Here is a 57671-nt window from a genome sequence, read left to right as displayed (position 1 = left end):
AGCTTGCCCGCAATGCTTTGTCCAGGTCAAATGTGGACGCTCTGTTTGGCGATGGGATGAGGCTGTCATTCTGGTTGGATACGCGCACTGCCGACGGATGCTGCAAGTTTGCAGGTGGGCCGTGGCTGGATCCGAGCTACTTTAGCGGTGGATTAGCGATTGCAACAAAGGCAGGCAATACCAAGATGTTGAATGCGATCAATCTTGGTCTTACCCGCCTTCAATCCAACGGTCGTCTCGGGGAACTCTATCTCAGATATTTCCCGCGTGGTTTCTTCTGATCATCCTTGTTTCGGCGTGCCATCTTTATTGACACGGCTTGAAAGCCAACCTTGCACATGCGCTAAGGCTTTGAACGGCAACAGCAATGTCCAACCTAACTGGCGTGGCTCTTTGCCCTGAAATTCACTCAGACCAAACGTGATATTCTCCTGACCGCCCTTAGGATCATTCACATAAGTGGAGAACAAACGATCCCACCAAGGGAAGTTGAAGCCGTAGTTACTATCGGTTTCGATGGGTCGGGTGGAATGGTGGATGCGGTGCATGTCTGGTGTTACGATCATCCAACGCAAGATGCGGTCTGCTTTGTCAGAGAGCTTGATGTTGGCATGGTTGAACATGGCGGCTGCGTTGAGGACAACTTCAAAAATCACCACAGAGAGAACAGGTGCACCGAGGAGTGCGACGACGATCACTTTCCAAAGCATGGAGACTGCAATTTCCAGCGGATGGAAGCGAAGAGCCGTTGTGACATCAAAGCGTGGATCGGTGTGATGAACCTTATGCAAATGCCATAGGAACGGGACTTTGTGGCTGGCGACATGCATGGCCCAGACCGTAAAATCGAGCGCAAAAAACGCGATTACGCCCGCTATAACTGGGTCAACTGCCAGCCAGTGCGCGAGGCCAAACCCCTCCACCTGTGCCCAGTAAGCCGTTGATACTGCTGCAAAAGGCAAAGCGAACCGTAGCATCAGAGTGTTGATTATCGACAGGAGAAGGTTGGTTGACCATCGTCGTGGCCGCTCCTGGCTCTCTGAACGCCTTGGAATGAAGATTTCCAAGAATGCGAACACTAAGAATGCGCCCGCAAATATTCCCAGGCGAATGACGCCTTCTTCCATGATGAGTTCCGTTCGATTAGCGCGCATCTTCTACGCATTTATATTAGTTAATTTGAATATGGTGCCTATTGAAGACGGGGACAAGTAAATTTCCTGTCACTTTTGTGGTGAAAGAGGCGCTAAAATAGCTTCATGACTGAGATTTTATGGACACGTCCTGAAGGTGAGTGCCATGGCACTCTTGTGTTGGCTCATGGTGCGGGTGCGCCGATGGATGCCAATTTTATGAACCGGTTTGCGGAAGCTGCGGCTGCGAATGGCATTGCTGTTGCGCGGTTTGAATTTGCTTACATGGCGAGGCGTCGGGAGACAGGCAAGAAGGCTCCTCCTCCGCGGGCGGACAAACTCATAGGCGAATTTCAGAGCGCTATGCAGGATATTCTTGAACAAACTCAAGGCCCTGTCCTGATTGGGGGCAAGTCCATGGGTGGGCGCGTTGCAGCTATGCTGGCGGGTGGAGAGAGCCTGCCGAAGCGTATTCCCGGTGTTGTGTGCCTTGGGTATCCGTTCCATACAGAAGCGAAGAAAGAGTTGGCGGACTGGCGGCTTGAGCCGTTGCAGAAATCCACTCGTCCTATCTTGATTACGCAGGGTGATCGGGATCAGATGGGGCATCAGGCTGAGGTGGAAGCTGTTGATTTACCTGAGTTTGTTCGGCTTTTCTGGTTGGAGGATGGAAACCACGACCTTGCCCCGCGCGGTGCTTCTCCCGCGACATGGAAAGGCAATATTGATCAATCTGCCAGAGAGACCGCAGAGTTCTTTAAGTCGCTGATTTCCTGATAGTATTTTGCCCTGCACCTTTTTGTGCGGGGCTTTTTTTATTCGATTTATTGCGGAGTGGTTGAAGTGAGTGATGCTGTTTGGACGGCACGTCAAAGCGGTTGGGTTCCCAAGGCGGATGATGCGCGGACACCTTATGACGTGGATTATGCCCGCATCGTTCATTCTCATGCCTTTCGCCGCCTGCAGGGGAAAACCCAGATCCTCAATCTGGGTGATAGCGACTTTTATCGCACGCGCCTGACACATACGCTGGAAGTGGCGCAGATTGCTTCAGGCATTACCCGGCAGTTCCGGGCGTTCTTCAAGGATCATCCGGCTTTCGACTACATTCCTGAGGAAAGCCTCGTAAAAACAATTAGTTATTGCCATGATATTGGCCACCCGCCATTCGGGCATGGGGGTGAAGTGGCGCTAAATTACTGCATGCGCGAGGCTGGTGGCTATGAAGGCAATGGCCAGACCCTGCGCATTGTTTCAAAGCTGGAGAAGATGTCGGAGAAGCATGGGGCTGATCTAACGCGGCGGGCATTGCTTGGCATGATGAAGTATCCGGTGGCGTTCTCAAAGGTCCATAATCCTGAGTTATCCCCGCGGCTTAACCCCAACACCTCGACTGTGAGCCTGATTGACCGGAAGCGCTCTGCTCCGCCCAAGTGTTTTATGGATGGGGAACAAGAGATCGTCGACTGGGTGCTGGAACCACTCTCTGAGCGGGATCGCTCACTGTTCTGCAGCTTTACACGTAAGGACGGTAAGCACGGGAAATCTCGTTTTAAATCATGGGATTGCTCCATCATGGATCTGGCTGATGACATTGCCTATGGGGTCCATGATTTTGAAGATGCAATTGCTTTGGGGCTGGTTCGGGAAGAGCAGTTCCGGGAGGATATCTCTGCAGACGTTTGCGCGGCATTTTTGGATGATCTGATTGAGAGCAATCCGGAGAAGTATTCTGGCAATGCCTATGAACAGATGATTGCAGGGCTATTCGGCAATGCTAATCGGCGAAAGCAGTTCATCGGAAAGCTCGTTCACTTCTTCATTGTGGCTGTTCAGATCATGGCGCAGGAGGCTTTCAGCGAACCTCTTTTGAAGTACAAGGCTGTTCTGCCGGAGGGGCATGCCCAGGTGCTGGATGCGCTGAAAGGCTTTGTGTTTGAACGGGTTATTCAGGCACCGAATGTTCAACATCTTGAGTTCAAAGGGCAGACTATGGTGGTGGCTGTCTTTGAGACGCTCATGAGCGAGCCCAAGGCGTTCTTACCGGAAGATGTTTATGCTGACTTCGTTGAGACTGAAGACGGTTCACGGATCGTCTGTGATTACGTTGCCAGCATGACCGACATGATGCTCCTAAAAACCTACGACCGATTGTTCAGCCCACGTATGGGCTCGATCTTCGACCGCGTTTAGTTAAGGTTCTCATTCAATATCAATGAGTTAAAGAAAAACGCTGCCAGTGATTTTCTGGCAGCGTTTTTTTGTGCGTTGGTTTGCGTTCTTTACGCTTTTCCTGAGCTGTTGTGTCATTCAGCAGTCATGTTCATTCACACTGCCAGCCACAACTTTTTATCTGAGCGAATTCTTGTCGCTTGATTGAATCCAATCAAGCGGAACGCACCTTAGTCTTCGAACACTTTGTTCGCGTCTAGCTCATAATCCTTGGAGCAGAAGTCGCACTTGATGTGGACGGTTCCTTCCGCTTTCATCTCGGTTTTGTCTACCTCAGAAAAGTTCTGCATCATGGCAGTGATCTTTTCTTCAGAACAGGTGCATTTATCTGCCATCTCCTGCGGGGAGAAGACGGATGCACCACGTTCGTGGAACAAGCGGTACAGAAGACCTTCGACAGTCAAGCTTGGATCGATGAGCTCGTCATCTTTTACGGTCTCGACCAGCGAGCGCGCTTCAACCCAGGCATCGTCTTCGTCAATCTCGTGTGCTTCGTGCCCTTCTGGCGCATCGCCCGGATGGATGTCAGCCTGCTTGAGGCGATCCAGAGACTGAGGCAGGAACTGAACCATGATGCCGCCGGCAGCCCAGGAATGATCAGCGCCACCCTCTTCGGCTTTGGTCAGCACTTCAGCCACGCCAAGGCGGACGAATGTCGGGATCTGCTCTGACTTTTGGAAGTACTCGTGAGCAGCCTCTTCCAAGGTGGTGCCGTTCAGGACCACGATACCCTGATAGCGACTGGTGTGTGCGCCCTGATCAATGGTGAAGGCCAGATGGCCTTTGCCGAGCAGGTGGTCTGGTTTGAAACCATCTTTGGCTGCAACTTCGGCGACCTTGTCTTCGCTGAACTGCGCCATAGCACGCAGCCCGTCAGGCGCGTTGAAATCAACAACGAGCGTGGAGACTGCACCGTCAGTCTGGGCTTGCAAGGTCAGGCGACCTTCGAATTTGAGGGTACTGCCAAGCATGGCTGTCAGGACAATTGCCTCTGACAGCAGCTTGTTGACTGGCGCAGGGTACTTGTGCCGCGTCAGCATAGAGTTCAGCACCGGCCCCATATTGATAACCCGACCGCGAACGTCCAATGCTTCAACAGCAAAAGGAACAACAGCGTCAACGCCAGCGGCGGTCGGTTGAGCAGGTGTATTTGTCATTTTACTTTTTTATCCTTCAGGCAAAGCACCCATGCACCACGCCATAATGCCTTTTTGGGCGTGGAGTCGGTTTTCTGCCTCGTCGAATACCACAGAATGCGGGCCGTCGATTACCTCATTTGTCACTTCTTCCCCACGATGCGCAGGCAGGCAGTGCATAAACAAAGATGAATCGTTGGCTTCGCTCATCAGGCGTTCATTGACCTGATAAGGGGCCAGCAGGTTATGACGCGTTTGTGCTTCGTCATCTCCCATGGACACCCAGCAATCGGTGATAACACAATCACTGTTTTTCACAGCAGCAAACGGGTCGTCTGTCACGGCGAGTTCAGCACCGGATGTATAGGCCTTTTCGATCCATTCAAGAGGTACTGTCAGTTCATTTGGTGCGGCGACGTTAATTTTGAAGTCAAACTTTGCTGCCGCTTCGATCCAAGAGTAAAGAACGTTGTTGCTATCGCCCACCCAGGAAACGGTTCTACCCTTAATGCTTCCGCGGTGTTCTTCGAATGTCATGATGTCGGCCATGATCTGACAAGGATGCGAAACCTTGGTCAGGCCGTTGATGACCGGAACGGTAGCGTACTCTGCCAGTTCTCTCACGGCATCATGGTCCAGCATACGGATCATGATCATGTCCACGAAGCGGGACAGCACGCGGGCGGTATCTGGAATAGACTCGCCGCGACCAAGCTGCATCTCAGCGCCAGTCAACATCAGAGTTTCGCCGCCAAGTTCCCGCATGCCCACATCAAAGGAGATGCGGGTTCTGGTGGATGGCTGCTCAAAGACCATGGCGAGCACTTTGCCTGCCAATGGCCCCTGCCCGCGATGAACGCCATTGCGGGTGGCTTTGATCTGATTGGAGACCTGCATAATCTGGCGAAGGTCATCACCGGAAAAATCGCTGATATCGAGAAAGTGCTGTGGTTTTGTCATAGTGGTCATTTGGCAGTCTCGGCAGTTTTCAGCTCGGTTTCCACATCCGCAGCAGCGGCTTCGATTTTTTGGACGAGCATGTCAATTTCTTCAGCGGTAATGATCATTGGCGGCATAATACGGAGCACGTTGTCTCCGGCACCAACTGGCAGCAGGCCGTTGTTGCGCATGTGTGCCAGAACTTGTGTGTTCGGCACTTTGCATTTCAAGCCAAGCATCAGGCCTTCACCGCGCACCAGCTCAAACACATCACTGTGCTGATCAACAGCGCAGGCCAGCTTCTGCTTCAGCTGCAAGCCTTTTTCCTGCACAGCTTCCAGAAAACCCGGTTCCAGAACCGTTTCCAGAACAGCATTCCCAACAGCCATCGCCAGCGGGTTGCCGCCGAAGGTGGTGCCGTGAACGCCAGGAACCATGCCACTGGCCGCTTCATTGGTTGCGAGGAACGCTCCCATTGGGAAACCGCCGCCGATGCCTTTTGCAATCGCCATCAGATCCGGTGCAACGCCTGCCCACTCATGGGCAAAGAGTTTGCCGGTTCTGCCAACGCCTGTCTGGATCTCATCGTAGATCAGCAACAAGTCATTCTCATCACAGATCTGGCGCAGACCTTTCAGGAAGGCCGGGTCCATGGTGCGGATACCACCTTCACCCTGAACCGGCTCCAGCATGATGGCAGCAGTTTCCGGTCCAACCATCTTTTTAACCGCGTCCAGATCACCAGCGGGCACCTGATCGAACCCTTCTGGCGCGGGGCCAAAGCCTTCGAGGTACTTTTGCTGGCCACCAGCGGCGAGCGCTGCCATGGTTCTGCCGTGGAACGCGTTTTCAAAGGTGATAATGCGGTTCTTTTCCAGATTGCCCTTGGCAAAGTGATAGCGCCGTGCGGCCTTCATGGCCCCTTCGGTTGCTTCCGTCCCGGAGTTGGTGAAGAACACAACATCAGCAAAGGTGTTGTCTGTCAGCAGCTTTGCAAGCTTCTCACCCTCTGGAATTGTATAGAGATTGGTGACGTGCCACAGCTTTTCAGCCTGAGACTTCAGCGCCTCAACGAGCTTTGGGTGTGCATGACCCAAGCCGGAGACGGCAATACCCGAGGCACAATCCATGTATCGTCGACCATCAGCCGCAATCAGCCAGACACCTTCCCCACGCTCGAACGCGAGGTCTGAGCGTGCATAAGTCTGCATTAGCGACGAAGTCGTCATTTCTTACTCCTCATGGATTGAGCTTTCTCGATATGCTCAAAAGTCCTGGTTGCTACAAAAACAAAAAAACGCCGTGTGGCGTTTTAAAACTAAGAGAAGCGACATATAAACCGCGTTCCCTCAGGGCAGTCAATAACACGTATTGCCAGCAATACCTTACTCCCGTTCAGGAATTGGCTGCCAGCCTTGTGTCTCTCCCTCTGGTGCAGCTTAAACAGGCTACTACCGGAAGAAGCATGTATTGTGGCATTTTTAGAGGATAGAGTAGAGATTAAATCCCATGCTCTATGACCAGTTTTTTTCCACGGTTCTTAAGGTTTATTCAATACACCTCTAGCGTGTACTACGGCATATGAGAGAGGAATGCGCTTAGTTCTTGTGTTATGCAATTTGTAGTTTACTAGTGTTTTTTACTAGTTGTTTTTCAGTGGTAAATATATGTATTAAATATCAACGGGGTAACGCTATCAGCTCTTACTTTGTGTTGGAAAGAATGCGGTGGAACTTGGTTTAACAAACAGCTCCTATTCTTTAGATTGATAATCTTCTCCCACCACAAGAAGGCTGTTATAGGTAAGTAGTAGTACGGCAATTCTGGGGAAAACCAGAGTCTTCCCCACCTCAATTCTTTGAGGTTATTGCTCGTATCAACGCCCATATAGTACTGTGTGATAAGAGTTATACACCATCTCGTAGTTACTGAACGCTGCAAGCACACACGCTCAGGTAAGCGGCACTTTCGGATGCGTCCGAACTGAGCGAATGCTGTTTTGCGCGCCACTGAAGGAAGACGGGGCCCTTTAATGAGCTGGACAGCAGAACGTGTAGAGTTACTAACCAAACTTTGGGCAGACGGGTTAAGCGCCAGTCAAATCGCGGGGGAACTTGGCAATGTAACCCGTAATGCGGTGATTGGTAAGGTTCATCGCCTTGGTCTTTCAGGTCGCGCCAAATCGGGAGGTGGTGCAACCAAAACGAGAAAGGCACCTGCCCCAGCGGCAAGGGTCGTCACCTCAACCAAACCAACAGTGGCTGAAGCGATTGCAGCTGTTGCGCCTTCCCCAAGTCCCCGACAAATTCAGCCAACGATAGCCGGTGCCAACGCCCTTAAAGTTGAACCGATTGAAGCTATCCAACCAGAAATTTCTCCAGTCCCAACCTCCGATCTCTTTATTCCGGTTTCAGAGCGCGCCTCCATCCTGACATTGAATGAGCGCACCTGTAAGTGGCCGATTGGTGATCCGAGTTCTGATGACTTCTATTTCTGTGGGCGCCAGTCAGATGCAGGCACACCTTATTGTGCGCATCACCGCAGCATTGCCTATCAGCCCGTCAGCGACCGCCGCAACCGCCGCGCAAGCTAATCTGAGCTGAAAAGCAACGTATTGAGCCGGGTCCAAAGCCCGGCTTTTTGCTGTTTTTGGTGCCGTTCTGATCTGGCGCTTGTCGCTCTGGCCTGAGAACTAGTGTGTTTTAAAAGTTTGGCGGGTGACGGCGCCCCAGTATGGGTCCGTATAGTTTTCTTCCAAAAACTGACCTGAGGTGTAGGTGCTGATAACGGAACGCCAAAAGGCAATGGCCTGATCAGCGCCTTCAATCTGCTTTATCTGCCAGTTACCGGGCATTTGATCAAACAACGCAGCCGCAAAACGCTGTCCCAGTTTATCCCTGCGGAACACTGGCACCACATAAAACTCGCAGACTTCAAAGTCGTGATGATCTTGCCGCCTGATTGCAGCTAACCCGGCGGGGATATCATCATTTAGAGCCAGATAGCCGGTGATGTTGCCTTCAAGGAGCGTGTCTTTGCCAAACAAACCATCCGCGTTTGGATGTTTGTGTGTGAGAGGTGAGAACTCTGCCTCATAGGCCTGACAGAGATTGTCGTAGATATGAGCGGTCGCTCGATCAACCGTCTTGATTATCATTTGTTATCCGCATTGTTTTTGGTCTGCACCTCTGGAAGGGAGATGCAGTTTCACAATGCGCATATAGCAGAGATCAATTACCCAACAGCGAACTGGTCGTTGAAAGCGTATCCGGCGCCGCGAACGGTGCGGATCGGGTCTTTCATGCGGCCTTTGTTGATGGCTTTGCGCAGGCGGCCTACGTGGACGTCCACGGTGCGCTCATCTACGTAGACATCATGGCCCCAGACACCATCCAGCAGCTGTTCACGGGAGTAAACGCGGCCCGGTGCGCTCATGAGGAACTCCAGCAGGCGATATTCCGTGGGGCCGAGGTGGATTTCGCGACCTGTTCTGCGCACGCGGTGGGTTTCGCGGTCGAGCTCGATGTCGCCAGATTTGAGCATTGTGGAGACAACTTCTGGCAATGCACGGCGGAAGATCGCACGAACACGGGCCATAAGTTCCGGAACGGAGAACGGTTTAACGACGTAATCATCGGCCCCGGTTGCCAGACCGCGGATGCGCTCGGATTCTTCGCCGCGCGCTGTGAGCATGATAATCGGCATGCGCTCGGTTTCTGAGCGTGCCCGCAAACGACGGCAGAGCTCGATGCCAGAGAGGCCCGGAAGCATCCAATCCAGCAGCAGCAGGTCCGGCTGGCTTTCCTGCAGCAGGACTTCCGCCTCATCTCCTCTTGCGCACACGTCAACAGTGTAGCCCTCTGCTTCAAGGTTATAGCGCAGCAGCAGGCTTAGCGGTTCTTCGTCTTCTACAATCAGTATCTTAGGCATATTAAAGTGCTCTCTTTGCACCTTCTCTTATAAAGCAATTGCGTGTGTTCTGCTCGTTATAAGTGAACACACTCTACACGGTTGTGCTCTGCGCCAGCTCGTCCGTCTTTGGACGATCTGTTGGAAGGTGGCTTCCGGAGATCATGTAGTAGATGTTTTCTGCAATATTGGTTGCATGATCACCGATGCGCTCAATATTCTTTGCGCAGAACAACAAGTGCGCGCACATGGTGATGGAACGCGGGTCTTCCATCATGTAGGTGAGCAGCTGACGGAACAGGCTTGTATAAAGCGCATCCACTTCGTCATCGCGAACATGTACGCGCTGGACAACCTCAAGATCGCCAGAGGTGTAGGCATCCAGAACGGCTTTGAGCTGTTCAAGTGCCAGATCAGACATGTGCTCAACACCCACAGCGAGCTGCTTGTTGTTGAATTCAGATTCAATGGCCAGCGTCCGCTTGCCAATGTTCTTGGCCATGTCGCCGACGCGCTCCAGATCGTTGGAGATGCGCATGGCGGCGATGATGTCGCGCAGATCGCTTGCCATTGGCTGACGGCGTGCGATCACGGAGATGCACAGCTCTTCCAGCTCGGCCTGCATGTTGTCCAGGCGCTGGTCGGCGGCGATGGTGCGGGTTGCCAGTTCGCGGTCCTGTCTCAGCAGTGCTGTGACGGCGTCGTGAACCAGGGTTTCTGCCAGTCCGCCCATTTCAACGACACGTCCGGCCAGTTCTTTCAGCTCTTCATTGAAGGAAGAGACAATATGATCTTTCATCGGATATCTCCTTAGAGTACCGCTCTTTTATTTTTAACCAAAACGGCCTGTGATGTAATCCTGCGTGCGCTGGTCTTTGGGGTTGGTGAAGATGTCGTTGGTCAGCCCCTCTTCCACCAGATTACCCAGATGGAAGAACGCGGTGCGCTGGGACACACGTGCGGCCTGCTGCATGGAGTGGGTTACGATGACGATGGTGTAGTTCTGGCGCAGTTCGTCCATCAGCTCTTCCACTTTCGCGGTGGCAATCGGGTCGAGCGCAGAACACGGCTCATCCATCAGGATCACTTCCGGAGACACAGCGATTGCGCGCGCGATGCACAAGCGCTGCTGCTGACCACCGGAAAGGCCTGTGCCCGGCTCGTCCAGACGGTCTTTCACTTCTTCAAACAAACCTGCACGCTGCAGAGAACTTGCGACGATATCTTCCAGATCTGACTTGCCTTGTGCCAGACCGTGGATGCGTGGGCCGTAAGCCACGTTCTCAAAGATTGATTTTGGGAACGGGTTGGGCTTCTGGAACACCATGCCAACACGGGCCCGCAGTTCCACCACATCAATGCGCGGGTCGTAGACATCGTCGTTGTCGAGGAGAATGTCGCCTTGCACGCGGCAGATGTCGATGGTGTCGTTCATGCGGTTCAGACAGCGCAGGAAGGTGGACTTGCCGCAACCGGACGGGCCGATCAGCGCGGTCACCTGATTTTTGCGGACATCCAGATCGACACCATGAAGGGCCTGCTTGTCGCCGTAAAACACTTTTACATCGCGGCCACGCATCTTGAGTGTTTCGCCTTCAGCTGAAACGGCTGGAGGGGCGTTCATTGTTGTATCCATTGCACTCTCGGTGTCTGTGGTCATTTCCAATGCCATGATCTTGCCTTTCAAATCACCAGCGGCGCTCAAAACGTTTACGAAGGACGATTGCGATTGCATTCATCGAGATCAGGAAACCGAGCAGCACCATGATCGCGGCAGAGGTTTTCTGCTGGAAGGCAGGTTCCGGAAAGTCTGCCCACATGAAGATCTGCACTGGCAGCACAGTAGAGGGATCAACCGGACTTGCCGGGATGTCTACGATGAAGGCCACCATACCGATCATGAGAAGCGGTGCGGTCTCACCCAGGGCCTGCGCCATGCCGATGATGGTTCCGGTCAGGATGCCCGGCATTGCCAGTGGCAGCACATGATGGAACACAGCCTGCAAGCGGGACGCCCCGACGCCGAGCGCGGCTTCACGGATGCTTGGAGGCACGGCCTGAAGCGCTGCGCGGGAAGCGATGATGATGGTTGGCAGGGTCATGAGAGCCAGCACCATACCACCGACGACCGGCGCCGATCGCGGTAATCCAAAGACGTTGAGGAACACTGCCAGACCAAGCAGGCCAAACACAATGGACGGCACCGCAGCCAGATTGTTGATGTTCACCTCAATCAAGTGGGTCCAGCGGTTTTTGGGTGCGAACTCTTCCAGATAGATCGCAGCAGACACACCAATTGGGAACGAGAGGGACAGTGTGACGAGCATGGTCCAGAAGGAGCCAACGGCTGCACCCCAAATGCCTGCCATCTCCGGCTCACGGCTTGCTCCGGACTTGAAGAAGATAGAGTTCCACTCGTTTACGACAGTGCCTTTGGAGACCAGATACTCGGTGTAGGCGATCTCTTTATCTGAGAATTTGCGGAAAGTTTCTGGCGTTTCTAACTCTTCAATGCCCCACTGGCCAGCAGGCACGGCAGCATCCGTAGACAGCGGAATAAAGGCTGTTCCGGTGACGCTGGTTGGTGTTACCTTTTCTGCTTTAATGGTTCCGCCGTTCACCTCTACAAAGAAACTTGGCATGTTGGCGTTGAGCGTACCGCCCGTGCCAATGTTGGCAAGATGGCCCTGCAGAGTAACCAGTTCAGCTTTTTGCTTTTCCAGTGCGTTTATGATCTTGACCAGAGCGGCTTTATTGCCTTCAACCTCAGAGGTCAGGCGCTGTGCTACGAGAGGATCTTTCTCGTTGGCCAACCGGGTTTCCAAGCCTGCGATCTTGGTTTTCACGCTGATTTCTGATCGGCCACGCGCTTCGATCTTGCCTGTCAGCAGTTCGATTTCACGATCATAATAGGTCTTCAACGCCGCAAGGATCTGCTCAAACTCAGGCTTCTGCGCACTGATGGTCACCTGACCGTCCGTGCCGGAAACTGTTGCTGCGCTTGAGGTGGCGATCTCGGTTTTCTTTGTGATCAGACCTTTGACATAAAGGTCGGCAAAGTCGGAGAGCGGGATCGCAACCGGGCCAGTCCCACCCAGTATGGATGGATCAGCTATTGCTTGCTTTTGCAGCGTGACATTGGCACCGGAGGACACCAGAGAATAAAGCACACGGCGGTTTTTACGGTCGGAAGCGAATGGCAATTCTGCCTTCAGTCCGTCGCGAATGATCTTGTTGTAGCTTGCGCCAGCCGGATTGGCTGGATCGACCTTTTCTGCACTCAGATTGAGCGGCACGCTTACGTAGTTGTAAGTGAAGGCAGGCAAGCCTGAGCCGACAATTGTGAAGAGCAGCAGAACCAGAAATGTTGCGGCCAGTGCAATGGCACCCATGCCATAAGCCTTAAAGCGCGCTTCCATGCTGTAGCGCTTTTTCAGGCGCTTGCGAGCTTCGTCTGTCGTATGGACGCCGGAAGGAATGCCTTTGACACGCCCGCCAATGGCAGTACCGGCAGTGTCCTGAGCGATATCAATCATACTGTTCCCTATATTTCTTCACGACGCGCAGAGCGAAGATGTTCAGAGCAAGTGTGATGCAGAAGAGGAGAAGACCGAGTGCAAATGCTGCGAGTGTTTTCGCGCTGTCGAATTCCTGGTCACCGACCAGCAAGGTGACGATTTGCACGGTCACGGTTGTTACAGCTTCCAGCGGGTTTGCCGTTATGTTTGCGGCAAGCCCTGCAGCCATCACCACGATCATGGTTTCACCAATGGCGCGGGAGATGGCGAGGATGAGAGCGGACACGATGCCCGGAAGAGCGGCTGGCAGAACAACCCGGCGGATTGTTTCCGACTTGGTGGCACCAAGACCGGCAGAGCCATCGCGCAGTGACTGCGGCACCGCGTTGATCACGTCGTCAGAAAGGGAGGAGACGAACGGAATGATCATAATGCCCATGACAAGGCCAGCAGCCAGCGCAGATTCTGAACTGACTGACAGGCCGATGCTTTCGCCCCAGCCACGGATAAAGGGTGCCACAGTCAACGCCGCGAAGAAGCCGTAGACCACGGTTGGAATGCCAGCCAGAATTTCCAGAACCGGCTTTGCAATGGCACGCACTGGCGTGCTTGCATAATCGGAGAGGTAAATTGCTGAGAGCAGACCAACGGGCGCGGCTACGAAAATAGCAATTGCTGTGATCAGCATGGTGCCAACCAGAAGCGGGATTGCACCGAAGATTTCTGTATTGGCTTCGCCGTGCTCGGCCCCTGCTCCTTCAAAGGCGCTTTGCGGGCTCCAGTGAGTGCCGAAGACGAAATCCAGAATTGGGATCTGGCGGAAGAACATCAAGCTTTCGAAGATAAGCGAGAGAACGATGCCGATGGTTGTGAAGATCGCGACAGCGGAACACAGGATCAGCAATCCCATGACGGTGCGCTCTACAAAATGACGGGCTCGCATTGCCGGTGTGATGGTGCGATTGCCGTACCACAGACCACCAGCAACCAGGGCGATGATCAGCGTTGTTTTAAGAATGAATGATGTTTGCGCAAGTGAGCTGAACACTTCAGCCGCCTGCTCTTTGCCGGCATCAGAGAAGGCCACGATGCCGCCGAATGCGATGGCGCGTGCGTCCCGCAAGAATGCCTGAAGTTCTGCTTTCGACAGTCCTGCAACACTCTCGGCCTTTGCACTGATCACCATTGTATCAAGCAAGCGCGGCTCAACGATTGCCCATGCAATCAAAAGGACAAATGCTGGAAGAGCGGCCAGAATGGCCAGGTATCCACCATGGTAGCTTGGACGGGAATGCAGTGCAGAGAGCTGATGACCAGCAACCTGCATAGCCCGGAAACGCCCGTAGACATTAGCGGTTACGAAGACCAGTAGAAGAAGGGCAGCGTAAGTCCAGAACATTTGTTGTGTCGCCTTATCTGGCTTTAGAGCAAGTTGCGTTCATTTGCATTCACGCATTTCGCTCTAACTTCTTTGCCTGAGCGAATTCTTGTCGTTTGATTCTATCCAATCAAACGGAACGCGCTTTAGTTTTTGGAGGATGCAGGAAAGCGGTCAGCTGGACATGCTGACCGCTCTCTTAGCGTTTGCAATTAGAATGCAAGTGGTGTCAGCGCTGCTGCAGATTTGGAAACTGCTGCGCGGTCAGCTGCTGGCATCGGGATCAGACCTTTGTCAGCCAGGTAACCTTCGTCACCCCATGTGTCTTCATTGGTGAACTCACCAAGGTATTCAGCGATACCTGGGATTACGCCAACGTGCTCTTTCTTGATGTAGAAGTACAAGGAGCGGGACACTGGGTAGTCGCCTGCAGCAATTGCATCAAATGTTGGTGCAACGCCTGCAATGTTAGCGCCCTGGATCTTGTCAGCGTTCTGATCAAGGAAGGAGAAACCGAAGATGCCGAGTGCATTCGGGTTCGCATCAAGCTTCTGAACGATCAGGTTGTCGTTCTCACCAGCTTCGATGTACGCACCGTCTTCACGGATTTCGTGACACGCTTTTTTCTTCAGACCGAGGTCAGCAGCACCTGGTACCATTTTACAGCCGCCCTGCATTGCCAGCTCGGCAAATGCATCACGGGTACCGGATGTTGGTGGAGGGCCAAGCACTTCGATCTTCGAGTTAGGAAGGGAAGGATCGATGTCTGCCCAGGTCTGGTATGGGTTTGCAACCAGTTTGCCGTCCACTGGAACTTCTTTCGCAAGCGCGAGGAAGATCTGAGCTAGTGTCAGGTCCAGCTGAGTGCCAGCCTTGGAGTTTGCAAGAACGATGCCGTCGAAACCGACAGTAACTTCTACTGGGGTTACGCCAGCTTCGTTACACTTCACCAGCTCTTTGCCCTTCATGCGGCGGGAAGCATTGGTGATGTCAGGAATGTTTTCGCCAACGCCTTCACAGAAGAGCTTGATGCCGCCACCTGAACCAGTGGATTCAACAACTGGTGTTTTGAAGTTTGTCTTCTGACCAAACTGCTCAGCTACAGCTGTTGCAAATGGGAAAACAGTGGAAGAACCAACGATCTGAATCTGATCACGAGCCTGTGCGGAACCAGCAGCAATGGTACCTGCGAGAGCGAGCGCTGCAACGCTTGCGAATGCCTTGATTTTCACCTGAAGTCTCCTGGGAGTCTTGGTTTAAGAGCGCGTTGCGTTCATAATATTCACACAACGTGCTCTCATCTTTGCTTGAGCGAATTCTTTTCGTTTGATTGAAACCAATCAAACGGAACGCGCTCTAAACTGTTTAACTACGTTCACCTCACAGCGCCCCGGCTGCGAGCTGGCTGTAACCTAGCGTTTGGCTGTGATGGTTATATGAACGTTGCGTATCAGTTTTATGACATTGCAAGCATTTGAATTTATTAGATTATTTTAATCGATATCATTTTCATCATAAATAACAGCACCGGGTATGAACACGCGGAAGCAGGCGCCTTCATCTGGTTTGCTCTCAATTTCCAGGCGAGCCCTGTGCCTTGTCAGAATGTGTTTTACGATGGCCAGACCGAGGCCTGTTCCTTTCATCTGACGGCTCGTGACCACGTCAACCCGATAGAAACGCTCGGTTAACCGCGGCAGGTGCTCAGGATCAATGCCCGGACCGAAGTCGCGGACCTCTGCAATCCAGTGCGGTGTCTCAGTGGAATCAGGGTCGAGGCGGCATGTGACATCGACTCGGCCCCCGCTTGAGCCGTATTTCAGCGCGTTTTCGATGAGATTGCTGAAGACCTGAACGAGTTCGTCCTTCTCACCGCGAATCTCGGCAGGTTCCTCAGGCACATTCACATTCACCTCAACACCCGATTCTTTCGCGACCGGAAGCAAAGTTTCTACAGAATGACGCATGATCAGGCTGAGATCCACGAGGGTTTCCGGCTGAACGTGCACCTTCATCTCAATGCGGGACAGGGACAGCAGGTCGTCAATAAGACGGCGCATGCGCTCTGCCTGATCCAGCATAATGCCGAGAAACTGGTCTTGTGCCTTCGGGTCGCCCTTGGCAGGGCCCTGCAAGGTTTCAATGAAGCCTGTCAGTGATGCCAGCGGGGTGCGCAGCTCGTGGGAGGCGTTGGCGACAAAGTCAGCCCGCATCCGTTCAAGACGACGGGCTTCGGTCAGGTCGCGAATGACAACGAGAATGAGACCCGGGCGTCCGCGAGGGACGGCGAGGTTTCCGCTGGAGACGGACCAGAGCGGCGCGATATGCGCTTCCAGCCAGAGTTCCATCGGGACTTTCTCGGTCCAGTCGATGACTTCTGTAGAGCCGCCATTGGAGACACGGTCCAGCGCCTCCAGCAGCGATGGCGCGCGGATACGGAAGGACAGAGGGTCGCCAACCGCAATGGTGCCGAAGCGGCGCTGTGCCGCGAGGTTCACATATTGGGTGGTGCCACGATAATCGACGACGAAGCATGGGTCTGGCAGGGCGTTGACGGCAGACTTCATGCCGCGGTCGACGATCTCGCTGGCTTCTTTGCGGCTGACACCGCTTGGTGCTTTGACCTTGGTGCGGCTTTTCATGCCGCCACCGATGACCAGAACAAAAATGAGGGCGTATGCGAAGAACGAGGCCCAGACGGGTACGTCGAAGGCTATGGAGAAGAGAGCAAAAATGCCGGCAGATGCCAGAAGGATCCAGCGCACATCAACGGGTTTGCGATAAACCGCACGCCGGTTGAGACCTAATCTCAACGGCTCCTGATTGGCCTGCTTTTCTTCCTTGTCGGTATCCAGGGACATACGTGCCACTCTCTAAACGCCGCTGTGCGTTTACGTTGTTTTTCTTTCAAGACTGGCCGAGAATTTAACAGGGCCAGCATGACATTCTCGCGACGGCGGCACCTCATTTCTTCAGTTTTCCCAACTGGAGATTGTCAAAGACGTAGCGAAACCAAGGATCTTAGAGGGCCTGCGCCCAAGGGCAAACAATGTTTATCCGCTGAGATCGTATCGACGAGTTGCTGCGGTTATATATTTAGCAGGTTTAACAAATCAAGCAGAAGAGAAGCTGAGGAATAATAATTAATCGGCAAACCTTCATTTGCGGCAGTGCAGACGTCATGCAACTATCATGTTTAGCGTTTAGTGCTCAATTGAAGTGCAGTGTCCTCCCCCTCTTACCTTTGGTAATTGTATTTAAATGGCCTGCGTCTTTAAATAGGTCATGCGAGCGGTGTTCGGCTTCTATGATTGGACCGCTTATGTGGGGTGTAACGAAGGGCGAACGATGGAAGAGTTTCTCGAAAAGCTGGAAGCTGCGATTGCACAGGAGGATTGGGCGGTAGCGGAAAAGTACATTCTTCTCATGCTGGAGGAGGATGAGACCAACCCGAGCCTTTGGTACAACCTTGGCCTTGTGCGCCGCCGTGCGGGCAACAATGTGCAGGCCCTTGAGAATTTCGAGAAGACACTGGACCTCAACCCGCAACACAAAGGTGCGATGTTTGAACGGGCTGCGGCTTGTCTGGACATGGAGGATTTTGCCTCAGCGCTCAATGACTTTGCCGAGTTCACCGCCGCCTACCCTGATGATAGCGATGGTTTGCTGAACCTTGCCCGCATTGCACTGCACATGGAGGTTCCGGACCTGGCCCTGCAAGCCTTCCAAAAGCGGGCTGAGCTGGAGAATGATGCTGAGAACATTCTTGGTGCAGCAGAAGCCATGCAAATGCAGGGCAATGATGAAGGCATCAACATGTTGCGGCGATTGTTTGCCAACAATCCGCCTGTGCGTCCTGAATTGCTGAAAATTATGAGCCAAGGATCATTCGGGCGCGTGCCGCTCAACTCGAAAGCTATGCTTCCATAAGACGGTCTATGACTGGCCTCTTAAGCCTCAACGGAGCGCTTGGCACGGACAGATTTGCGGTAGTGGCCCGGTTCTGCCTGTAGTTTGCCTTGTGTGTCCAGATGGGTTTCGAACTCGGCTTCATCCATCGGAGCGCAATCCAGCTCCAACGCCTCTCGCTTGAATGGGAAAGCTTGCGCGATCGGGGTGCCTGCTTTTAACGTGCCTTCGAATTTTGGGTCTTTCCAAAGCGCTGGAAAATGAACGAAGCCGCCTTTGAAGCGGTCACAATCCACCACACCTGCCAGTGTTCTGAACGGCAACTCTTCACGATTAAGCGGATGGGTGAAGAGCAGTGAGATGCCTTCAGGAGCCTCGATGCTCCAGAAGTTGTTGAGCTTGATGATGAAATCACCCGGATTCGTGCCCAGCGGAGCACCGGTTGCCTGTTCTGGCACATGCAGGCCGATGGGTGATCGGGTTTGTTGTGCCTTAGGTGAGACTGGCTTTGGCCAGTGCCATGAGAACTCGCCGCCTTTCATCGTCACATCACAGGGCAGCTTGAAGAGGATGCCTGTTGAAAAGCCGTCGATGATTGGTGGGCAGTGTTTGAGCGTGCGCACCTGTTCGTTGCCCAGCAACTCACTTTCAGCCGTTGAAGGGATGTCTTTCAACCAGTCAGGCAGTGATGCCTTTGCTTCTACCGGCTCAGGAATATGTCCGTGAAGTTCTGGCAGGCAACGAAACTTGAGCTTCATGAAGGCTCCTAAATGCGTCTCTTAATCTGAAATCCGGCGTCATCTTTCGGTAAAACGCCTTAGAGTTTCACGATGGCAGTTTTCAGCTTGTTCAGGCAGTAGGCCCATCCGGCGCTGGAGTTCATGGCACGCAGGTACTCCCGCCAGCCGTCTCCGTAGCGCTCGAAATGACTATGCACCAGTTTGAGCTGCGTTCCACCCTCAACATCTGAAAACTGAATTGTGACGATGCCAGCTTTTTGCGGGTCTTCAATCAGCAGGCGCTTGGGCGAGATCTGCCAGGCAAGGACAATCTTGCAGCCCTCCTCCAGCTCCTGAATGGTGCCCCAATGCAGGCGTCTACCATCTTCCACATCTTCAAAGCACGAACCGCCCACCAGTGGCTCGATGCCGAGTACACCCTCAGGCGCGAACCTGTACTCTGCGGGCCACCAGGCGTCGATTTTCTCCAGAAAGCACGCATAGGCGCTTTGAGTTGATGCAGGCAGAAGCACCTCTGCCTTGCATAGTGAAAATTGCTCCAAGACGCCCGTTTCGCCTGATGTCATCGCATCCCCCAATTACACTCAACCGCGTCCCTTCCTACGGCGAGCCATCACGTAGACTGTAGCAGCAATTATCGTAATTGCTACAAAGAGAACACCGATGACATTGATGACAGGGGATATGCCAAACCGCATGCGCGCCCCAATCTCCGTAACCAGTGTCCAGCTTGGGCCAATGGCAAAGAAGGTGGTGTTGTAGTTCTCAATAGACTGCAGGAACGAGATTGCAGCAGCTGTGAGAATGGTCGGCATGAGGAATGGCAGTGTGATCTTACGGAACACAAAGAACGAGGAGGCTCCCAGATCCAACGCCGCTTCTTCCTGCACAATATCCTGCCGTTGCAGGCGTGCCATGAACATGAGCATGCAATAGGAGGCGATGAAGCTGGACTGCGCAATAGTTGCGGTCAGCAGGCCACCTTCCACCCCGAAGGCATCCCGCCAGAAGATGAGCGTGGTTGCCCCCAGCACGATGCCCGGAGTGAGCATGGGCGACACCAACACGGTGTAGAGGAACGTGGTGGCTTGGGATTGCAGGCGTGTGAGCAACAAAGCCCCAGCCAATCCAAGTGGGATTGAGATGACGATGACGCCCAGCGCGATAATCAGCGAATGCCATAACCCGTCTATGAAACGCTGATCCTCCGGCAGGGCACGAAACCAGTCCAGCGTGAAGCCTTGCCAGTCGATGACAGAGGGGGTGGGCGATGCATTGAAGGCTGCAATCACCATGAAGATCATGGGCAGGAACATGTAGGCGAAGAAGATCACCAGATAGCCATTGAGGATGGTGGCGGCCCAATCAATAGGAGATTTCACCTGTTCTTTCATGGCGCCGCTTTCAAGTGTTGTTGTTGTCATTTCGCGATGTCCCGAATGCCGACGCGGAAGACCCACATGTTGAACAGAATGAAGACGATACAGGCCACCAGCAATGCCAGCGAATAGGCGGCGCCCTGGTTCCAGCTGTCTGCCTCAAAGAAACGGCGATAAATCACCTGAGAGAACCAGTCGGGGTGCAGACCACGGCCCACAGCACTTGGAACGGCGATGGAACCCGCAGAGAGCATGAAGGTCATGATCGCGCCAACGGCAATGCCGGGTTTGGCGTGCGGAAGAACCACCCGCCAATGAATACGCCATGTGGACGCGCCCAGATCCTTTGCCGCTTCGATCTGGTTTTTGTCGAGCGTATCAACCGTGTTGTAGATTGGGAAAACCATGAAGAGCACGTAGGCGTAGACCATTACGGTGAACACGGCGCCATTGGAGGCGACAAAGCGGAAGCCTTCGCCAGCTTCCATGTTGATGATGCCCAGCAGGTCCAGCAAGCCGTTGAGCACGCCTTGCTTTTCCAGGATCATGATCCACGAGAAGATGCGCAGCAGCTCGTTGATTGCGTAGGGGATCAGCAGGCCAAGCATCAGGATTGCGAGCTTGTTGCGGTTCGTGGTCATCGCAACGGCGTAGGCCACTGGATAGCACAGTGCAAACGCCAGAATGGTGACGCAGAGCGCATAGATGATGGTGGCAAGGAAGATTTGGAAATGCACAGAACTCATCATGGTGAAGTTCTTGAGCGAATAAGAGGTATCCAAGCCAACAGCGTCTGTGGTGGATTTCTCGGTTATTTCCAGCGCAGCAATCTGGGTTTCTAGTTCACCCTTTTGCGCTAGTAACGGTGCTTCTTCGGCCTCAATTTCGGCAAGGCTGCGGCTTACCGCGCTTGTGTTGCCTGCTGATGGTGCGCCAAACGGGTTCAGGCCTGATGTATCGTTTGCTTCCGGCACTGACGGCGTTCCGAATGGATTGAGGCCGGTGGTATCATCAGAGGGTGACGGTGTGCCAAACGGATTGAGCGCGGAGGCACTGTCTTGCTGGGGAGCCGTGGACGTGCCAGCGATCAGGTCTTCTTTTTCGGCCTGAAGCTCCACTAATCTGGTGTTGATCTGGAACACGTCTTCATAGGCGCGGTCAATTTCCAGTGCCAGTGTTGCTGCCGCTCCGCCCCTGTCTTCATAGGTGAAGGCGCGGTCGATCATGGACATTTGCGGCAGAATAATCAGCACCACAATCCAGATCGCAGCCAGACCTATAAAAAGTGTGGTCAGGCCTTTGCCGTAACTCTTGATCAGACTATTCACTGGCCAGCTCTCCCGGACGCATCACAACGGCATCTTGCGCAGCAAACCAGAGTTTCTGGTCTGCGCCCAGAGGCTGGTGGGTCTGCTCAACATTGGTCACATGGATTGCAACAGGCTGGTCCCCTGCTCGCATATGGAGGTTCACAAAAGGACCTTCCATGTCGCGGCGCTCCAGAATTGCAGAGAGGCCGTTCTGCTGGCCCTGCTTTTCTTCCAAGGTCATTCGCTCAGGACGCACGAAGAGGATGGCCTCCTCTCCTTCATTCAAACCGTGCGCGTTCTGGCCAAAGAGCTTGCCTTGCGATGTTTCCAGAATTGCGAAGTCACCTTCTTTGCCAATAACTTTGCCTTTGAAGATGTTCTGCTCTCCCACAAAGCTTGCCACAAATGGCGTTTTGGGGTGCGCGTAAATCTCGTCAGAGGTGGCAACCTGTTCCACCACGCCTTTGTTCATGACCGCAACCCGGTCTGACATGGTCAGTGCTTCACCCTGATCGTGTGTGATGTAAATGAAGGTCACGCCCGTTTTACGCTGCAGGTCTTTCAACTCTGCGCGCATGTGCTGGCGAAGTTTGAGATCAAGTGCGGAGAGCGGCTCATCGAGCAGGAGCACAGAGGGCTCAACTGCAAGGGCGCGGGCAATGGCAACGCGCTGGCGCTGTCCGCCTGATAATGCTGTTGGCAGTTTGTCGCCCTGACCATCCAGCGCGACCAGAGACAAAAGCTCCTGCGCCTTTTCTAGCCGGGTCTTCTTTGCGATGCCGCGTGCTTCCAGACCGAAGGCAATGTTGTCTCGTACGCTCATGAGCGGAAACAGCGCAAGGTTCTGAAAGATCAGAGCGGTTGGTCTGGCGTTTGCACGGATGCCGGACATGTCTTTTTTGCCGATCACAACACGGCCCTGTGAGGGAGTAAGAAAGCCGGAGATCATGCGCAAAATGGTTGTTTTGCCACAACCAGACGGGCCGAGGATGGAGAAAAACTCACCAGCGTTGATCTTAAGGTCAGTGGGCTGGACGGCGACGAAATCGCCAAATTTCATGGAGAGGTTTTCAAGAATTACATCATTGCCGTGCATGAAGTGCCTATTGCTTCGCTTCAATCTCTTAAAGATTGGAAATTCAGAGGTTTTCTGCGTGCCTGACATTTTGACCAGTGCACAGTCCGTGCTCGCAAGATGCACAGTCTTGCTGCTGCATTTCTTAGGAGCGGATGTGCAAAGCGCGGCTGATGCCGCGCTTTGCTTTCAACGCCCTTAAGCGTTGGTGATCTTGTCAACGTATTCCTGACGCAACGGAGCGAACCACGGCGTATCTGCCGGGTACCACCACAGGTTCGCCAGCGTGTCGTTGTTGTAGATTTCCAGGAACTGCTTCTTGTAGGTTTCACCTGCATGGTTTGCAGCACCAACAACAGCGGAGTTGTAGCCGGTGTTTGAGCTGAACATGCCTGCCATTTGCGGGTCAAGCATGGCGTTGATAAAGGCGTAGGCTTGTTCTGTGTTGGCCGCACCGCTTGGAATGCCCATGGAATCCATCCAGGTCATGCCGCCTTCTTTTGGCATGCGGTACTTCCATTTTGCATCTTCACGGCTGAGCAACAGACCGGTTGTATCCCATGTCTGACCGATAGACGCGCCAGCCTGTTTGAAGGCGTTTGTTGCTTCGGTCGCGTTGTTCCAGAACGCAGCAATATTTTCTTTGCGCTCAATGATGAACTTGGCCACTTCATCCCAAACGCGGCGGGCGTCTTCCTCGGTCTTGTAAACATCGAGCATACGGTCAGACTTCACTTTGCCGATTGCATCGAGGTAAAGGCCAGTGCCGATCAGAGCGGACTTCTGACGGAAGGCAGCCTTGCCTTTTGCTTCTGGTGCCCAGAGGGAGCCGAAGGAAACTTCGTCGTTTGACAACGGGAACACGGAGCTGTCGAAGGTGATTGCCTCTGTGCCCCAGTCGAATGGCAGCAGCATACGCTTGCCACGGTAGGTGCCGCCCAGCTTCACGCTGTCGCGCAGCATGGAAGGCACAACAGCATCAACCTTGAGCTTGCTCTCATCGAGAGGCGCCAGCAGGTCATCCGGGTAGTAGTTGGCACCGTTGGTGATGGACGGGAAGATCACGTCAAAGCCCTTGCCACCAGCTGCTTTCAGCTTCTGCTCAGCTTCATCGTTGGAACCAAAGGTGGACAGGTTGATCTTGATGCCTGTGTCACCTTCAAACTTCTTGATCATGTTGTCCTGAACGTAATCGCCCCATGCGAACACATTCACCTGACCAGAAGATGCCAGCGCATCAGAGGCCTTCAAAATTGCAGGAGCGGCAATCGCAGCAGCGGAGGCTGCGGCAGTGCCTTTTATAACCGAACGACGAGAGATAGACATTTACGGACCCTCAAGAGACAAAGAATTCTTAATAGCAACCGAGGCGCGATACTTAGATTCGGCGCCCCTCCGGTTCCATCACCTAGGCAGCTAACTGCAACCTATGACAGACCCATGACAATTTACGTATATTAACTTATGGAGCGTAGCTCATTATTAGCGGGCTAGGCAATATTGTATTTATATTTCTATAGGTTGACCTGAAAACTCTAGGTAATTTCAATCTGTTATTTATTTGGCAAACTAAAAAGGGAGCACCTTTTCAGGTACTCCCTTTCAATTGTCGAAGGCTACAGGCTCTATCAGACGCTTGCGTGCGCTCTTTGCCGGCGACGCCGCATAACGACGCCATAGTGCGGAGCAAACAACATGGCAAGCACCTGCTGCAGACCAGCGACAACCGCAATCATACCGGCTGCGGACACGGAGAATTCATAGCCAAGCAGGCCCGGACCGAACGCTGCCAGCAGGTAACCAAACAGGCCAGCGGACAGAGATGCGATGCCGGAGATGAAGAGCTGGACTTTCAGATTATCTGTCAGCATGCGAGCCGTTGCTGCCGGGCAGATAAACATCGCAATCACAAGGATCGACCCTACAGCTGTAAATGCAGCAACAGCCGCGATTGCCACCATGACAATGAGTGAAAGGCCAAGCCATTTAGGCGAGAAACCAAGGCTTGCAGAGAGCAACGGGTCAAAGCTGGAGATCTTCAACTCTTTGAAGAACAGCACGATAAACATAATCACCAGCATGTTAACAACAAACAGCTGCTTGATGCTATCCGGCAAGGTCATGAGCACCTGCCAGTTCCACAGGTCTGAGAGGGAATAGGCATCCAGCCAGATTGCACTTTCCAGATTGCCGTAGAGCGCGTGTTCCACATCCAGATGAACGCCAGCGGTCCCGGTTTGCTCCAGAATCACAACGCCTGCTGCGAACATGGTGGTGAACACCACGCCCATGGCTGCCCCCGGCTCTACATTGCCGATACGCCGGATAAGTTCAATCAAGAGGACTGCGAAGATTGCTGCTCCCCCTGCTCCGAGCATCATGGCCCAGGAGCTGGTTTCATGGGTGAACAGGAAGCCGATCACGATACCAGGCAGAACCACATGGGAGATTGCATCGCCCATGAGCGCCTGCTTGCGCAGAACAAGGAAGTTGCCGAGAAGACCGCAGGCGAGTGCTGCCAGAGACCCGAGCAGGATACTTGGGAGGTCAAATTGCAGGAAAATATCCATCAGACTGCTCCTCCTCTGCTTGTTTCACCACCGTGCACAACATGCGGGCTTAGTTCCTGTTCCAACACCCTGACTGTATCAGCGGGCAGAACTTCTCCGATTGGCTTTAGCGACCAGTCTGCCAGTGCATGGGACTCTTCTGGATGCATTTCGCGGTAGAGGTTCCAGAGCTTCTGATCCCGCTCAATGAGACGCGCCTCAGACTGGCCTTTGACCGTCGGTTGGCCGTCGCCTCCCATGAAACCGCCACGGCGGAGGATGGAGCGGGTGAGAGGTTCCAGCACTGGTTCATCGTGTGCGATGGCAAGCAAACCCTGACGCAAGTGCACGATGCGCTGGAAACGATAGTGCTTGAGCGCTGCTGCCAGAATGCCTCTGACAGGCGAGATCAGCAGGGAAACTACAAAGAAACTGAAGAGCACCAGCACGATCAAACCGCCTGTTGGCATGTTTGGTGCACTGGCTGAGAGAGCAGCTCCGATGTAGCTTCCCGAGGCGCCAATACCTGCTGCAATGGCAACCAACACCGGCACGCGGTCTGTCCAGAAACGGGCAGCCACAGGTGGGATGATTGCCAAAGCAATAATGAGTACGAGGCCGACTGTTTTAAGGCCGATCACCACAATGCCCAGCAAAAGCAGAAGCAGTGTGCGGTCCAGCCAACGCACGTTGTAGCCACAGGCTGCTGCAAAGCTTTCATCAAAGCACAGCAGTGAGAATTCTTTCATGCGCAGCACAACGGCAAGGCCAACGAGAGCTGCTGCCACTGAGATGGTCAGCGCTTCAGACTTGAGCATGCCGGAGGTTGCACCAAGCAGGAAGCCTTCCAGACCCGCCTGCCCTGCAATGGACATGGACTGGATGATCGTCAGCAGTACCATACCCACGGCGAAGAAGGTGGAGAGTACGGTGCCGATGGCGGCATCTTCTGTGAGGCGGGTGTGGGTTTTGATCCAATCTACGGCCAGAACGCCGATACCAGCAGACAAGGCCGCACCAAAGAGGAGCACTGGTAGGGAGCGACCTGAATCGAAGTAAACCTGTGCGATGATGAAGGCGAGCGCGACGCCAGGAAGTGTTGCGTGACTGACGGCGTCCGAGATCAGTGTCCGCTTTCTGAGCAAAACAAAGACACCGATGGCACCACTGGCCGCCCCCAGAAGGGCTGCGCCGATGCAAACCAGCGCTGTGTTGTAGCCTGCGGACAAAGTAAGGGCGGCAAAGAACTGTTCCATGACGTTGCCTTACGCGTTTGAGGCTTCAGAGAGACCATCCAGCTGGGTGCTGGCAAGGCGTCCGCCATACGCTTTTTGCAGATTCTCAGCGGTGAAGGTTGTTTCCACTGGGCCGTCCGCCACGTGTTGTCCATTGAGCAGCAGAATATGAGAGTAGTAATCACGCACGGTTTCAAGATCGTGATGCACCACAAGAACGGTCTTGCCATCTGCTACCAGTTGGCGGAGCACGGCCACGATTGCTTTTTCTGTTGCAGCATCCACACCGGCGAACGGTTCATCCATGAGATAGACTTCAGAATCCTGCGCCAAAGCTCTTGCAAGGAACACACGCTGCTGCTGGCCACCGGAAAGCTGACCGATCTGGCGGTTTGCAAAATCCTGCATGCCAACGGATTTCAAACAGTCCATCGCCTTTTGACGATGCTTGCGGGATGGCCAACGGAACCAGCCGATTTGGCCGTAAAGGCCCATCAGCACCACATCAATGGCCGTTGCCGGAAAATCCCAATCCACGGCTGAGCGCTGCGGAACGTAGGCGATGCGTTTGAGGACCTTTTCAATTGGCGCACCAAAGACTTTGGTGTCACCAGAGAGTTTCGGGATCAGGCCAAGAGCGGCTTTCAGGAATGTGGACTTACCAGCGCCATTGGGGCCGATGATGGCTGTCAGGCATCCCTTTGGAGCTGAGTACGACACGCCCCAAAGCACAGGTTTGTGGTGGTATGCGACCGTCATGCCCTGCACGGTGAACGGCAGGTCCTGCGGGTTCACAGTTTTTGAGCTGTCGGTGTCATGCAACAAGTGCAGACCGGAGGAACTTCTATCATGCATCTTAGTGACCTGCTCCAAGTTTACCCTGCATACCCTGAGCAGGTGCTTCTCCACCCAGAGCGCGTGTAATCGAGGTCATGTTGTGGTCGATCATACCGATATACGTTCCTTCATAGGTATTGGACTGACCCATCGCATCTGAGAAGAGCTCGCCGCCGACCTCGACCTTGTGGCCTTTGGCTGCGGCACCTTCGACCAGCGCACGTATGTTTCGCTCTGATACTGACGATTCAACAAACACTGCTGTGACTTTGCGGTCGACGAGAAGGTCAACCAATGTCTCAATCCGCTGCAAACCAGCTTCTGAGTTGGTGGAGATGCCCTGAATGCCAACCACTTCCAAATTGAAGTCGCGGCCAAGATAGGTGAACGCATCATGCGCGGTTACAAGAACACGGCGCTCCTGCGGTACCGTCTGGAGGATCTTATCGCCATAATTTGCCAGCTCCTGCACCTGCGCCAGATAGGCTGCTGCGTTGTCGCGATAGTCCTGCTCATTTTCAGGGTCCATGGAGACAAAGGCTTCGGTCACACCATTGATCGCGCCTTGCCAAAGGGTCGGGCTCATCCAGACGTGTGGGTCATAGCGACCAGCGTACGCGGTTGAACCTTCCAGCTTGGCAGAGTCGATGGTTTCACCGATGAAAAAGACAGGCTTACGTTTTTGAAGCTTCAGCAGCAGATCTTCCATCTGCGCTTCCAGAAACAAACCGTTTGCGAAAATCGCATCTGCGCGGCCCATCTTCACCACGTCAGAGCGGGTCTGGCGGTAGGAGTGCGGATCGATGCCTGTTCCCATCAGCGCTTCCACAGTGACGTTGTCACCACCAACGGCACGCACAGCGTCAGCAACCATGCCCACTGTGGCAACTGCATTGATCGGAGCCTTTGCAAGTGCCGCTGACAGGCTGGAAAAGCCTGCGAGAACCATCACTGTCACTGCAAACACAGCAGCTTTGAAGTAGCGCATAAAATCCAACTTTCTAAACCGACTAGAGCAAACTTTCCGGCTCTTCATCTTTCGCAGTTCTCCGACCCAGCCACTTTGTTCCTGGCCAATATCTTCGCCCTGAGCTCTTTAAATAAAGATACCATCAGAATTTCTGCGGGCATCCTGTTTCTTCCTGCAGTCTAGTTGCAACTCATTCTTAATTGCAATATAAAAATGAAAGTTTCTGAAAATCGGTATTTTGCCCCTTCTGTGATGAACTGTGGGACGTGAGCAGAAAGTCGACCATCAATCAGGCCTAGTTGCCATTGCCTCTTATTTGCCAAAGGCTTATTTATAAGAGCAATGGGAGAGACCTGACATGAGCAAGATGGACTTCAATCGCGAATTTGATGCACGACACGGTGAGCTTGTTGCAATCACCGATGAGCTGTCGCGCGTGACCTGCAATAACCCGAGTGCCCTAACGTTTGCAGGAACTAACACTTTCCTTGTTGGTAAAAACGAGGTTGTTGTCATCGATCCAGGCCCGATGGATCTGGAGCATCTGGACGCTTTGATGACGGCCATTGATGGCCGACCCGTGAAGGCCATTCTCGTCAGCCATACCCATGTGGATCACTCTCCACTTGCCGGCCCTTTGAAGGAAAAGACGGGTGCTCCTGTGATGGGGTGCGGGCCTCACAAACGAGCTGTTTCATTTGCTGATATGGCAGAAACGCCCATGGATGCGAGCTCTCAGAAGGACTTTGCGCCCGACGAAGAGCTGGAGGATGGTGCCAAAATCTCTGTTGATGGTGTGACAATTGAAGTGGTTGCGACGCCGGGACACACAGAGAATCACCTGTCTTTCGCCCTTCCTGAGCAAGGTGTGATGTTGCCCGGTGATCACGTGATGGCCTGGTCGACAACCATTGTGGCGCCGCCAGACGGGTCTATGAACGCCTATATGAAGTCGCTGGACAAGCTCATGGCGCGCAGTGAAACCCGCTACTTCCCGTCTCATGGCGGCGAGGTAAACAACCCGAAGGTCTTTCTCCCCCAGTTGAAGCAGCATCGTCAGATGCGCTCCGATGCTATTCTTGAGCGTTTGCGTGCGGGGGATGATGAGGTCATGACCATGGTGAAAGCCATTTACACAGATGTGGACCCAAAGCTGCATGGGGCAGCGGCGCTCAATGTTCTTGCACAACTGGATGATCTCATCGCTCAAGGGGTTGTCATGTGCGATGCGAAGGTTACACTCTCCGCAAAATTCACGTTGCGTGAGCTGACATAGCTCAGCTTACACACTGTCAGGACACCCCAGAGAAACCGATCTCTCCAACACTTAGAGACGTAATGACCAGTATTTTTGACCAGAAGATCGATCGCAGAAACACTCATTCTCTTAAATGGGATGAGATGGAAAGTCGCTATGGCATCAGTCCTGATGACGGTTTGCCGATGTGGGTTGCAGATATGGATTTCCGCCCCCCGCAAGCCGTGAACGACATGGTTGCCCGCGCTGCGGAGCACGGCATTAACGGCTATTACGGCAATGATGCGCCTTACAAAGAGGCTGTCATTTCCTGGATGAAGCGTCGTCACCAGTTCGATGTCTCTCCAGACTGGATCACAACAGTGCCGGGTGTTGTGGCTGGTTACTCCATGGCTATTCAGGCGTTTTCTGAGGAAGGTGATGGCGTCCTGGTGTTCTCACCAGTTTACCATGCGTTTGGCCGCGCCGTGCGCGACAACAACCGCCGCCTTGTAGAAAGCCAGCTGATTGAGCGTGATGGCGCTTATTACATGGACTTCGACAATCTGGCCGATCAGATTGATGAACGCACCAAGATCCTGTTGCTGTGCAGCCCTCACAACCCGGGTGGTCGTGTTTGGACTGCAGAGGAACTGACCCGCATTTGTGAGTTCTGCCTTGAACATAACATCCTGATCATCTCTGATGAGATCCACCATGATCTCATTCTGGATGGCTCCAAGCATGTGGTCACCTCGACCTTGTCTGAGGCGATTGCTGAGCGGACGATTACATTTACATCTGCCTCCAAGACCTTCAATCTGGCTGGATTTGCGACGGCTGCGTGCATCATCAGCAACAAAGAGCTGCGTGATCAAATCCGCAAGGTCTTTACTGCTTGTGGAGTTCACGCCACCCCGCTCGGTTCACAAGCCACAACTGAGGCTTACAACCATGGCGATGAGTGGCTCACTGAGGCTTGCGATTACATTGCGGCCAATCAAGAGCTGCTGATTGAAGGGCTGGAAGCTGCTATCCCCGGCGCTAAAGTGATGCGCATGGCGAGCACCTATTTGCAGTGGGTCGATTTTAAAAATGTTGACCTGCCGTTTGATGAGATCGTCGCTCGAATCCAGAAGCAAGCGAAGGTCGCTGTCAACATCGGCAGCACGTTTGGAAAAGGTGGCGAAACGTTCCTGCGCTTCAATCTCGCCTGTCCAAAATCGACTGTTGAAGAGGCTATCAAACGTTTGGAAGATGTTTTTGCAGATCTTCGCATCCAAACAAACGCTTGATTTCAAAGATATACTTTGAGTTATCAAAGATACGCCCATTTCTGGGCGTATTTTTTTGTGGGGGCGTGACAATTATCACACACACATGCTATAAAATGAGTCATATTGAATTTACAGAGTTCAACGGCTTCCCCGGCTTCAGAACTCTCAGAGTTTCGCGATAGCCTTAAAGCGGTACTCGTTGTTCACGCAAGCTTTCATAACCAGTGCTTCCCCGGCGCTGGTTATGTCGTTTCTGGGCCTGCTTTTATCTCCGGATCATACTCTACCAAACTGGTAGCAGCTCCTTTGACTGGTGCAGGCAGTTTACTGTGCAGGCTTTTGTGAGGGAATTGGCGCGGTCCCACGCTCTTTCAACATGGATGCAATTGAAGGTGGCAGTTCTAACGGAACTTCCAGCAGTGGCACGCTCTCTGAGATTTTTATCCGAGGCGGCTCTTCGGCCTCGTCCTGCAGGACCAGCTCAGGCTCTTCAACCCGGGCTGTGATGCCGTAGTTTTGCAAGAGCACCTTATCCAGACTTGCCAGGAACCCTCTTATGCGGCGGGCATTGGTGCCAAAATCATGACTGCCAAAGCGGGAGGCAGAGCGGATATCCAAAAGTGTACCGACCCTATCAGGCTGGATGCGAATGGCGACATCATCCTTCAAAGAGAAGTATGGCATGCGTGCTTCCATGAGCAGGTAGGTAGGCTCGTCCGGGAAACCCGCGGGCAACTCGTAAATCACCTTCCACCCCATACTGGAGGCGACGCTGGAAACAGCGTTGTGCAGCTCAGGAGGAGGCAGGCGGAACCGGCGTGGGACGATGTCAGGATAGCTGGCCTTTTGCATGAGCTGCTTGTCCTGCCCGATTTCATCATCAATACGATCTCCGGCAATCAGCGCAGGCGGCTCTTCCATATCTGTTGAGACGTCATTGAGTGGCGGGAACAGGTAGAGCCCCAGTGTGGCGATGAAAAGCGGGGCGAGGACGATGGCGCCATAAAACGTGCCCAGAAAGCTGTTGCCAAACCCTTTGCCGCCGTTGTTCCACAGATCAACCACGGCCATGGCGGCCAGCACAATGGCAGCAGCCCCCATGAAAAAGCCGATCACGAAGAGAACGAGCAGCACCTCTGTGTTGAACAGCTCGAAGTAATGGCCTGCAACGGAGAGAATAAGAAACGGAATCGCAATTGCGCCGATACGACGACTGCGCAGGGCAGTGCGAGAATGTCTTAAGGGCAATTGCAGGGTCATTCTATCCCACTCTCTTCAATCTGCAGCTCAGAGTTCAACGTAACCATTCAGCATGAAGGTTACAGCTCTTTACTTTACGATACCAGATACTAGCAGTTCAGAATTACCGAGGGTTGAATACTGCTGTTATTTTCGCGCCGATTTTGAGAGAGGGAGTTGCGGCGGGTGAACCGCCGCATTCGGGAAACGCTATTAAGCAGCAGCGCCCTCACCTGCGGCCTTCAGGCCAACCAGGTCGACAAGATCGGTCAGGCTGTCGAGCAGGTGATCACAATGGTCCTTCAGCTCTTCAGCGGTCAAAGCGCCGGTTGTTACAGCGACCCGCACCATACCTGCGTTTTGGGCTGCATGCATATCGTGAAGGCTGTCACCCACCATGGCAATGTGCTGAGGCTCGATACCTGTGTGCTCTGCAAATCCAAAGAGCTGGCCCGGCTCTGGTTTTTCACCATGTCCGCTGTCGTAGCCCACAACGAAGGTGAAGTAGTCGAGAATGCCAAGGCGCTTCAGCTGCGCAACAGCACTTGCTTCTGTGCCATTTGTCGCCAGACCGATCGGCAAACCAGCTGCAGCCAGAGCCTTGATTGATGATGCTGTATCATCAAATGCTGCAACACAGTCTGCAGCATGGTCCAGAATAAGGTCTTCAATACGGTCCAGGAACGCGCGGTTGAACTCAACACCAAGATGATTGGCCCATGGCTCGCTGTAACCGCTTGGTGGATTAGTCAGAATTGGGCTACCCGGTTGGCAGGCACAGCTGGCGTAATCAAACTTCACGAGATGGCCTAGCTCAGTGGCCAGTTTCAGATTTCCATCTGCCAGATCCATCAGAACATGTTGGAGCACCGTGCCCCATGTCCTATTGAAATCAATGAGAGTTCCATCGCGGTCAAACAGTACGGCGCGCACGTTCATTGTCATTTTCCTTCAGCGCATTTGACGGCTTATATGGGAGACCGTCTTCGGGCGATTACCCGAGCAGAATAGTTCTTATGCAAGCGGCTCAATCTACGCACTTATACAGAGTATTACGAGCACCAATCACTATGAGCGATGCTAATCAATCGGCCACAAGCTTCCTGGCACACTAAATACACAGTTTTTTGTCAGTTTCGCAGTCTGGGAAATCGCGGCCAAATGTCACTCAAAATAGCCTGATACATTAATGGTTTAGTCGCGATAATTTTAACTAGCTCACAACCTGATATCCTATCCTTTTGTATAATAATAATAATTTCCAGAAAGGCCGCTGAGCAATTAGTTAACGTCATGTTTCATGCATTCAAATTGCTGAGTTTATTGGGAAATTCCCCCCTCGAAATTAGATTGGCTTTTTTAGTTTTTTTGGCGCTAACATATTCATGCCCGATTTGAGTATCACTCCTGCATATGAGCTGACGCTTATATCGGGTTATCCGGCTACTCATTCTGGATAAGCATCACGATTTCTGCAACACAACTTGTCCCAAGGGGACGGACTAAAATGGCCTTCGGAACGACTGAGCAACAAAAGAAAAACGCTAAACCTGATCTGGACAAACTTTATCGTCCAGTGGGCATTCAGGCTGTCAATGCTGCGAACTGCTGTAACGGCAAGCAGAAAGAGGCATATCAGCCTAAGGTTCAGGAAGAATATCCTCTTCCGACGGACTGATGCGTCAGGGCTACAAATCAGAGATTCCAGCTTGTTTTTCAAGAACCGAATTGCTTGATTATGTATTCCAATCACATTGATGACTACTTCAATGCGTAAGCCACGCCTTATTAGGGCATGGCTTTACAGAGACTTGATGGCCTAAACGGGCATCTGGTTATCTGAGCAAAAAAGGCGACCCGCAGGATTGCGAGCCGCCTTATTTCTTGCCGAGCCTGTAGAAGCATCAACCGTTATGTCTTCTGCATGACGATCCCACGGCCCTGCCCCATATCTAATTTTGCTTTCAATAGCGGCTCATGTTCTAGCGCTGATAAATGACCAGGCGCACCATGTTTGTGATGCGCTCTGCCTTCATCTGAAATGCATTATGGATACAGGCGTACCTTATCCCACTGGTCTTCTGCACTGTCTCTTTTGAAGACAAATCTGTCATGCAGGCGGAAGGCACGATCGTGCCAGAATTCGATTTCCAATGGTTGCAAAATGCAACCGCTCCAATACCCAGGACGCGGAATATCACCAACAGCATATTTAGCAGCGTATTTGGCAACTTCTTTTTCAAGCGCGAAGCGGCTTTCCAATGGGCGGGATTGTTTGGACGCCCACGCACCAATGCGGCTTTTTCGTGGCCGTGAGTTGTAGTATTCGTCAGCCTGGTCTTCAGTTACGTGGATAACATTGCCACGTACCCGAACTTGCCTGCGCAAGCTTTTCCAGTGAAAACACAAAGCAACCTTAGGGTGAGCAAGAATTTCGCGGCCTTTTGTGCTTTCAAAGTTTGTATAAAACACAAAACCCTGTGGACTGTAACCTTTAAGGAGTAACATCCGTACATTGGGCATGCCATTCTCGTCTACAGTCGCAACTGACATGGCATTAGGATCATTGGGCTCGCTCTTCTCTGCAAGCGCAAGCCATTCACCAAATAGTTGAAAAGGAACCTCTACGCTTTCAGAGTAACTATTTGTAAACTTTTCTTCCAGATTTTGGATGTCACCATTCATAGTTAATAGTCCCTTTAGGATCCTCACACTGTGGATGAACCGGAATTCGTTAAAACAACGGATTCAACCTGAGGCTCTAGTAGTAATATGGCAGTTTTGTATAGCAAGAAAACCCGTTTACGCCAGTCGTGTTTTGTCTCGGCTTCGCTCTTGCTGACACTTCCTGCCTGCACTCAAATGTCCATATCTGTGAACAACAGTGAGTATCAAGAACCTCTGAACCTGACAGAGGCAGTTGATACCAAGCAAAAGGTCGCGGATAGCGAGATTCATCGCACCGACCGTACGGTTATTACGAATACCATTGAGGAAGCTCTGAACGAGAGCGGGCAAACCAAGCACCGGTTTGCACCTATGGCCTGGACCAATCCTGTCAGCGGCAATAGCGGCACAATCACCTCTCTCATGTCTGTTGATAAAACAGAAAGCATTGCGGGTTGTACTGATTTTGTGACCAGCGCAAACACTGTTGGCGGCGTCAGAGCCTATCAGGGGCGCAGCTGCCCGGATACCAATCGTAAAATGAAGATTGTCCAGCTTGCTCCGTTCCAAACCGATGCAACTGTCACTGAATAACTCTTCCTCGCTTCAGTTTCGCAAATGCGACGTGGCCTACTAGATTAAAACCACTGAAATACTCACGTCTGATTAGCTAAGTTCGGCTACGGCTGCTTGCGCCCCATCGAACTCAAGGTTATGTAATGGGTGAGTTATAAACTGCCCTTATTTCAATTTGATGGATGACGATGAGAGATCCCTATTCTGTTCTTGGTGTTAGCAAAAATGCCAGTGAGGCAGAGATCAAGAAAGCGTTTCGCAAACTGGCCAAACAGTTCCACCCAGACCAGAATGCAGACAATCCAAAGGCTAAGGAGCGCTTCTCTGAAGCGAACCAAGCCTATGAAATTTTGGGCGACAAAGATAAGCGCGGACAGTTTGATCGCGGTGAGATAGACGCGGATGGCAAACCCAAGTTTTATGGCGGCCCGGGTGGCGGCGGTGGCTTTGAAGGTTTCCGTAATTCAGGGCGTCGTGGTGGTTTCCGGTTTGAGCAGGGCTTTGGCGAAGGCCACGGCGGTGCCGGCGGCCCTCAGGATGCTGGCGGTTTTGACGATATCCTCAATGATATTCTTGGTGGCTTTGGCGGCGGCAAACGCCGCAGCGCAGGCGGTGGAGAATCTCATTTCCATGCTGGCCCTACCAAGGGAGCTGATGCCAACCTGATTGCACGGGTGACACTTGAAGATCTTGCCCACCATGGCAAGGTTCAGGTGAAGCTGCCAAGCGGCAAGACGGTGAATGTAAAAATTCCGGCTGGCACGCAGAGCGGCGACAAGATCCGCCTGAAAGGGCAAGGTTTTGCCTCTGCCAAGAGTGGTCAGGCTGGAGATGCGCTGGTAGAAGTCCGCATTTCCACACATAAGCTCTTCAAAGTGGATGGAGAGGATGTTCGTGTAGATGTCCCCCTCACCCTTTATGAAGCCGTTCTTGGTGGCAAAGTACGCATTCCAACTCTCAGCGGTGCGGTTAACCTGACAATCCCTGCCAACACCAGCAGCGGAAAGACCATGCGCCTTAAAGACAAGGGTCTGCCGAAGAAAGAAGGTGGCCATGGCGATCTTCTTGTTGGGCTTGAGATTGTCTTGCCAGAACAGACAGATGAAGAACTTGAAAATCTGATGCGCGTCTGGAAAGAAGTGAAGCCATATTCGGCACGCGGTCCAGAGTTCGACTGATCATTACCAATGAGAAAGGCGGGTCACCCCGCCTTTTATTTTACCACGCTTTGAATTTCTCAAAAGCTATGTGCTTCAACGAGCAAAGCTAAGCTTCGATTGCAGCTAAGCTGACTGGCGCTACGCTGTCATCTGGAACAAAGAAATCTGGCTGCAGATTCACTTTCGGATTCACGCGGTACTTGTCAAAATCGGTCATACCGTTTTCCGCCAGCAATGTATCATCAATGAAGAAGTTGCCGGTGGTGTCTGCTGCCAGTTTTGTGAAGATCAGATGCGCGGCATCTGCCAGAATGTCTGGTGTCCGGCTTGCCTGAACCATCATATCGCCGCCAAGCAGATTCTGAACAGCAGCCGTGGCAATGGTCGTGCGCGGCCAAAGAGCGTTTACAGCAATCTTCTTAGAGCGCAGTTCTCCGGCAAGTCCCAGTACAACAAGGCTCATGCCGTACTTGGCAATGGAGTACGGTGTATGGTTCTTAAACCACTTCTCCTGCATATCCAGCGGCGGAGAAAGCATCATGATATGCGGGTTTTCTGCTTCTTTCAGATACGGGATTGCCAGCTTAGAGCAGAGTAAGGTGCCACGCGTGTTGATCTGGTGCATGAGGTCAAAGCGCTTCATGTCGATTTTCTGAACTGGTGTCAGGTTGATCGCACTGGCATTGTTGACCACAATATCGATGCCACCGAACTTTTCAGCCGCCGCCTTCATTGCATTCTCAACGCTCTCTTCGCTTCGCACATCAACCACGAGCGGGAGCGCCTGACCTCCGGCATCCTCAATCTCTTTGGCTGCTGTGTAGATCGTTCCTTCCAGCTTAGGATGCGGTTCTGCCGTTTTTGCAGCGATCACAATGTTCGCGCCATCTTGTGCTGCCCGCTTGCCAATCGCGAGGCCAATTCCACGAGATGCACCGGTAATGAACAGTGTTTTACCCTTCAGACTTCCCATGTTTCCCCCAAATTCCTGAATTGAGATGCGGTGCTGAACACCGCATCTGAACGAGTTAAGCTTTGCTCATAAACTTCATGAAGGCTTCGCGGGCCTCATCAGACTTGAGCAGTTCAGCAAAGAGGCCGATTTCTTCAAAAATGCGCTTTTCAAGCGGCTCACGCTTGCCACGCAGTAGTTCTCTGGAAATGCGCAGGGCGTTTTGAGGCTTGGATGCAACCTTCTGCGCGATCGCAAGCACACGGTCTTCCAGCTCATCAGGAGAGACCACGTGATTGACGAAGCCTGCTTCCTTTGCCATCTCAGCCGTGAAGCTCTCACCCAGTGCCAGCAGTTCGAACGCCTTGTGGTAGCCCATTGTCTCTGGGCCGATCAGCGTTGAGCCCGCTTCAGGAATGATGCCAAGGTCGGTGAACGGCGTTTTGAAGAGCGCGTTTTCTGTCGCAAACACCATGTCGAAGTGGAACAACATGGTGGTGCCCACACCGATAGCAGGACCGTCGATGCCTGCGATTACAGGTCTGGATGGTTCATGAAGTGCGCCGAGGAATTTGCCAACACCGCCAGCTTCCAGGCCTTCGCCTGACATTGCTGCCTTGAGGAAATCTGCGATGTCGTTGCCTGCGGTGAATACGCCTGGGCGGCCAAGCATGACATGGCAGCGGATGCTTTCGTCTTCTGTCTTCAACGCATCTGCCATATCCATGTACATGGCCTGTGTCAGTGCATTTTTCTTTTCTACGCGGTCCATGCGGATGATCTGGACTGCGCCGTCCCGTTCAATACTGATCATGTGTCCCTCCCAAACTGATTGGTGAGGCCTGTTCAGCCTCACCTTTTAAATACGGTTGACTGCCTCTTGGATCAGGCAAGCTCAGCAGCGTCGAATGCAAGGATTGCTTCAGCTGCACGTGTTACGTCGTCTTTCAGCGGTGCGCTCTCACCCAAAACAGTTTCTGCAAAGCTGCGCGCCATCAGGTAGCGTGGCTTCTTCAACGTCTCCGGTGCATCCCTGGATGCCAGAGCACCTTTTGCCAGTAAGCCAGCGCCCAGAGTGATGCCTGCCAAACGCAGATATGGTGTCGCACCTGCAAGCGCTTCCGGGATTTTCCCGTCAGCCTGTGCGCTCAACATCCATTCGGTGGCGGTTTCCAAGTCAGCAACCGCTGCATCAAGCTTGGTGCCAAGATCACCCAGCTCGCCGGTATTGTCTGCGTTTACACTTGCAGCGATCTCTTTGATCTCAGCGATGAGGCTGCGGACCTGATCACCACCAGACATTGGCAGCTTGCGCATCACCAGATCGATGGACTGAATACCGTTGGTGCCTTCATAGATCGGAGCGATGCGCGCATCACGCAGATGCTGGGCTGCGCCGGTTTCTTCAATGAAGCCCATACCGCCATGGATCTGGATACCAAGAGAGGCCACATCAACACCAAAATCAGTGGAGAGGGCTTTTGCGATTGGTGTGAGTAAGCCAGCACGCTCTGCCCAGAACTTCTTCTGATCCGCATCCGGCGCGACTTTCGCCATATCCAGCGCATGTGCGCAGGCGTAACAGATTGCACGGGCAACCTGCGTCTGCGACTTCATGGAGAGAAGTGTACGCTTAATATCCGGGTGAACTGCGATCGGATCCATACCGTCGGTCTTTGACCCGACACCGCGGCCCTGCTTGCGATCCAGTGAGAACGCCAGAGACTCCTGGAAAGCTCGCTCTGCGATGCCGAGACCCTGCACACCCACTGCAAGGCGGGCGTTGTTCATCATGGTGAACATGCAGGCGAGGCCTCTATTTTCTTCGCCAATGAGCCAACCGATTGCACCGCCCCTATCGCCAAAAGACATGGTGCAGGTTGGAGAGCCATGGATACCGAGCTTGTGTTCCACACCAGCTACGGTCACGTCGTTCTTCTCGCCAAGGCTGCCATCGTCATTGACGAAATACTTTGGCACTGCAAACAGTGAGATGCCACGTGTTCCAGCAGGTGCGTCCGGCAAGCGAGCCAGCACCAGATGGACCACGTTGTCTGTCATATCGTGATCGCCATAAGTGATGAAGATCTTCTGACCAGAGATTTTGTAGGACCCGTCTCCCACAGGCTCTGCTTTGGCACGCAGAGCGTTCAGGTCTGAGCCAGCCTGTGGCTCAGTCAGGTTCATTGTGCCTGTCCACTCGCCGCTAGTGAGCTTTTCAAGGTACTTTGCTTTGAGTTCCGGGGAGCCGTGCTTCTCAATAGCCTCTACAGCGCCTGTGGTGAGTGTTGGGCACAAGGTAAAAGCCATGCTGCCCGCATTCCACATTTCAAACACAGCGACGTGGAGCATGTTTGGAAGGCCCTGCCCTCCGTACTCCGGATCACCTGTCAGCGCACTCCAGCCGCCCTGACGCCAACTGGTGTAAGCCTCTTTCCAGCCCGGAGAGGTTTTGACGCTTCCATCGATCAATTGTGCCGGATTTTCATCTCCAACCCTATTGAGAGGCGCGATCTCTTCCTCTGCAAACTTTGCTGCCTCGCCCAGAATAGCTTCGATCAAATCGTCTGAAAGCTCTTCCTGTCCCGGCTGCGCCTGAAGCTGTCCTAAACCTGCTACTTCTTTCAGCGTGAATACAATTTCACTCAGTGGTGCACGATACATTTTGTTTTCCTCCCCTTCTAAGGCCACCTGCCTTCCATATAGGGCCAGCAAACCGCCTTAGAGATGTATTTACGCGTAGTCCTTGCCGACAGCTGGCGGCCACTCCTCGGAAATACGCGTATATTTGCGCATACTCTCATCCGAAAACCGACGCTCACGTCTCGGGAATACGCTATAGCGACTTGACGAATTGGCTTTTGCCCATCAAAAAGCCGCTACAGAATTTTTCCTGTTTGGGACAGTAGTGTGATTAACCTATACGTCAAGCGTCCCTTAGAGGCAGGTTGCCCCCTACATTCGTCTTAGTAAGAAAGAAAAGGTATGAAACTCTGGCGCTTACACCCATCTGACACCCAGTTGGAAGACACGCAAATTTTTCAGGATATTTGCGATGCGCTGAGCGATGGGAAACTCGTCGCGATACCTACTGAGACGGTATATGGATTGGCTGCAGATGCAACCAATGGCAAAGCCTGTGCGAGTATATATGAGGCGAAAGGGCGTCCAAGTTTCAACCCCTTAATTTCTCATATAGACAGTCTGGAAGCAGCACAAACCCACGCTTTTTTTGATGACCGTGCTCTCAAACTGGCCGAAGCCTTCTGGCCGGGGCCGTTGACTCTTGTGTTGCCGAAGCGGCCGACCAGCCCGGTCTCTGATCTTGCTGTAGCAGGCCTTGAGACAATCGCACTCCGAGTGCCTCGCTCCGAGGTGATGCGGGCATTGTGCAAGCATACCGGGCGCCCATTGGCGGCACCTTCGGCCAACCTTTCCGGGCGGATCAGCGGCACGACCGCAGAAGATGTTATCAACGATCTTAAAGATCACTTGTGTTACCTCATCGATTCCGGGGCGACCTCTGTAGGTGTTGAATCAACAATCGTCTCGCTTGTGGGGGACCGCCCAACACTTCTGCGGCCGGGTGGTCTGGCCCGTGAAGACATTGAAGCTGTGCTTGGTGAAACATTGGTGCGTGCAGGAACAGACGACAGCGCCCCAATGGCGCCCGGGATGCTGACATCCCACTACGCTCCCAACTCCCACATTCGCCTGAATGCAGAGGATGTGGCGGAAGGGGAAGCGTTGATTACCTTTGGCGCTAATCTGCCCAAAGGCTCCGATAAAGCTGCCAAGCTGGTTCCTCTCAGCGACTCAGAAGATCTGACCGAGGCTGCTGCACGCTTGTTTACTGCATTGCGTCAGGCCGACCTTGGAGAAAACGGAAAAATTGCGGTCATGCCAATCCCTCATCATGGACTGGGGGAAGCTATTAATGATCGCCTTGCCCGCGCTGCTGCTCCCCGCGATTAAACGCTGTTCAGAACACTGAAAACAGACAGCGCTTTGCCTTCTTCTTTGTATTTTCCCAAGATCTCTCTGGCGCAACCCGTTGAGAGCACAGGATAACTACCCCTGAATACTTTGGGCTTATTGTAGATTTCCTTGTATTTATGCAACACCTAAAGAATAGGTGTTAACCTTTTCTCTTTCCGCTCAGTATGAATTCAAGGAGTGGGGGAAGAATCAGCGTGCAAATTTAAAGAATTGGCCCAATATTACAGTCATGTATTTCTTAGAGATGCAGCGGACCTCCCCCACGAGCAACACAGATTGCTCGCACCTTTAATCCGGGGTTGCGTGTTATACACGCACTCCGGATTTTTCTTGTCTTACTCACGGGACAGCTGGGCATTCCACGCAGGCATAACCACTGAGATTTATCGGCACCTCATCCCAATTACCGAGATAAACTGGAGGGGTGTACAATTGACAGACTGCTCGGCAATGTGGACTTGTATATGTAATTCGCCCAATTTTTCACAGGATTGGATTTAGGTGCCATCACACTAGAGTAAGTGTGCTCACTTCACGCTCCAACTTCGCTACTGGAACGAGCTCTAAAATTGGCTGTGTACCTGACTTCATTTTTAACGGGTTCAATATCTTGAGTACTTTGCTGCTGCACCATCAGGCTTTTTTAAATCATCTTACTCCGCTTGGTCATCCAGAACGTCCCGACCGTTTGCGGGCTATTGATCGTATGCTTGAGAACGAAAGGTTCTTTATGCTGGATCGCGATATCGCACCATTTGGAACGTTTCAGGATATTGCCCGGGTTCACAGCTCTGACTACATCAACTCTATCCACAATATGAACCCTGAAGAGGGCCTTATCGACTTTGCGCCAGACACCAATCTGTCTCCGGGCAGCTGGGAGGCGGCGATGCGAGCTGTTGGCGGCTCAACACGCTGTGTCGATGAAGTGATGAGTAAACGCGTTTCCAACGCTTTTGCGGCATGCCGGCCTCCAGGACACCATGCAGAGTCAGCTCTTACCTCTGGTTTTTGCCTGTTTAATAATGCCGCAATTGCAGCCCGCTATGCACAGGACGTTTATGGGCTTGAGCGTGTGGCGATCATGGATTTTGACGTTCACCACGGAAACGGCACTCAGGAAATCTTCTGGAACGACCCAACCGTGATGTACACCTCCACTCACCAGATGCCGCTATTTCCAGGCACCGGTGCAGTGAATGAAACGGGTGAGCACAACAACATTGTCAACGCCCCACTCACGGCAGGCGATGATGGAACTCAGTTCCGCGAGGCCCTTGATTACGCGATTTTGCCGCGTATCCGTGAATTCTCACCGGATCTGATTATTATCTCCGCGGGCTTTGATGCTCATGAACGTGATCCACTTGGCGGCCTGCGCCTCACAGAGCTGGACTTTGCGTGGGCGACCCGCAAACTCATCGAAATTGCGGATGATTGCTGTCAGGGACGTGTCGTTTCGCTTTTAGAAGGTGGGTATGATCTGGAAGGTCTTGCGCGATCTGCCGCCGCTCATGTAATGACATTGATGGATTACTAATTGGGAGTGCACCTACTCCCGACTGAGCGAGGACAGTTTGGTGACAGAAGAAGCAGCCGGTTCCATTGAAAACCTTTCCTTTGAGCAAGCATTAGCTGAGCTGGAAACCATTGTTCGCAATCTGGAGCAAGGCAACGTGCCTCTGGAAAAGAGCATTGAGCTTTATGCTCGGGGAGAAGCCTTGCGTGAAAAGTGCGATGGCTTGCTCAAAGCTGCTGAAGAGAAGGTAGAAAAAATCCAGATGAACACATCTGGAAACGCAGTTGGCACAGAAGCACTGGACGAGCAATAAATTCAGCCAATATGGAATAGAAATTCTAGTTATAAACACAATAACTAGAATTCTCTCTCTAGTACACGCGTTCATTTTTTCAACAGACCCCGCCATGAGCGGGGTTTTTGTTTGCGCCTGATTCAACAGGAACACTGTTTTACTTAAATGATAAAAATTTCGTGATAATTTATTATTTAGCCTACTAAATAAAATTGGACAAAAACTATTGAGCACATAACACACCTGTTATTCTAGTGAGCCGATAAGTTTTAATTGGAACAATACTTAACCGGAGATATTTCACAGAATATTATTTCAAGACAGAGAATACAAAGCACTGGATAGATCGTATAACCGACCGGACGGTCTAGTTTAAATCGACAAGTATTCTTCATTTATCGCCGGATATTGGTATAGGCAAAAAAAAGGGGGCTACGAAAACCGTAGCCCCAAGTCGATCACTGTGCACGTGGCCCCATCGACCACACATTCGACATAGGACGTTTCGTCGCAGATTGCATCACCCCATGGGGTGACAAAAGCGCAATTAATACTAGCAAATGAAAAAAAATACGTTCTCATCCCCTATTGACACAGGTTTTGAAGAGGCATCCCTACAAAAGGACCTAGCATAAACGATCAATTATTCATGACAGGCAATTGCACAGAGGGCAGGCTTGCTATAATCGTGGTCAATTACGGAAGACAGTCGTTTCGGCCATAATTTAGAACATATGCCATGGTCGGGTCGTTCTGTGTTAAGCTGCCAAATAGTCAAAAGACTTAAGAAGACCCTGATGTCCCTGCTAGATCAAATTCAAAACCCATCTGATCTCAAAAAGGTCCCCGAGGACCGCCTTCGACAAGTTGCTGAAGAGCTTCGAGAGGAGATGGTTGATGCTGTTTCTGTTACAGGAGGGCATTTAGGAGCTGGATTAGGTGTTGTTGAACTCACCGTTGCGCTCCACCATGTCTTCGACACGCCCAAAGATCGGTTGATCTGGGATGTAGGACACCAGTGTTACCCGCACAAAATTCTGACTGACCGCAAAGAGCGTATTCGCACACTGCGTCAGGATGGCGGCCTGAGCGGCTTCACCAAGCGCTCTGAGAGTGATTACGACCCATTTGGTGCCGGACACTCTTCCACTTCTATTTCAGCTGGCCTTGGCATGGCTGTGGCCCGCGACCTTGCCGGTGGCGATAACAATGTGATCGCTGTGATTGGTGATGGCGCGATGTCCGCTGGCATGGCTTATGAAGCCATGAACAATGCGGGCGCGCTGAACTCCCGCCTGATCGTTATTTTGAACGACAATGACATGTCGATCGCTCCACCTGTTGGTGCCCTTTCCGCGAGCCTCGCGCGTCTTGTTTCTGGCAAGACTTATAAGGGCTTCCGCGAGGCAGCTAAGCAAGTCGCAAGTGCATTGCCAAAACCGCTGCAGGAAAAAGCAGCACAGGCAGAAGAGTTTGCCCGCAGCTTCTTTACCGGCGGCACTTTGTTTGAAGAACTTGGCTTCTACTATGTTGGCCCCGTTGATGGGCATAATCTGGATCATCTTCTGCCTGTCCTGAAGAACGTTCGGGACGCTAAAGAAGGTCCAATCCTCGTTCATGTGGTGACCCAAAAGGGTAAAGGCTATCTGCCTGCTGAGAACGCCAGCAACAAGTATCACGCTGTTGCCAAGTTTGATGTTGTGACGGGTGAACAGTCCAAGCCAAAACCGAATGCACCTGCCTACACTCGCGTTTTCGCCAATGCATTGATTGAAGAAGCGAACAAAGACGAGAAGATCGTTGGCATCACGGCTGCTATGCCGGACGGAACTGGCCTGGATGTATTTGAGAAAGTTCATCCAACCCGCATGTTCGATGTGGGCATTGCTGAACAGCATGCTGTGACGTTTGCCGCGGGCCTTGCCTCTGAGGGTTTCAAGCCGTTCTGTGCGATTTACTCAACTTTCCTCCAGCGTGGCTACGATCAGCTCGTCCATGATGTTGCAATCCAGAAGCTGCCTGTGCGCTTCCCGATTGACCGCGCTGGTCTGGTTGGTGCGGATGGCGCAACGCATGCTGGTTCATTTGACACTGCATTCCTCTCCTGCCTTCCGGGCATGGTAATCATGTCACCTGGTGATGAAGCAGAGCTGGTTCATATGGTTTCCACTGCTGCGGCTTATGATGAAGGCCCGATTGCCTTCCGTTATCCACGCGGTGAAGGCATTGGCATTGATCTGCCGGAAGTCGGCATGCCTCTGGAGATCGGCAAAGGTCGTATCGTAAAAGAAGGTTCTCGCGTTGCTCTGGTTTCATTGGGCGGTCGTTTGCAGGAAGCCTTGAGGGCTGCCGATACACTTGATGCAGCGGGTCTTTCAACAACGGTTGCTGATGCACGCTTTGCCAAACCGCTTGATACAGAAATGATAGGGCGCCTTGCTAAAGAGCACGATGTCTTAATCACCATCGAAGAAGGCTCTATTGGCGGCTTCGGAAGCCAGGTGCTTCAGTTCCTCTCTGACAACGGTTTGCTTGATGGCTCTCTTAAAGTTCGCAGCATGATCCTGCCGGACGTTTTCCAGGACCACGCGAAGCCAGAGACAATGTACAAAGATGCCGGACTAGATGCATCAGGGATTGTGCGCCGTGTCTTTGAAACCCTTGGTAAAGCAGAGGATTTGCCGTTAAGGCTGGTGTAGAACATTGTATTTGTGTTCATAACTCATCAAAAAATTAAATGAGGGGCAGCTTTCGCTGCTCTCCTTATTTTCTTTTTGCATATGATATGTAGTGTGAACTCAGTTTTACATCGTTGGCTGGTGCGCGCATGATACTGCTGCTTGCAACCTTTGCGTCCTTGATGCTGTCCACCGCCCTGATTCTTGCAGGGCATGGACTTTCTTCGACGCTTATCCCCCTCAAAGCTGATTTGGCCGGATTTGGAGACCTCCAGATTGGTCTGATCTCGTCCAGTTTTTACATTGGCTTTGTGATTGGGTGTTTGTTTGGTCCGTTTCTCATTCTACGGGCCGGTCATATCCGTGCATTTGCTGCACTGGTGTCTTTGATGTCTGGCGCCGCACTGCTCCACCCTATCCTGGTGGATCCTTTGGCGTGGGCGCTTTTCCGCATCATTACTGGTGTGTGTTTTGCCGGCATCGTTTTGGTTGTCGAAAGCTGGTTGAATGACCGGGCAACTAATGAGAACCGTGGCACAGTCATGTCGCTTTACATCATCTGCTACCTGGGTGCGACCATGGGTGGCCAGCTGATGATTGTTGGCTTTGACGTAAGTACCTTTGTGCCATTTGCAATTGCGTCCATTTTTGTCAGCGTTGCCGTGGTTCCCGTTGTGCTCACCAAAGCAGTACAGCCAGCTCCTATTACACTGGTGCGCTTCCGCCCGATCAACCTCTATCAGACCTCTGCTGTGGCTCTGATTGGTTGTCTGCTGATTGGTCTTGCCAACAGCTCCATGTGGGCGCTGGCTCCGCTTTATGCCAAGCAGATCGGTTACAGCACCAACGAGGCGGCGTATTTTGCGGCGGCCATCGTTTTGGGTGGTGCGATTACACAGTGGCCGATTGGTCGTCTGTCAGACCGTGTAGACCGTCGTATCATTATTTTGCTCCTGGGCTTTGCCGCGGCGGCGGCAGCTCTAGTGCTCTTTACGCTTGAGAGCGGAAACTTCTGGACTACATTCACCGTATTCCTGATCCTTGGCATGGCCAGTCAGCCGACATACGCGATTGTTGCTGCCCACGCCTTTGACTATGTGGAAGCAGAAGACTACGTCGAGACATCTTCTGGTGTTCTGATGTCAAACGGAATCGGGTCGATGATTGGACCGACCGTTGCAGCAGGTCTGATGTTCAGTATCGGCCCTGAAGGGCTATTCATATGGGTGGCACTTGTTGAAGTCGCTCTTGCCCTCTTCGTTGTCAGCCGCCTGGTTATTCGCCCTGCGGACGAGGATCTGGAGAAGACAGACTTCGAATACGGTGCAACATCCAACATGGGTGCCGTGCTTACGCCTGATCCGCTAGATATCGAAGATCCTTACGTTATTCCGCCTGAAGAGTTCCCTGCCTACGAGCAGGATGAGGGCATGGCATCAGAAGAAGTGGGTGATTTGCCAAATCGCAATGATGAGGATGAGAATCCGCCTACAACTGATGAGACTCAGGATAATTCCAGATTCCCTTCTGGCTGAGTGTAGACACACTCAGCGGAAGCAACTAAGAAAGACCCATGGTCAAGCCGAGTAATACATTACATGTACTCAGAAGCGAGCGGCATCCGCTCGTTTTGCTTGCTGGCGTTGCGATGCTGGCCCGAGTACTGTTGCTTGTCCTGAGTTTTTCCGGTGCAGCTGCAGATCCTTCGGTTGCTGCGCTCATGCAATTGTGCGCCCCTTCAGGCGGTTCGCAGATTGCAAAGGTAGAAGGCTCCACTCATACCGAAAATCCGTTGGGAATAGGCTGCGATTGCACGTTCATGTGCCCGCATACGTCCAAACAGGCGACTTATTTTTCGATAGAGCCCGAGAACTGGCAGAGTCCTACCCTTGTGGTTGCTGGTTCTCTCTCCCTTGATAGCGCTCTCGTAATTGACAGAAGCCTCCGTGGTCATAATTTCCTCATCCGGGCTCCTCCAGTCACCTAGGTTTTCCCTTGATCAACAAAACCTGATTTGACTGATCTCTTCTGCCTGAGTTTACAGGTAGGGAGCTATTCCTTGGATGAATATTATGAAAACACGTACTCTTCTTGTTGCAGCAGCTCTTGTTGCATTCACCGGTTCGGCTGCTCTTGCGGACAGCATTCAACACGGTGATCTGACCATTAAAGATGCCTGGACACGCGCTACTCCACCAAAAGCAAAAGGTGGCGGGGCTTTCGTTTCTATCACCAACAATGGCAGCGAAGATGCGCGCCTGACAGGTGCAGTTTCCGGCTATGCCAAGCGCACTGAAATTCACGAAATGGCTGTGAACGATGGCATCATGAAAATGCGTAAGCTGGACGATGGCGTAGTTATTCCTGCCGGCGAGACACTTGAGTTGAAGCCTGGCAGCTACCACGTCATGTTCATGGGCCTGAACCAAGCATTCAAAATGGGCGAAGAGCTCAAAGTTACTCTGGAATTCGAAAAAGCCGGTCCAGTTGAAGTAACATTCCCAGTTATGAAAATGGGTGCAAAATCCGGCAAAATGCACCACTAACCAATTGAACTGTGCACGGGTGGATTAAGATGAACGTTGCGAAAACAATTCGATATGGAGCGTGGGCTGCAGTCGCATTGCTCGTTGCCGCAGTTTCTGCTGTAACAGTAATGAAGTTTGTGAAAGAGGATGTCCCGCAGGCTGCTACTGTGCAGATCGGTGGCCCGTTTGAGCTGGTTGATGGCAAGGGACAAGTCTTTACAGACAAGAACCTTGATGGCAAACCAACTCTGATGTTCTTCGGCTTCACATACTGTCCTGATGTGTGCCCAACAACCCTCTCTGATATGCAGGGATGGATTGATAATCTGGGCCCGAAGGCAGATGACCTGAACTTCGTTTTCGTCAGCGTTGATCCTGAACGCGATACACCAGACGTTATTGCAGATTATGTTGCTGCGTTTGGGTCTCACGTCGTTCCACTGACTGGCTCCGTCGACCAGGTTAAAAAAGTCGTTAAAGACTACCGCGTTTATGCGAGAAAAGTACCATTGGAAGACGGTGATTACACCATGGACCACACCGCAGCGGTTTACATGCTGAATGGTGACTTGGATTTCGTGGGAACCATCAGCTATCAGGAACCTGAAGAAACAGCGCTTCCAAAAATCAGAAAGTTGCTTGGTAGCTAATATAAGTTTAGGGTGTCTGGGAATTCAGGCACCCTTTTTTGGATGAAGATATGAAAGATCATGCAGCTCTCTATGCTGGCACAGCTGCCGTTGGACTTCTGCTGATCGCAGCCACCGCATTCCTTTGGATGCGCTATGGCAATTTGCTTTTCTCAGACAAACTGTTAAATGCACTGGCTGGTTGCTTCGGCCTTTAGGCTAAGCTTTTAATCATCCCAGTCAGGTGACATATGCGGCTTGATCAATTCCTCGTCGAACATGGCTATTTTGAAACGCGTGCCCGTGCTCGTGATGCGATTTTGCGCAACACGGTCGTGATAGATGGTATGCCTGCAAAGAAGCCTTCGCAGAAGATCTCGGGCAAACCCAACATCACTATCGATGATCCGGCCTCTGACTATGTATCCCGCGCCGCATTGAAGCTCATCAAAGGCCTGGAGCATTTTGAGCTCGACCCTGCTGGTAAGGTTTGCCTCGATATTGGCGCCTCGACCGGAGGCTTCACGCAGGTTCTGCTGGAGCATGGTGCTCAGATCGTTCATGCCATTGATGTTGGGCATGATCAGCTGGCAGATAAGATCTCCAACAACCCACGCGTTGTCCGTAAAGACGGCCTGAATGCCCGTGAGCTGTCTCTCGCGCATCTTGAAGGCCAGCATCCGGAGTTTCTAGTTTCCGACGTGAGCTTTATCTCTCTGAAGCTTGCCCTCCCACCAGCTCTTGAGCTGGCTGCTGATGGTGCCTTAGGGGTCTTCCTCATCAAGCCACAGTTTGAAGCTGGGCGTGAGCGGATTGGGAAAGGCGGTCTTGTTGCACCAGAGATTGCGGAACAGATCTCTGTAGAGCTGCAAGAGTGGATGAATGCACAACCGGGCTGGTCCGTGCTTGGCATCACCTCCTCCCCGATCAAGGGTGGAGATGGAAATGCAGAGTACCTGATGGCCTGCCATAAAACGCCATTATAGTTTTCGTTAAGCCCTTCTCCCGAGACACAGAGGTGCTCGGGAGAAGGTGTTCCTGTGTGCTTTTAAGTTATGCGCGCAGCTGAGACACGAAGCCTTCCACGCGGTCTTTGAGCTCATCCGCTAGATCCGTGAGATCCACAGACGCCTTTTTCACACTCAAAGCCGATTTGCTGGTGTCTTCAGCCGCTTTGCCAATGTCATTCACGCTGGCAAAGACTTCCTTGGTCCCATTCGATGCAAGCTCGGCGCTGCGGGCAATTTCACTGGTTGCCACGCCCTGCTCTTCAACTGCAGCAGCAATATTGGATGCCACTTCATCAAGCTCGCTGATGGTTTTGGAGATCCCTGCGATCTCATCAACAGCGCCTTGCGTTGCTTCCTGAACGCCGCTGATCTGTTCAGCAATGCTTTGGGTTGCCCGCCCTGTTTGATTGGCCAGATCCTTCACTTCATTGGCAACAACGGCAAAGCCTTTGCCAGATTCCCCAGCGCGGGCTGCTTCGATGGTTGCATTCAAGGCAAGAAGGTTGGTCTGATCAGCAATCGCATTGATGATATCAATCACTTCGCCAATTTTCAGCACGGCCTCGGAAAGACCACGCACGGTGATGTTGGTTTGTTCAGACTTAGAGACAGCCACCGCAACCGTTCTTGAGGCCAGGTCGACCTGCATCCCAATTTCGCGAATGGATGCTGTCAGCTCCTCCGCAGCAGAACTCACGGTTTGTACGTTAACAGAGGTCGCCTCAGCTGCATTTGCCCCCGCCTGGGCACGCGACTGTGCTCTTGAGGCAGCTGGCTCCAGTATCTCTGCATGTGACTTCATGCCTGTGGCAGCAGATGAAACAGTTTGAACAACACTGCCTACGCTCTTTTCAAAATCAGAGACAATCTTGGTACGTGTCGCCTTTTCTTCAGCTATGCGCTTGCTTTCCTGCTCTCTTTTGTCTGCCTCCATCTCCTTGACTTTGATGGCGTTGTCTTTGAACACACGCACAGCTGTGATCATGTCAGAGATCTCATCTTTCTGGCGGCGCTCCGAGATATCAACCTTCAGATTTCCTGACGCTAACTCACCCATAACCCGGGTCAGAGAAGAAATTGGCTTGCTCAACGAACTGGCAAATATCCATGCGCCCAGAGCAGCAAGGAGCGCGAGTACAACGCCCAAGACAGAGACAAGTGAGAACATCTGATTGGATGCCTCAAGGATTTTACTGCGTGGGATGGTGATGACCAGCAGCCATGGCTCTTCGGTTTTTGCGATGCTGATTGGAACACCCACTTGCAGCATTTCAACATCGCCGACTTGCGTGTTGGGTAGAATGCGCGTTTTTCCAGAGGTTAACGGCTCAAGAATTGCTTTTGAAAAGCCAGCTGTACCAGCAGCTTTGGACACAAGCAGACTGTCTGGATTGGAAACAATTGTTCCGGAAGAGCTGATCAGCGTGAGGTAGCCTTCCTCATAAGGATGCATTCCATTCAGCCGCTCCTGAATATCAGAAAGAGCAATATCGACACCAGCAACACCGTCTCTGGCGCCAAAGCCATCCACCGGCACAACAAGAGACGTGATTAGGGTATCGACGCCACCAACAGAATAGATGTAGGGCTCCAGGATGATCTCATCGCCACTTCTTTGAGCAAGCAAGTAGTAGTCACCTGCTCCATCCTTTTCATAATCGACGAGTGCTTCCCGGCCTATCTGTCCACCTGAGCGGAACCAGTATGGGATAAATCGTCCGGTCTGGTCATGAAACGGCTTGTTGGCCCAGTCCTGATCCTTGCCATCAAACGCATCAGGTTCCCAAGCGGCCCAGCTGCCAATCAGCTGCTCGTTGCTCTGGAGGACACCTTTGAGGATCTCTGCTGAAGCTGCGCGATTGGCGTCCCCGCTTTTTCTGAGTGCGTCCAATGCATTGGCTGTATTGCGCGCAACAGCAAAAGATTGATCCAGTTCAGCTTTAACGACGGCTGCACTTTCCTTGGCAATTTCGTTTGAGAGCCTGATTGCTTGTTCTTCGATAACTCCTGCCCCAATGAACAAGACAGACCCCGATGAGGCAACCATCGACACCAGTGCAATCACGACAACCCAAAATGTCAATTTCCCTTTTAATTTTAAAGACGGCATTGAAAACTCCTACAGAACATCGCCGATTTTTTTGGGAAAGTTGCAGCCATAGAATGTATCACCATACGCATGCAACCCGCATATTCCGTTGGGAAATCGATCAAATAGACAAACAAAAAGTTTATTTCAGAGAACATTTTAAATAGATCGGCAAAATCTATTCAGAAACTCAGTATAAAGTGTCGCTCAGCACGCCTATACAGTAATTTTCCACATTACCTTTGCGTCACAGACGATGACTTCCCCTAGATCAAATCGAAGACTAAACATCGCCATCCAATCACGCTCGAACGGAATGCCAAACTTCGCGACATCAAGCATTGCATGTATCGGAGCGGCGCTGTAAACGCAGTGCCATGTCTAAGAAGCCTGAAGCCACTGTAGAAATCCTCCGTATTGCACGCCTTGCCCATAAGGGTGACGGTGTTGCTGAGACCGATGCCGGACAGATCTTTGTTCCCTATACACTTGAGGGCGAGCTTGTCAGCGCCCAAGTGCAAGGCGCTCGTGCGGAACTTAACGAGATCATTGAGCCGAGCCCGCATCGCGTCGCGTCCGTGTGCAAGCATTTCAGCACATGTGGTGGCTGCTCTTTGCAGCATATGGATGAGGCTTCCTATAAGGACTTCAAGCGCCAACAAGTGGTGGACGCTCTGGCCTCCCGTGGCATCGAAACGCCAGTGGAAGATGTCGTGGTTTGCGGCAAGGGCAGTCGCCGCCGTGCAGTCTTTGCAGCTGTGAAGGCAAGCCATAAAGTGCTGTTTGGCTATCACACAGCCAAGTCCAACCGCCTTGTCGACATTGAAGAATGCCCTGTGATTGCACCTGAGCTCATGAAGGCTGTGCCGGGACTTCGCAAGCTTGCCGGCGAAATTCTGCCGCGTAAGGGCGAACTGAAGTTCACCGTGACGACAACACAGAGCGGCCTTGATGTTGCTATTGGTAGGTTGGGTAAAAACAAAGACAAGCATTACCTTGAACTCTCACAGGCTGCTGTTGAAAATAACTTTGCGCGCCTGACTGTCGATGGTGAAACAATTATCGAGATCCGCCCTCCTCTGCTGGATATGAGTGGTGTGGCTGTTCCAATTCCGTCCGGCGGGTTTATTCAGGCAGCCTTGAGCGCCGAAAAAACCATGGGTGATCTTCTTTCAGAGGGTCTGAGTGGTTGCAAACGCGTGGCTGACTTGTTCTGCGGTGCGGGTACTCTGACTTTCAAGATCGGGCAGTTTGCCAATGTGCATGCGGTGGAAGGCGAAGCAACATCGCTGAAAGCGCTTGATCTTGGATTGCGCCGTGCCAAGGGCCTTAAGAAGGTTACGACTGAACGCCGGGATCTGTTCCGCCGACCAATTGTTGCAAAAGAGCTCGATAACTTCGGCAAGGGGTTTGATGGCGTGGTGTTTGATCCACCGCGTGCTGGTGCGCTTGCCCAGGCACAGGAACTTGCGAAGTCTCCAGTCAAGAAGATCGTTGCTGTTTCGTGTAGCCCTGCCAGTTTTGCTCGTGACATTCGAGAGCTGCTGGACGGTGGCTATCAGATCAAGCGCGTAGTACCGATTGATCAGTTCCTCTACTCCCCTCACGTTGAAGTGGTTGCCCTGCTGGAACGCGGCGCATAAGGGGTAATTATGCAGGCGGCAAGTTGCGAGTAATTTGCCGTCTTCCCTGAATTTTCAATATTTGCCCTAAGTTGGGAAGAGCGTGTTACGTAAGTTTCACGAGTACTGAATATACTCTCACTTGTTGTTAACACGAACAGGTGGCCGAGCTATTGATCAAGGGCCTTTCGGTTTTTGCAGCTATCATTTGCATTGTGCTGGGCCTGCTGACGGTCTGGACGCCCATCCCTACCGGCGTACCGCTGCTGGCTCTGGGGACGGTTCTACTGATCGCTACAAGCCGCAGGTTTGCCAAGTTCGTGCGGCGGCATCGGAAAAACTTTGTTTGGCTCAATCAGGCTCTGCATTGGATTGAGGTGCGTTCCAGCGGGCGGTTTAAGAAGATCATCAGACGAACGCGTCCACGCTATTTCAGGAAGCGTCAGGGTAAAGGTCAACCCTCGCCTAAAGATAACAATACTAAGTCCGCAGCATGATTTCCCAGAGCAAGCAAATCAGATAGGATCTTTTCCAATTACAGGAGAAGTATATGCCGGCTTACGTCATTGTTGATACAAAAATTGAAGATCCTGTCGTCTATGAAGATTACAAGGCTCAGGCTCGCCCGATTGCTGAGAGCTTCGGCGGCATCTACAGGGCACGTGGCGGTGATATGGATGTGGTTGAGAGTGATTTATGGACACCACACCGTCTCGTCATCGTGGAGTTTCCAAGCATGGAAAAGGCGCAGGCGTTTTTGAATTGTCCGGAGTATGCCCCTGTTGCCAAAATCCGTCATGGTGCTGCTAAGTGTAGCCTGACGATTATTGATGGGGTGTAAGTTCTGGGAGCCTGAGGAGCGTTAGGTGCTCAGGCCACCGCTGACGATAATGAAAGGTGCAGCATCATTCAGGTTGAGTGCTGACCAGTCCCCATAGGAAGCTGTTGCGCGCAGGCCAACGGCTTCCAACAGGTCGCGGATATGATCGCGATGCACGAAGCGGCGCATGTTGTTTCTGGAGTAATGCTGTCCATCGCTGTCGTAGTGGGTTTGCATGGACACGAGACCGTTTTTGTCTGGCCCGGCTGTATCCTGCCACAGAGACACTCTTTGCCCTTCAACCGAGCGGACCAAAAGAGGTTTGCCTTTCTGGCCCCACTTCTCCCATGGGCGCGCTTTCGGGTTTTCCATGCCAAAAGCGAATTTGCCATTTGGTTTCAGATGAGCGGCGATGGTTTGGAGAACGAGGATCTGATCCGTATTGGTTGCAAAGGCCTGGAAAGCATTGCCAGTGATGATAATGCGGTCGAATTTCTGATTGAGGTGCACCGTTCGGGCATCTGCCTCCAACCATGTTACCGTCTCTGAGCGTTTAACAGCTTGTGCAATTTTCTTCGGATTTCGGTCAACACCAACAGTGTTTACACCTTGTCTGGAAAGCGCGTTGGACAGCGCACCTGTGCCGCATGCAATTTGCAAAACGCTTCCACCCGGCGTGCAAGCGAAGTTGAAAAGATAGTCATCATCTGCCCCCCAATCCTTATCCAGACTGGTAAAGCTGCATGTGTTTCCCTTTGTCTCCGTGCGGTTCAGCTGCATGATAATTGCCTTCCGGGTGCTGTCCTTCCTAATAAAAGTTAGGTTAAGAGTGTTAACGTCTTGTAACAGGATAAGCGGATTTGCGGCCAAACAAAGAATTCTGAGGTATTTAATCTGCTCAATGATTGTTTATAGATCAGTGTTGCAGAGAAACATCATTGCCCCCGCCAGAACTGTCTAGTTCTTTGCAAGAGGATCTCAGGGTCACATGCAAGGAGATGTAAATCCACTTCAAGTACTGGTGCGTTCGACTTGGCTTGCTTCAAGCGCCAGTTCTTTCTCATAGCCCGTCTCGGCATAGACTGGGGCTCTCGCTTTACGAGGCAGTCGTCAATCGGGCCTTTGAGTTTGATGTGCAGCTGGTTGAATTCCATGGTGCGGACAGCTGTTTTGTAAAGGGAAAGCTCAGCAATTGCGGACCAGCGCAGAACACCAAGCCTTTCCAGATAGAGCCCGGTCTCATTGGCTGCGATTTGAGGGCGTTTATCAACGAAAGGGTAGTGCCAGTGAACGCTGAGAAAAACGGGTAGTGATGCCAATGCAGGGATCAGTGAACCGCTTACAATGCCCGTACCAAGAAGAGCTGCCCCGAGCAACAGGCTGCCGTAGACAACAGGCTCGCCCGTCCCTTTTCGATAGCCCAGTGTGAATGGTTCAGCCGAGCTTTGCTCTTCCTGCCATGGATCAAGATCAAACTGAGACATGCCCCCGCCACTTTCCATATTGCGCCGGGGGCCTGTTGATTAGTCCGCCGGAGTTTCTGTTGCTTCAACTTTCAAGCCGAAGCCTTCAAGGCCAACATAGTGGCGCTCACGCGATGCAATAACCCGAATGGAATTGGCTCCCAGATCTTTCAGGATCTGCGCACCGAGACCAACTTCGCGCCAGTCCTCAGACCGGCCCTGAGCGGAAACGTGCTGCTCATGCTCAGCAGCTTCCAGGTTATCACGATGACGGTTGGACTTGCTTGCAACGCCTACCGCACCTTCACGCAGGTAAACAATAATGCCTCGGCCTCGTTCAGCAAAGTCTTCCATGATTGCTTCCAGAGGTTTGGTTTGCCCAAACACATCATCCAGAACGTTTTCCAGATGAAGTCTGACCGGAATATCCTGACCATCGCGCACGTCGCCGTAAACCAGCGCCAAGTGGCCAACATTGTCGAACGGAGTAGAATACACGATGGCGCGCGCTTTGCCTGCTGTGGTCTCTACGTCGAACTCATCGATACGGCTTACGAGGTTTTCATGACGCTGACGCCATGCAATGAGATCCGCGACTGAAACCATTTTCAGGTTATGCTCACGGGCGAAAGCTTCAACTTGCTCACCGCGCTTTACAGTACCATCGTCATTCACCAGCTCGCTGATGACGCCGACTTCCGGCAGGCCAGTCAGTTTACACAGGTCGACCGCTGCTTCTGTATGGCCAGAACGCATGAGGACGCCGCCCTCTTTTGCGACCAATGGGAAGATGTGGCCCGGACGGACGAAATCAGCTGCGCCAGCATTTGGATTGGCAAGGCCACGAACTGTTGCACAGCGCTGCTCAGCGGAGATGCCAGTTGTCAGGCCCGGCGCATAGTCCACGGAGACGGTGAACGCAGTTGCCAGTGGAGCGTCGTTGTTGGCGACCATCGGCTCAAGGTGCAGGCGTTTTGCTTCTTTGAGCGTCATCGGAGCACAGACAATCCCAGAGGTGTGGCGGATGATGAATGCCATTTGCTCAGGGGTGATCATGTTGGCTGCTACAATGAGATCGCCTTCGTTTTCGCGATCATCATCATCAGTTACAACAACCATCTCGCCGTTTTCGAAGGCGCGCAGGGCTTCGGCAACTCTTGTTTGAGACACGACGTACTCCTTGTTTTCTTTTAGTCCGAGAAAATCGTTGGGGGTCACCTGATGGCCCGTCGCTTCAGCGATTTTCTGGGCCATTTCTCGAGAAATCCATGCGCTTGGGTCGTTGCACAGAGCCGTTACAGATGCAGGAGACAAACCAGCGCGGCGTGCAAAGGCACTCCTGCTTTCACCAGCGTCTTCCAACCATTCAGTCAAGCGCATAATTCCAGCCCCTTGGCTATATAATTTTCAGTGATACTGAAATCGCGCTTTTGCCGCTGGAAATCAAGAGGAAAACTGAAAAAAGCTTACCGCTTTCTACCTAGGTCGTATCTGTTCCTGATCTTGAGGTGAATAAACGGTTTGCGGCTTTGCGCGAACGCGCTCGGTTACAACTATGTGCCCTGCCTCGGCTCCGTATTTCAGGAGAGCAAGCACTGAAATCACCACATGACCTCTCATGCAGTGTTGAACCAGAGTTCCCGGAAGTCGGGATGAGCAAGG

General features: G+C 52.4%; 54 protein-coding genes and 2 pseudogenes (1 of these 56 running past the window's edge). 23 read left to right on the top strand and 33 right to left on the bottom strand.

Features of this window, described 5'->3' with window-relative positions:
- Positions 1-281 carry the final stretch of a transporter substrate-binding domain-containing protein gene (locus PsW74_RS02640; RefSeq protein ID WP_063287306.1) on the top strand. The gene continues 592 nt to the left of window position 1, outside the view, so only the last 281 of its 873 coding nucleotides appear in the window; its start codon lies beyond the left edge, outside the window; it ends in the stop codon at positions 279-281.
- Here the strand turns inward: PsW74_RS02640 and PsW74_RS02635 are convergent, their stop codons facing one another.
- Positions 282-1127: a sterol desaturase family protein gene (locus tag PsW74_RS02635; RefSeq protein ID WP_063287446.1), complete on the bottom strand. Its 846-nt coding sequence runs from the start codon at positions 1125-1127 to the stop codon at positions 282-284.
- 132 nt (positions 1128-1259) lie between these two features.
- On the opposite strand from PsW74_RS02635, the gene PsW74_RS02630 reads away from it, so the two are divergent.
- Both PsW74_RS02630 and PsW74_RS02625 read left to right on the top strand, forming a co-directional pair.
- A complete protein-coding gene (locus PsW74_RS02630; RefSeq protein ID WP_063287305.1) occupies positions 1260-1910 on the top strand; it encodes an alpha/beta family hydrolase in 651 nt (216 codons plus the stop codon).
- A gap of 66 nt (positions 1911-1976) precedes the next feature.
- The gene (locus tag PsW74_RS02625; protein ID WP_063287445.1) at positions 1977-3326 is read left to right on the top strand and encodes an anti-phage deoxyguanosine triphosphatase; all 1350 of its coding nucleotides are present in this window, start codon (positions 1977-1979) and stop codon (positions 3324-3326) included.
- A gap of 209 nt (positions 3327-3535) precedes the next feature.
- On the opposite strand, the gene PsW74_RS02620 is transcribed toward PsW74_RS02625, so the two are convergent.
- Genes PsW74_RS02620 through PsW74_RS02610 form a run of 3 tightly spaced genes read right to left on the bottom strand, consistent with a single transcriptional unit; the run spans position 3536 to position 6669 of the window.
- On the bottom strand, positions 3536-4522 hold the full coding sequence (locus tag PsW74_RS02620; protein ID WP_063287304.1) for an Hsp33 family molecular chaperone: 987 nt from the start codon (positions 4520-4522) through the stop codon (positions 3536-3538).
- Positions 4523-4531: 9 nt separating this feature from the next.
- Positions 4532-5470 carry an ornithine carbamoyltransferase gene (gene argF / locus PsW74_RS02615; RefSeq protein WP_063287303.1) on the bottom strand — a complete coding sequence of 313 codons (939 nt, stop codon included), beginning with the start codon at positions 5468-5470 and terminating at the stop codon, positions 4532-4534.
- On the bottom strand, positions 5467-6669 hold the full coding sequence (locus PsW74_RS02610) for an aspartate aminotransferase family protein (RefSeq protein WP_063287302.1): 1203 nt from the start codon (positions 6667-6669) through the stop codon (positions 5467-5469). The genes argF and PsW74_RS02610 overlap by 4 nt, the downstream gene beginning before the upstream one ends.
- An 803-nt stretch (positions 6670-7472) precedes the next feature.
- Here PsW74_RS02610 and PsW74_RS02605 point away from each other — a divergent pair.
- Complete coding sequence (locus PsW74_RS02605) at positions 7473-8033, top strand: GcrA family cell cycle regulator (protein WP_057464919.1); 561 nt, start codon at positions 7473-7475, stop codon at positions 8031-8033.
- Between the two features lie 99 nt (positions 8034-8132).
- Here the strand turns inward: PsW74_RS02605 and PsW74_RS02600 are convergent, their stop codons facing one another.
- The 9 genes and pseudogenes from PsW74_RS02600 to PsW74_RS02565 form a co-directional block, all read right to left on the bottom strand.
- Entirely contained in the window at positions 8133-8597 is a 465-nt protein-coding gene (locus tag PsW74_RS02600) for a GNAT family N-acetyltransferase (protein ID WP_063287301.1), read from the bottom strand.
- Positions 8598-8674: 77 nt separating this feature from the next.
- On the bottom strand, positions 8675-9370 hold the full coding sequence (gene phoB, locus PsW74_RS02595; RefSeq protein WP_063287300.1) for a phosphate regulon transcriptional regulator PhoB: 696 nt from the start codon (positions 9368-9370) through the stop codon (positions 8675-8677).
- Positions 9371-9443: 73 nt separating this feature from the next.
- On the bottom strand, positions 9444-10148 hold the full coding sequence (gene phoU / locus PsW74_RS02590) for a phosphate signaling complex protein PhoU (protein WP_057464916.1): 705 nt from the start codon (positions 10146-10148) through the stop codon (positions 9444-9446).
- Between the two features lie 33 nt (positions 10149-10181).
- A complete protein-coding gene (gene pstB / locus PsW74_RS02585; protein WP_063287444.1) occupies positions 10182-10985 on the bottom strand; it encodes a phosphate ABC transporter ATP-binding protein PstB in 804 nt (267 codons plus the stop codon).
- A 52-nt stretch (positions 10986-11037) separates the two neighbouring features.
- Positions 11038-11856, bottom strand: a pseudogene (pstA, locus tag PsW74_RS30180) (phosphate ABC transporter permease PstA); the annotation flags it as partial.
- A 522-nt stretch (positions 11857-12378) separates the two neighbouring features.
- A pseudogene (locus PsW74_RS30175) lies at positions 12379-12885 on the bottom strand (DUF3333 domain-containing protein); the annotation flags it as partial.
- On the bottom strand, positions 12878-14266 hold the full coding sequence (gene pstC, locus PsW74_RS02575; protein WP_063287298.1) for a phosphate ABC transporter permease subunit PstC: 1389 nt from the start codon (positions 14264-14266) through the stop codon (positions 12878-12880). The pseudogene PsW74_RS30175 and the gene pstC, both read right to left, overlap by 8 nt.
- A 191-nt stretch (positions 14267-14457) precedes the next feature.
- Positions 14458-15477 carry a PstS family phosphate ABC transporter substrate-binding protein gene (locus tag PsW74_RS02570; protein ID WP_063287297.1) on the bottom strand — a complete coding sequence of 340 codons (1020 nt, stop codon included), beginning with the start codon at positions 15475-15477 and terminating at the stop codon, positions 14458-14460.
- 261 nt (positions 15478-15738) lie between these two features.
- On the bottom strand, positions 15739-17106 hold the full coding sequence (locus tag PsW74_RS02565; protein ID WP_057464913.1) for an ATP-binding protein: 1368 nt from the start codon (positions 17104-17106) through the stop codon (positions 15739-15741).
- Positions 17107-17593: 487 nt separating this feature from the next.
- Between PsW74_RS02565 and PsW74_RS02560 the strand changes: the two genes are divergently transcribed.
- Positions 17594-18175, top strand: a complete 582-nt coding sequence (locus tag PsW74_RS02560; RefSeq protein WP_063287296.1) for a tetratricopeptide repeat protein — start codon at positions 17594-17596, stop codon at positions 18173-18175.
- Between the two features lie 20 nt (positions 18176-18195).
- Here PsW74_RS02560 and PsW74_RS02555 read toward each other — a convergent pair whose 3' ends face one another.
- The 10 genes from PsW74_RS02555 to PsW74_RS02505 all read right to left on the bottom strand — a co-directional run bounded on the left by PsW74_RS02555 (position 18196) and on the right by PsW74_RS02505 (position 28267).
- Positions 18196-18912: a hypothetical protein gene (locus PsW74_RS02555; protein ID WP_063287295.1), complete on the bottom strand. Its 717-nt coding sequence runs from the start codon at positions 18910-18912 to the stop codon at positions 18196-18198.
- Between the two features lie 59 nt (positions 18913-18971).
- Complete coding sequence (locus PsW74_RS02550) at positions 18972-19460, bottom strand: SRPBCC family protein (protein ID WP_063287294.1); 489 nt, start codon at positions 19458-19460, stop codon at positions 18972-18974.
- Between the two features lie 18 nt (positions 19461-19478).
- A complete protein-coding gene (locus tag PsW74_RS02545) occupies positions 19479-20318 on the bottom strand; it encodes an ABC transporter permease (RefSeq protein ID WP_063287293.1) in 840 nt (279 codons plus the stop codon).
- Complete coding sequence (locus tag PsW74_RS29595) at positions 20315-21601, bottom strand: ABC transporter permease subunit (RefSeq protein ID WP_063287292.1); 1287 nt, start codon at positions 21599-21601, stop codon at positions 20315-20317. Before PsW74_RS29595 ends, PsW74_RS02545 begins: the two co-directional genes overlap by 4 nt.
- On the bottom strand, positions 21594-22679 hold the full coding sequence (locus tag PsW74_RS02535; protein WP_063287291.1) for an ABC transporter ATP-binding protein: 1086 nt from the start codon (positions 22677-22679) through the stop codon (positions 21594-21596). Before PsW74_RS02535 ends, PsW74_RS29595 begins: the two co-directional genes overlap by 8 nt.
- Positions 22680-22856: 177 nt before the next feature.
- A complete protein-coding gene (locus PsW74_RS02525) occupies positions 22857-23984 on the bottom strand; it encodes an extracellular solute-binding protein (RefSeq protein WP_063287289.1) in 1128 nt (375 codons plus the stop codon).
- A 302-nt stretch (positions 23985-24286) separates the two neighbouring features.
- A complete protein-coding gene (locus PsW74_RS02520; protein ID WP_063287288.1) occupies positions 24287-25228 on the bottom strand; it encodes a metal ABC transporter permease in 942 nt (313 codons plus the stop codon).
- Positions 25228-26463, bottom strand: coding sequence for a metal ABC transporter permease (locus PsW74_RS02515; protein ID WP_063287287.1), 1236 nt, complete (start codon positions 26461-26463; stop codon positions 25228-25230). The genes PsW74_RS02520 and PsW74_RS02515 overlap by 1 nt, the downstream gene beginning before the upstream one ends.
- 9 nt (positions 26464-26472) lie before the next feature.
- Complete coding sequence (locus PsW74_RS02510) at positions 26473-27297, bottom strand: metal ABC transporter ATP-binding protein (RefSeq protein ID WP_063287286.1); 825 nt, start codon at positions 27295-27297, stop codon at positions 26473-26475.
- Between the two features lies 1 nt (position 27298).
- Positions 27299-28267: a zinc ABC transporter substrate-binding protein gene (locus PsW74_RS02505; RefSeq protein ID WP_057464903.1), complete on the bottom strand. Its 969-nt coding sequence runs from the start codon at positions 28265-28267 to the stop codon at positions 27299-27301.
- A gap of 340 nt (positions 28268-28607) precedes the next feature.
- Between PsW74_RS02505 and PsW74_RS02500 the strand changes: the two genes are divergently transcribed.
- Together PsW74_RS02500 and PsW74_RS02495 are read left to right on the top strand one after the other, a co-directional pair.
- Complete coding sequence (locus PsW74_RS02500; protein ID WP_063287285.1) at positions 28608-29525, top strand: MBL fold metallo-hydrolase; 918 nt, start codon at positions 28608-28610, stop codon at positions 29523-29525.
- A gap of 62 nt (positions 29526-29587) precedes the next feature.
- On the top strand, positions 29588-30781 hold the full coding sequence (locus tag PsW74_RS02495; RefSeq protein WP_057464901.1) for a MalY/PatB family protein: 1194 nt from the start codon (positions 29588-29590) through the stop codon (positions 30779-30781).
- Positions 30782-31087: 306 nt separating this feature from the next.
- On the opposite strand, the gene PsW74_RS02490 is transcribed toward PsW74_RS02495, so the two are convergent.
- Positions 31088-32023: a DUF1499 domain-containing protein gene (locus PsW74_RS02490; RefSeq protein WP_063287284.1), complete on the bottom strand. Its 936-nt coding sequence runs from the start codon at positions 32021-32023 to the stop codon at positions 31088-31090.
- Positions 32024-32215: 192 nt separating this feature from the next.
- Positions 32216-32941 carry an HAD family hydrolase gene (locus tag PsW74_RS02485; RefSeq protein ID WP_208987801.1) on the bottom strand — a complete coding sequence of 242 codons (726 nt, stop codon included), beginning with the start codon at positions 32939-32941 and terminating at the stop codon, positions 32216-32218.
- 568 nt (positions 32942-33509) lie between these two features.
- On the opposite strand from PsW74_RS02485, the gene PsW74_RS28800 reads away from it, so the two are divergent.
- Complete coding sequence (locus PsW74_RS28800; protein WP_167550269.1) at positions 33510-33680, top strand: hypothetical protein; 171 nt, start codon at positions 33510-33512, stop codon at positions 33678-33680.
- 368 nt (positions 33681-34048) lie between these two features.
- Here PsW74_RS28800 and pdxH read toward each other — a convergent pair whose 3' ends face one another.
- Positions 34049-34666 carry a pyridoxamine 5'-phosphate oxidase gene (gene pdxH / locus PsW74_RS02480; protein ID WP_193757733.1) on the bottom strand — a complete coding sequence of 206 codons (618 nt, stop codon included), beginning with the start codon at positions 34664-34666 and terminating at the stop codon, positions 34049-34051.
- 198 nt (positions 34667-34864) lie between these two features.
- Here pdxH and PsW74_RS02475 point away from each other — a divergent pair, with 198 nt between their 5' ends.
- Both PsW74_RS02475 and PsW74_RS02470 read left to right on the top strand, forming a co-directional pair.
- Positions 34865-35263 carry an RT0821/Lpp0805 family surface protein gene (locus PsW74_RS02475; protein WP_208981734.1) on the top strand — a complete coding sequence of 133 codons (399 nt, stop codon included), beginning with the start codon at positions 34865-34867 and terminating at the stop codon, positions 35261-35263.
- 170 nt (positions 35264-35433) lie between these two features.
- A complete protein-coding gene (locus PsW74_RS02470) occupies positions 35434-36423 on the top strand; it encodes a J domain-containing protein (RefSeq protein WP_063287443.1) in 990 nt (329 codons plus the stop codon).
- Positions 36424-36511: 88 nt separating this feature from the next.
- Here the strand turns inward: PsW74_RS02470 and PsW74_RS02465 are convergent, their stop codons facing one another.
- The 3 genes from PsW74_RS02465 to PsW74_RS02455 all read right to left on the bottom strand — a co-directional run bounded on the left by PsW74_RS02465 (position 36512) and on the right by PsW74_RS02455 (position 40021).
- Positions 36512-37378, bottom strand: a complete 867-nt coding sequence (locus PsW74_RS02465) for an NAD(P)-dependent oxidoreductase (RefSeq protein ID WP_063287281.1) — start codon at positions 37376-37378, stop codon at positions 36512-36514.
- 55 nt (positions 37379-37433) lie between these two features.
- A complete protein-coding gene (locus PsW74_RS02460) occupies positions 37434-38171 on the bottom strand; it encodes a crotonase/enoyl-CoA hydratase family protein (RefSeq protein WP_057464896.1) in 738 nt (245 codons plus the stop codon).
- Between the two features lie 71 nt (positions 38172-38242).
- Positions 38243-40021, bottom strand: coding sequence for an acyl-CoA dehydrogenase (locus tag PsW74_RS02455; RefSeq protein ID WP_063287280.1), 1779 nt, complete (start codon positions 40019-40021; stop codon positions 38243-38245).
- 321 nt (positions 40022-40342) lie between these two features.
- On the opposite strand from PsW74_RS02455, the gene PsW74_RS02450 reads away from it, so the two are divergent.
- The 10 genes from PsW74_RS02450 to PsW74_RS02410 all read left to right on the top strand — a co-directional run bounded on the left by PsW74_RS02450 (position 40343) and on the right by PsW74_RS02410 (position 49991).
- On the top strand, positions 40343-41332 hold the full coding sequence (locus PsW74_RS02450) for an L-threonylcarbamoyladenylate synthase (RefSeq protein WP_063287279.1): 990 nt from the start codon (positions 40343-40345) through the stop codon (positions 41330-41332).
- Between the two features lie 643 nt (positions 41333-41975).
- Entirely contained in the window at positions 41976-42896 is a 921-nt protein-coding gene (locus tag PsW74_RS02445) for a histone deacetylase family protein (protein ID WP_057465023.1), read from the top strand.
- Positions 42897-42936: 40 nt separating this feature from the next.
- Positions 42937-43188, top strand: coding sequence for an exodeoxyribonuclease VII small subunit (locus tag PsW74_RS02440; protein WP_057465022.1), 252 nt, complete (start codon positions 42937-42939; stop codon positions 43186-43188).
- Positions 43189-43967: 779 nt separating this feature from the next.
- A complete protein-coding gene (gene dxs / locus PsW74_RS02435; protein WP_063287278.1) occupies positions 43968-45869 on the top strand; it encodes a 1-deoxy-D-xylulose-5-phosphate synthase in 1902 nt (633 codons plus the stop codon).
- A 128-nt stretch (positions 45870-45997) separates the two neighbouring features.
- Complete coding sequence (locus PsW74_RS02430) at positions 45998-47383, top strand: MFS transporter (RefSeq protein ID WP_057465021.1); 1386 nt, start codon at positions 45998-46000, stop codon at positions 47381-47383.
- Positions 47384-47421: 38 nt separating this feature from the next.
- Complete coding sequence (locus PsW74_RS02425) at positions 47422-47835, top strand: hypothetical protein (RefSeq protein ID WP_063305813.1); 414 nt, start codon at positions 47422-47424, stop codon at positions 47833-47835.
- Between the two features lie 85 nt (positions 47836-47920).
- Positions 47921-48394 (top strand): copper chaperone PCu(A)C, encoded by a 474-nt coding sequence (locus PsW74_RS02420; RefSeq protein ID WP_208987800.1) that lies wholly within the window; start codon positions 47921-47923, stop codon positions 48392-48394.
- 29 nt (positions 48395-48423) lie between these two features.
- Complete coding sequence (locus PsW74_RS02415) at positions 48424-49026, top strand: SCO family protein (RefSeq protein WP_063287275.1); 603 nt, start codon at positions 48424-48426, stop codon at positions 49024-49026.
- A 50-nt stretch (positions 49027-49076) separates the two neighbouring features.
- Positions 49077-49223 (top strand): hypothetical protein, encoded by a 147-nt coding sequence (locus PsW74_RS28795; protein ID WP_164845264.1) that lies wholly within the window; start codon positions 49077-49079, stop codon positions 49221-49223.
- A 33-nt stretch (positions 49224-49256) separates the two neighbouring features.
- Complete coding sequence (locus PsW74_RS02410; protein ID WP_063287274.1) at positions 49257-49991, top strand: TlyA family RNA methyltransferase; 735 nt, start codon at positions 49257-49259, stop codon at positions 49989-49991.
- A 67-nt stretch (positions 49992-50058) separates the two neighbouring features.
- Here the strand turns inward: PsW74_RS02410 and PsW74_RS02405 are convergent, their stop codons facing one another.
- Positions 50059-52125 carry a methyl-accepting chemotaxis protein gene (locus PsW74_RS02405; RefSeq protein WP_063287273.1) on the bottom strand — a complete coding sequence of 689 codons (2067 nt, stop codon included), beginning with the start codon at positions 52123-52125 and terminating at the stop codon, positions 50059-50061.
- Between the two features lie 356 nt (positions 52126-52481).
- Between PsW74_RS02405 and PsW74_RS02400 the strand changes: the two genes are divergently transcribed.
- The 3 genes from PsW74_RS02400 (at position 52482) to PsW74_RS02390 (ending at position 54567) form a co-directional block, all read left to right on the top strand.
- Positions 52482-53747 (top strand): class I SAM-dependent RNA methyltransferase, encoded by a 1266-nt coding sequence (locus tag PsW74_RS02400; RefSeq protein WP_063287272.1) that lies wholly within the window; start codon positions 52482-52484, stop codon positions 53745-53747.
- 152 nt (positions 53748-53899) lie between these two features.
- The gene (locus PsW74_RS02395; protein ID WP_063287442.1) at positions 53900-54223 is read left to right on the top strand and encodes a hypothetical protein; all 324 of its coding nucleotides are present in this window, start codon (positions 53900-53902) and stop codon (positions 54221-54223) included.
- Positions 54224-54276: 53 nt separating this feature from the next.
- On the top strand, positions 54277-54567 hold the full coding sequence (locus tag PsW74_RS02390) for a DUF1330 domain-containing protein (RefSeq protein ID WP_063287271.1): 291 nt from the start codon (positions 54277-54279) through the stop codon (positions 54565-54567).
- A gap of 21 nt (positions 54568-54588) precedes the next feature.
- Here the strand turns inward: PsW74_RS02390 and PsW74_RS02385 are convergent, their stop codons facing one another.
- The 3 genes from PsW74_RS02385 to ribB form a co-directional block, all read right to left on the bottom strand.
- Positions 54589-55326: a class I SAM-dependent methyltransferase gene (locus tag PsW74_RS02385; protein WP_063287270.1), complete on the bottom strand. Its 738-nt coding sequence runs from the start codon at positions 55324-55326 to the stop codon at positions 54589-54591.
- Between the two features lie 155 nt (positions 55327-55481).
- Positions 55482-56030, bottom strand: a complete 549-nt coding sequence (locus PsW74_RS02380; RefSeq protein WP_208980484.1) for a hypothetical protein — start codon at positions 56028-56030, stop codon at positions 55482-55484.
- Positions 56031-56069: 39 nt separating this feature from the next.
- Positions 56070-57389 (bottom strand): 3,4-dihydroxy-2-butanone-4-phosphate synthase, encoded by a 1320-nt coding sequence (ribB, locus tag PsW74_RS02375; protein ID WP_063287268.1) that lies wholly within the window; start codon positions 57387-57389, stop codon positions 56070-56072.
- Positions 57390-57671 lie beyond the last annotated feature (282 nt).

The organism is Pseudovibrio sp. W74 (assembly GCF_001623085.1).
GTDB lineage: Bacteria > Pseudomonadota > Alphaproteobacteria > Rhizobiales > Stappiaceae > Pseudovibrio.
Note: the sequence above shows the minus strand (reverse complement) of the source record. Positions and strands in the feature narration are given on the sequence as shown.

What these genes read in the sequence shown, in the direction of transcription:
- pstB (WP_063287444.1), bottom strand. Translation starts at nt 10,985, where the DNA reads ATGGATACAACAATGAACGCCCCTCCAGCCGTTTCAGCTGAAGGCGAA.
- PsW74_RS02525 (WP_063287289.1), bottom strand. Translation starts at nt 23,984, where the DNA reads ATGTCTATCTCTCGTCGTTCGGTTATAAAAGGCACTGCCGCAGCCTCC.
- ribB (WP_063287268.1), bottom strand. Translation starts at nt 57,389, where the DNA reads ATGCGCTTGACTGAATGGTTGGAAGACGCTGGTGAAAGCAGGAGTGCC.
- PsW74_RS02460 (WP_057464896.1), bottom strand. Translation starts at nt 38,171, where the DNA reads ATGATCAGTATTGAACGGGACGGCGCAGTCCAGATCATCCGCATGGAC.
- PsW74_RS02390 (WP_063287271.1), top strand. Translation starts at nt 54,277, where the DNA reads ATGCCGGCTTACGTCATTGTTGATACAAAAATTGAAGATCCTGTCGTC.
- PsW74_RS02500 (WP_063287285.1), top strand. Translation starts at nt 28,608, where the DNA reads ATGAGCAAGATGGACTTCAATCGCGAATTTGATGCACGACACGGTGAG.
- PsW74_RS02535 (WP_063287291.1), bottom strand. Translation starts at nt 22,679, where the DNA reads ATGCACGGCAATGATGTAATTCTTGAAAACCTCTCCATGAAATTTGGC.
- PsW74_RS02565 (WP_057464913.1), bottom strand. Translation starts at nt 17,106, where the DNA reads ATGTCCCTGGATACCGACAAGGAAGAAAAGCAGGCCAATCAGGAGCCG.
- PsW74_RS02620 (WP_063287304.1), bottom strand. Translation starts at nt 4,522, where the DNA reads ATGACAAATACACCTGCTCAACCGACCGCCGCTGGCGTTGACGCTGTT.
- phoU (WP_057464916.1), bottom strand. Translation starts at nt 10,148, where the DNA reads ATGAAAGATCATATTGTCTCTTCCTTCAATGAAGAGCTGAAAGAACTG.
- phoB (WP_063287300.1), bottom strand. Translation starts at nt 9,370, where the DNA reads ATGCCTAAGATACTGATTGTAGAAGACGAAGAACCGCTAAGCCTGCTG.
- PsW74_RS02385 (WP_063287270.1), bottom strand. Translation starts at nt 55,326, where the DNA reads ATGCAGCTGAACCGCACGGAGACAAAGGGAAACACATGCAGCTTTACC.
- PsW74_RS02630 (WP_063287305.1), top strand. Translation starts at nt 1,260, where the DNA reads ATGACTGAGATTTTATGGACACGTCCTGAAGGTGAGTGCCATGGCACT.
- PsW74_RS02490 (WP_063287284.1), bottom strand. Translation starts at nt 32,023, where the DNA reads ATGACCCTGCAATTGCCCTTAAGACATTCTCGCACTGCCCTGCGCAGT.
- pstC (WP_063287298.1), bottom strand. Translation starts at nt 14,266, where the DNA reads ATGTTCTGGACTTACGCTGCCCTTCTTCTACTGGTCTTCGTAACCGCT.
- dxs (WP_063287278.1), top strand. Translation starts at nt 43,968, where the DNA reads ATGTCCCTGCTAGATCAAATTCAAAACCCATCTGATCTCAAAAAGGTC.
- PsW74_RS02420 (WP_208987800.1), top strand. Translation starts at nt 47,921, where the DNA reads ATGAAAACACGTACTCTTCTTGTTGCAGCAGCTCTTGTTGCATTCACC.
- PsW74_RS02450 (WP_063287279.1), top strand. Translation starts at nt 40,343, where the DNA reads ATGAAACTCTGGCGCTTACACCCATCTGACACCCAGTTGGAAGACACG.
- PsW74_RS02605 (WP_057464919.1), top strand. Translation starts at nt 7,473, where the DNA reads ATGAGCTGGACAGCAGAACGTGTAGAGTTACTAACCAAACTTTGGGCA.
- PsW74_RS02495 (WP_057464901.1), top strand. Translation starts at nt 29,588, where the DNA reads ATGACCAGTATTTTTGACCAGAAGATCGATCGCAGAAACACTCATTCT.
- PsW74_RS02400 (WP_063287272.1), top strand. Translation starts at nt 52,482, where the DNA reads ATGTCTAAGAAGCCTGAAGCCACTGTAGAAATCCTCCGTATTGCACGC.
- PsW74_RS02635 (WP_063287446.1), bottom strand. Translation starts at nt 1,127, where the DNA reads ATGGAAGAAGGCGTCATTCGCCTGGGAATATTTGCGGGCGCATTCTTA.
- PsW74_RS02470 (WP_063287443.1), top strand. Translation starts at nt 35,434, where the DNA reads ATGAGAGATCCCTATTCTGTTCTTGGTGTTAGCAAAAATGCCAGTGAG.
- PsW74_RS02430 (WP_057465021.1), top strand. Translation starts at nt 45,998, where the DNA reads ATGATACTGCTGCTTGCAACCTTTGCGTCCTTGATGCTGTCCACCGCC.
- PsW74_RS02560 (WP_063287296.1), top strand. Translation starts at nt 17,594, where the DNA reads ATGGAAGAGTTTCTCGAAAAGCTGGAAGCTGCGATTGCACAGGAGGAT.
- PsW74_RS02425 (WP_063305813.1), top strand. Translation starts at nt 47,422, where the DNA reads ATGGTCAAGCCGAGTAATACATTACATGTACTCAGAAGCGAGCGGCAT.
- PsW74_RS28795 (WP_164845264.1), top strand. Translation starts at nt 49,077, where the DNA reads ATGAAAGATCATGCAGCTCTCTATGCTGGCACAGCTGCCGTTGGACTT.
- PsW74_RS02405 (WP_063287273.1), bottom strand. Translation starts at nt 52,125, where the DNA reads ATGCCGTCTTTAAAATTAAAAGGGAAATTGACATTTTGGGTTGTCGTG.
- PsW74_RS02545 (WP_063287293.1), bottom strand. Translation starts at nt 20,318, where the DNA reads ATGACAACAACAACACTTGAAAGCGGCGCCATGAAAGAACAGGTGAAA.
- PsW74_RS02510 (WP_063287286.1), bottom strand. Translation starts at nt 27,297, where the DNA reads ATGCATGATAGAAGTTCCTCCGGTCTGCACTTGTTGCATGACACCGAC.
- PsW74_RS02550 (WP_063287294.1), bottom strand. Translation starts at nt 19,460, where the DNA reads ATGACATCAGGCGAAACGGGCGTCTTGGAGCAATTTTCACTATGCAAG.
- PsW74_RS02410 (WP_063287274.1), top strand. Translation starts at nt 49,257, where the DNA reads ATGCGGCTTGATCAATTCCTCGTCGAACATGGCTATTTTGAAACGCGT.
- PsW74_RS02485 (WP_208987801.1), bottom strand. Translation starts at nt 32,941, where the DNA reads ATGAACGTGCGCGCCGTACTGTTTGACCGCGATGGAACTCTCATTGAT.
- PsW74_RS02600 (WP_063287301.1), bottom strand. Translation starts at nt 8,597, where the DNA reads ATGATAATCAAGACGGTTGATCGAGCGACCGCTCATATCTACGACAAT.
- PsW74_RS02415 (WP_063287275.1), top strand. Translation starts at nt 48,424, where the DNA reads ATGAACGTTGCGAAAACAATTCGATATGGAGCGTGGGCTGCAGTCGCA.
- PsW74_RS02555 (WP_063287295.1), bottom strand. Translation starts at nt 18,912, where the DNA reads ATGAAGCTCAAGTTTCGTTGCCTGCCAGAACTTCACGGACATATTCCT.
- PsW74_RS02455 (WP_063287280.1), bottom strand. Translation starts at nt 40,021, where the DNA reads ATGTATCGTGCACCACTGAGTGAAATTGTATTCACGCTGAAAGAAGTA.
- PsW74_RS02475 (WP_208981734.1), top strand. Translation starts at nt 34,865, where the DNA reads ATGTCCATATCTGTGAACAACAGTGAGTATCAAGAACCTCTGAACCTG.
- argF (WP_063287303.1), bottom strand. Translation starts at nt 5,470, where the DNA reads ATGACCACTATGACAAAACCACAGCACTTTCTCGATATCAGCGATTTT.
- PsW74_RS02610 (WP_063287302.1), bottom strand. Translation starts at nt 6,669, where the DNA reads ATGACGACTTCGTCGCTAATGCAGACTTATGCACGCTCAGACCTCGCG.
- PsW74_RS02465 (WP_063287281.1), bottom strand. Translation starts at nt 37,378, where the DNA reads ATGGGAAGTCTGAAGGGTAAAACACTGTTCATTACCGGTGCATCTCGT.
- PsW74_RS02380 (WP_208980484.1), bottom strand. Translation starts at nt 56,030, where the DNA reads ATGTCTCAGTTTGATCTTGATCCATGGCAGGAAGAGCAAAGCTCGGCT.
- PsW74_RS28800 (WP_167550269.1), top strand. Translation starts at nt 33,510, where the DNA reads ATGGCCTTCGGAACGACTGAGCAACAAAAGAAAAACGCTAAACCTGAT.
- PsW74_RS02515 (WP_063287287.1), bottom strand. Translation starts at nt 26,463, where the DNA reads ATGGAACAGTTCTTTGCCGCCCTTACTTTGTCCGCAGGCTACAACACA.
- PsW74_RS02505 (WP_057464903.1), bottom strand. Translation starts at nt 28,267, where the DNA reads ATGCGCTACTTCAAAGCTGCTGTGTTTGCAGTGACAGTGATGGTTCTC.
- PsW74_RS02520 (WP_063287288.1), bottom strand. Translation starts at nt 25,228, where the DNA reads ATGGATATTTTCCTGCAATTTGACCTCCCAAGTATCCTGCTCGGGTCT.